Here is a 57,671-nt window from a genome sequence, read left to right as displayed (position 1 = left end):
GGGCCCGTGCTCGAAATGCAGGAGTCCACCGTCGATTCGCCGCGCGCCCTCGCATTGCGTGTGCTCGGTGCGTTGGAGGCGGCATGAGCCTCACGCTCGACAAGTTGCAACAACTCAAGCGCCAAGCCGGTGGCGATATCGCACAGCGCGAGCCGGCACTAACTTCGCAGGCCCCGCGCGATGCGGGAAGAGGCGCGCTCGCGATCGAGCAACTGCGACAACTGTTGCGCGTGCGTGCGCCGACACCGATCGGCCCAGCGCCCTCCGTCGACCGCACATTGCCCGGCGTCGAAATCGCCCCCGGCCTGCACCTGCGCGAAGCGCTCGTCCCCGACGATGCGCTGCCCGAAACCTTCTGCGGCGCCTTCGACCGCAAGGACGCGCTCGACCCCGCGCGCATGCTGTTCTTCGATACCGAAACCACCGGCCTGGCCGGCGGCACGGGCACGCGCGCCTTCATGATCGGCGCGGCCGACTGGCACGGCGGCGCGCTGCGCATCCGCCAACTCACGATGCGCACGATGTCCGCGGAAACCGCGATGCTTGATGCATTCCGAACATGGGTCTCGCCCGACACGGTGCTCGTCAGCTACAACGGCAAGTGCTACGACGCGCCCTTGCTCGCCACGCGGTATCGACTCGCGCGCCAAACCAATCCCCTCCTCGGGTTACCCCACGTCGATTTGCTCTACCCGACGCGCCGACGCTACCGCGGCGTTTACGAGAACTGCCGCTTGGCGACCATCGAACGCCAGGTGCTTCGCATCGTGCGTGAAGACGACCTGCCCGGTTCCGAAGCGCCGGCCGCCTGGTTGTCGTTCCTGCGCGGCGGAAGCGCGCAGACGCTGCGCCGCGTACTCGCGCACAATCACCAGGATGTCGTGTCGCTCTCGCGATTGCTGCGTCACCTGAGTCTCGCACGCGTGCAAAGCTGAGGCTTGCCCCCATTCACCGAAAGCCGCGACGGACGGTCGTCCGTCGCGTGGCGATCGCGCCGTTCGACTGGCTGCGACTCCCGTCGCGATCACTCTGTAGGGGCACGACCATGGCAACCGATCCGCACCGCACGCGAAAGCGTGCCGCAGCCTTCCTCCTATCCGCCTTCCTCGCACCATCGGCCTTCGCAGCTGCGATCAGCGGCGCGATCTTCACCACGGACACCGACGGCAACGTCAACGTCAACCAGTACGAGGCCAAGGAAGACGTCTACCTCAACGGTGGGCCGACCAATGCGAACTGCGATGCCGCCGCGATCCCGGACGGCACGTATGTCTTCCAGGTCACCAATCCCTCGGGCAGCGTGATACTGAGCAGCGACACGATCGACCATCGCGAATTTACGGTCGTGGGGGGCGTGGCCCAGTCCGCGGTGGACCACCTTGTCGACACCGTCGACCCGCCTTGCGCGGGTGTACGGGTGCAACTGGCGCCTTATGACAACACGCCCAACAACGGCGGCGTCTACAAGGTCTGGATCACGCGCAAGTCGGATTACGAGGCCAACGGGAACACGTTCAAGAACAGCGACAGCAAGACCGACAACTTCCACGTCAAGCTGCCCGCCGAACAACCCGAAACGGCCGACCTGAGCATCTACAAGTTCTACGACGCCAACGCCAACGGCGAGTGGGATTCGGATGAAATCCCGCTGTTCGGCTGGCTGATGACGCTCGGCGACGGTGGCGCGGGTTCGGCACTGACGCAATCGCCCGACGGCATCGTGAGCATTACCGGGCTGGATCCCACGCTCACTTACTCGGTCACCGAAGGCCTGGGCGGCGGGACGTGGCATCAGTCCGCCTCCGTCGTCAACGGTACGCCGACGGCCACGCCGACCAATCCGGTCACGGGCCTGACGCTGACCGTGGGCCAGACGACGACCGTGGAGTTCGGCAACTACTGCGACTGCAAGAGCGGCGGCAAGCCGAAGTCCTGGTGGATTACCGCAACCGGACAGACGAAGGTCAACGACGGCGGCACGATGAACCCCGAGTTCAACGCGCTCAACCAGTTGAACCTGCGTTCCTCCAGCGGTAGCAACTGGAACCTGACCACCACGCTGGCCACGCCCACGCAGGCGCAGAACTGGGCGACGTTCGTCACCTGGGTCAACAACGCAAGCACTACGAACATGGCGTACGCGTTGTCCCGCCAGTTGGCGATCCTGCGGCTCAACATCGACGCCGGTTACGTTGGCGGGGCGAACTTCTACAAGCCCGCGAACGAGTCGATCACGGCCCTGCTGAACGAAGCGAATGCTGCGCTCCTCGCCGATGGCAACACGCCCCTCGGCGATCCCAACCGGGCGCCGCAGGAGCAATTGCTCGCGTGGATCACGCAGATCAACAGCGGCACGGTCACGGTGATCAAGCCCACGCCCTGCCCGTTCAAGTTCTACCTGCCACCGCCGACCTGATTTCCAGCCAGGCGCAAGGCTCCACCCCGCGGCCCCGGATGACACCCGGGGCCGCGACTTTATGCAGGGGGCGAATACAGGCATCCTGCATGCACTCCCGCAGGGGCTTGCCATGACCGGACACGACGCGCGCGACGACGGCGCCTCCACGCTGCCCCGCCACACCACGCCCACGTGGGAAGTCGAGCTGCTGATCTCCGGCGTCGCCGTGTTCGCGATGCTGCAACTGCCCGAATTGCTCGATGGCTACATCCTCGACTGGACACCGCGCCTGGTCGACCGCTGGGCGAAGTTGCTCTTCGTCATCTACGTCTACGCCAAGAGTGCGGCGATCATCCTGGCCGTCACCTTCGTCATCCACCTGCTGCTGCGCGCGCGCTGGATCGCGCTGGTGGGCATGTTGTCGATCTATCCGAAGGGCGTGGACTGGGACAACTTCCGCCTCGGCCCCAACGCGCGCGAGTTCGAAAGCAAGCGCCTGGGCCGGATGGAGGACGCGATCGACCGCGCGGACAACAGCGCGACGATGGTCTTCGCGATGGGCGTGGTGCTGGCCTCGATCCTGTGCGTGGTGACGCTGATCGTCGGTTCCGTGATCGCGGTGTCGTGGATGCTGGAAACCCGCCTGGGCCTGCACGCCAAGACGCAATGGATCATGTGGACGGCGGCGTTCGCGATGATTCCCTACGGCCTCGCGGTCGGCGTCGACCGGCGCTACGGCGACCGGATGCAGCCCGGCAGTTTCGGAACGCGTGCACTGCGCGGCGTGCTGGGCTTCTATTCGAAGATCGGCGTGGGAATGGCGAACAACCCGGCGCTCGCGCTGTTGTCGAGCCATCGCGGGCGGCGCAAGACGATCCTGTTGATCGCGACGATCTTCATGTTCGCCACGCTCGCGGCTTCGACGAGTTACTACATCGCGCGCAACCCCGATGCCTACGGCAGTTACGACGCCTTCCCCGACGAAGACGAACTGCCGTCGCGTTCGGTGGACCCGGCGCACTACGACGACCGCCGCGACCCGACCCGCAGCCCGATCGCACCGTTCATCCAATCGGCCGTCATCATCGGACCGTACGTGCAATTGATCGTGCCGTGGGTGCCCGACCGCGACGGCCCCGCCCTGGATGCACGCTGCGGCACGCTGCCGGCGGATGCGCAATTGAAGTGCTATGCCGAACGCGTGCGCCCGGTCACGCTGGACGGCAAGCCGATCGCACCGGTATTCGACATCGGCGAAGACGCACGCACCAACCGCCCCGCCCTCGTCGCCATGATCGACGTGCGCCAGCTGCCGCAGGGGCGCCACGTCCTGGGGATCACGCTGCCGCAGCGCGGCCCRCACGACGCCGCGCCCGACGCCGATTTCATTCCGTTCTGGCGGTGAGCGAAGCGACGCCACAGCGCAAGATCCTGCACGTCGACRTGGACGCGTTCTATGCGTCCGTCGAGCAACGCGACGATCCCGCACTGCGCGGTCGCCCGGTGGTCGTGGCGTGGCGCGGTGCGCGCTCGGTGGTGTGCGCGGCGAGTTACGAGGCGCGCAAGTTCGGCGTTCGCTCGGCGATGCCCGCGATGCGCGCCGAACGCCTGTGCCCGCAGGCGGTGTTCGTGCCGCCGGATTTCGTGCGCTACAAGGCGGTCTCGAAACAGGTGCGCGAAATCTTCGGTCGCCATACCGACCTGATCGAACCGCTGTCGCTCGACGAAGCCTATCTGGATGTGACGCACACCTTTACCGGCTTGCCGAGCGCGACCGCCACCGCGCAGGCCATCCGCGCGCAGATCCGCGAAGAAACCGAACTCACCGCGTCGGCCGGGGTTGCGCCGAACAAGTTCCTCGCGAAGATCGCGTCGGACTGGAACAAGCCCGATGGGTGTTTCGTCATCCGTCCGCACCAGGTCGAAGCGTTCCTCGCGCCCTTGCCGGTCGGGCGCCTTCCGGGCGTGGGCAAGGTGATGGAAGGCAAGCTCGCCGAACTCGGGGTGACGACGGTAACGGACTTGCGCACGCTCGGCGTCGCTGCGCTGGAGCAACGCTTCGGCCGATGGGGACGCCGCCTGCACGAACTGGCGCACGGCATCGACGATCATCCCGTGCAATCCGAACGCCCGACGATGCAGATCAGCGCCGAAGACACGTTCGAACGCGACCTGCGTTTGCCGGAAATGGAAGAACACATTCGCCGCCTGGCGGAAAAGGCATGGCGTGGATACGAGCGTGAACGCGCGCAACCCCACGGCCGCATTGCGCGCACCGTCGTGCTGAAATTGAAAACCGACGACTTCCGCGTCCTGACGCGCAGCCTCACGCCACCTGAACCGCCGAACGCCCTGGAGGCCGTCGCGGATATCGCGTGCGCCCTGCGCGAACGCGTCGATTTGCCTTCACGTACGCGTTATCGCCTCGTCGGCGTGGGATTGTCGGGCTTCATCGATGCCGACCGGCTGGCCACCGTGCAGACCGACCTGTTCGGCTGACCCGCCCGTCACGGGCGCGGCCCACACAATCAGGCCTCTCCTGAGCCCCTCCCCGTGCCGGCCGTCACCGTCCTCACCCTCAATTGCCACATGGGCTTCGACTTGTTCGGGCGCCGCTTCGTGCTGCCCGAGTTGCGCGAAGCCGTGCGCGAAGTGGGCGCCGACCTGGTGTTCCTGCAGGAAGTGCTCGGCGAGCATGAACTGCACAAGCGCCGGCAGGCGGAGTGGCCGGAGAAGCCGCAGTACGAATTCCTCGCCGATTCGATCTGGTCGCATGCAGCCTATGGCCGCAATGCGGTGTACCCGCATGGCCACCACGGCAACGCGTTGTTGTCGAAGTATGCGATCCGCGCGTACCGCAATTGCGACGTCACGATCACCGGCCACGAGGAACGGGGGCTGCTGCATTGCCAGTTGCACGTCGACGACGGCCCGTACTCGCTGCATGCGATCTGCGTGCACCTGGGCCTGCGCGAATCGCATCGCCAGAAGCAACTGCGGCTGTTGTGCGAGATCGTGCACGATGCGATCCCGCGTGCGGCGCCGCTGGTGGTCGCCGGCGATTTCAACGATTGGCGCGGTCGCGGCCATCCGATCCTCGACAGTTGCGGGCTCACCGAAGTGTTCCTCGCTTCGCAGGGCAAGCATGCGCGGACCTTTCCCGCACGCTGGCCGCTCTTGCCGGTCGATCGCCTGTATGTACGTAACGCACGCGCCACGGAGATGAAGGTGCTCACGCGCAAACCCTGGACGCACTTGTCCGACCACGTGCCGCTGATGGCCAAGGTGGCGTGGTGAGCATCGGCTGGCGACGGCCGCGCGCCCCGGGGCCGTGGCGTCCCGGCAATCGCGTGCAGCTGCTGGAAAACGGCGAGGAATTCTTTCCGCGCGCGTTCGCCGCGATTGCCGGCGCGCAGCGCGAGGTGATCATCGAGACTTTCATCCTGTTCGAGGATCCCGTCGGCCGCGACTTGCAACGCGCGCTGATCCAGGCGGCGAATCGCGGCGTGCAGGTCGATCTCACCGTCGACGGCTATGGCTCGCCGGATTTCTCGCCCACCTTCGTTTCCGAACTCGTGGCCGCCGGCGTGCGCGTGCATGTCTTCGATCCGCATCCGGGCTGGGCCGGGATCCGCGTCAACGTGTTCCGGCGACTGCATCGCAAGCTGTTGATCGTCGATGGCACGCGCGCGTTCATCGGCGGCATCAACTATTCGGTCGACCATCTGGCGGAAGTGGATCCGAAGGGGAAGCAGGACTACGCGGTGGAAATCGAAGGGCCGGTGGTGGGCGACATCCTGGCGTTCGCGCGAGCGGCGCTTGCGGGCGACGGGACGGGCCAGCGCTGGAAACATCCGGCGATCGAGCAGGCGCGCGCGCACGCAGGCGACGCGCAGGTCCTGTTCGAACTCCGCGACAACCGCCGTCGGCGCACCTCCATCGAGCGCGAGTACCGCCGCGCGATCCGCGAGGCCAAGCGCGAAATCCTCATCGCCAACGCGTACTTCTTCCCCGGCTGGGCGTTCCTGCGCGAACTGCGCCGTGCCGCGCGCCGCGGCGTGCGCGTCACCTTGCTCGTCGCCGCCGAATCCGACACGCCCATCGCGCACCCCGCCACGCGGACGCTCTACCGCCACCTGCTGCGCGCGCACGTGGACATCGTCGAGTATTGCGAGCGGCCCTTCCACGGCAAGGTCGCGTTGATCGACGGCGAGTGGGCGACCATCGGGTCGAGCAACCTCGATCCATTGAGCCTGGCGTTGAACCTCGAAGCCAACGTGTTCGTACGCGATGCGGCATTTGCGGCGCAACTCCGCGCCAGCCTGGATGCGCTGCGCCAACGGCAATGCCACACCGTCGACGCGGCCTCCCTCGGCAAACGCGGATGGTGGACCGGGCTCACGCGGCCGCTGTTGTTCCATGTGCTGCGGCGGTTCCCGCGTTGGGCGGGGTTGTTGCCCGCGCATACACCGCAACTGGTGCGCGTCACCGCGCCGGCGGACGCACCATGACACATCGGCGCACCTGGGTTGCGCCCGCGAAGCGCGCGCTCTTCGGCGTTTTCCTTTGCGGCGTCGGCTATTTGCTGTGGCACGCGGCAAAGGCGATCGACTGGCCTGCGGTGGGCGATGTGCTGCGGCATCTCGACGCCCGCACGCTCGCTGTCGCACTCGCGCTCACGGCCGCGAGCTTCCTGCTCTACACCGGCTACGACCTGGCCGCACGCCAGTACGCCGGGCACGACGTCCCCACCCCGCGCGTCATGCTCATTTCCTTCATCGCCTACACCTTCGCGCTGAATATCGGCGCGGCCGTCGGCGGCGCCGGATTCCGGCTGCGCATGTATGCGCGCGAAGGCGTGCCCATCGGGCGCATCACGCGCGTGATCGCGTTCTGCGTCGCGACCAACTGGGCCGGCTACTTCGTGCTCGCCGGTGCGTTGTTCACCAGTGGCGCGATCGTGCCCCCGGCCGATTTCCCCGTCCACGTCTTCGGCCTGGGGCCCGGCGCCGGCATGCGCGCGCTCGGCGTGGTGATGCTCGGCATCGGCGTTGCGTACGTCGTCGCCTGCCACACCACCCACGGGCGCGTCTTCCATGTGCGCGGTCATCACTTCCGCTTCCCCACCGCCCGCCTTGCGTTGCTGCAAATCGCGATGGCGACGACCAACTGGACCCTGATGGGCCTGACCGTGGGCTGCTTCCTCCCCCATGTGGGGGATGCCCAGGTCATCGGCGCATTGCTGCTGGCGGCGGTCGCCACCGCGATCGCACACATCCCCGCCGGGATCGGCGTTGCCGAAGCGGTCTTCATCGCCCTGCTCGGGGACCGGGTGCCGGCGCCGCAGTTGATCGGCGCACTGATCGCGTATCGCGCGTGCTACTTCCTTACGCCGCTGGTGGTGGCCACCCTCGCCTACGCGGGCCTCGAACTCGTCAGGCGGCCGTCTTCCACACCCGCGTCCGTTGCGAAGCAGTAGGGTCTGCGAAACGACAAGGAATCCGCGATTCACCGTCGAACCCGATGGACACGCATGGACCAGATGCCGAGCGACCCGCCGGGGAAGGCAACTGGCTGCGGCGCGTGCACGCGTTCGATTGGGCTGCCACTCCGCTCGGCCCGTTGACCAACTGGCCCCACGCGCTGCGCACCGCGCTGCAGTTGCACGAGACCGAGATCGACCACCTGCGCCGCCTGCAGAAACTGAGCACGCGCCTGGTGCGCGACGATGAGGATGAAGACCAACTGCTGGAAGATGTCCTCGGCGTGGCGGTGATCGTCGCCGGCGCGCAGAGCGGCGAGTTGCGATTGGTGCGCGAGGACGGCAGCCTCGATCTGATCGCCAGCCGCGGCTTCGAACACGGCCTCCCCGCTGCATCCGATGCGCATGACCACAGTGCGAGCGAAACCAGCGCGCTCGCCGAGGAATGCGCGACCAGCGCGCGCCGGTTGATGGTGGACGACGTCGTGCTGTCGCACTTCTTCGATCCGGACACGCGCAACGCCCTGGCGACGAGCGGCATCCGCTCGATCCAGGCCGCGCCGCTGCTCGCACGCGATGGGCGCGTGCTCGGCGTGCTGACCACGCACCACCGCGACGGCGTACCGGGCGAACGCGACCTGCTGCTGCTGGATCTGCTTTCGCGCCAGGCCGCCGACTGGATCGAACGCGCGCACGCCGCCGACAGACTCGAAGACAGCGAGCGCCGCATGCGTACGATCCTGCACCAGAGCGTCGTCGGCATGCTCGTCGCCGATGGCGAGGGCCGCATGACCTACGTCAATCGCTGTTGGTGCCGCATGCTCGGCTATCGCGAGGACGAGCTGGTCGGCAGGCACCTGGTGGAGGTGACCGAGCCCGAATCGCTCGACGGCACGATCGAAGCGCTGCGTCGCCTGGAAGGCGGCATGCCGAACCTCACGCTCGAAAAATGCTATCGCCGCAAGGACGGGACGACGCTGTGGGGCAGCGCGAGCGTGAGTGCACTGCGCGGGCCGGATGGGCGCTACGAAGGATTGGTGGCCGTCGTCATCGACATCGGCGAACACAAACGGCTGGAGCATTCGTTGCGCGACCAGGCCGATCGCCTGGAACTCGCGCTGCAGACGGGACGCCTCGGCACCTGGCACCTCGACCTGACCACGCTGGAAACGCAAGCGTCGGATCAATGCAAGGCGAACTTCGGCCTGCAGGCGCATGAAAACCTGGACTTCCATCGCGCCTTCGAAGAGCTGATCCATCCCGAGGATCGCGATGCAATGCGCGCCGCCCTGACGCAGACCATCGCCGCGCATGGCGACTACGACGCCGATTTCCGCGTCGTCTGGCCCGACGGCAGCGTGCACTGGATCGTTTCGCGTGGTCGTGCGGTCTACAACGCCGAAGGGCGCGCGGTCGCGATGACCGGCGTGAACTTCGACGACACCGAGCGCCGCGGCGCGATGGATCGCCTGCGCGAAAACGAAGCGCAGTTGCGGCGCACCGTCGAAGACGCGCCACTCGCGCTGTGCCTGCACGCGGACGATGGCGAAATCCTCAACCTCAGCCGCCACTGGACCGAACTGACCGGCTACACGAAGAACGATCCCGCCGTCCTGCAGGATTGGTTGCGACGCGCCTACGGCATCCGCGACGGCGAATTCCATGAAGCGATCGAACGCATCTTCGGCGTCGACCATGCGATGGTGCAGACCGACATCGAGATCGTGACCCGCAACGGCCAGCCGCGCACGTGGAGCCTCAATGCCTCTTCGCCCGGCCTGCTGAAGGACGGGCGGCGCTACGTGGTGGCGATGGCGCTGGACATCACCGAGCGCAAGCGCGCCGAAGCACTGATGCGCCGGTCGGCCGCGCGTGCCGCGTTCCGCGTGTCGTTGAGCGACCTGTTGCGGCCGCTGTCGGATCCGGCCGCGATCCAGTGCACGGCGGCGACCGCACTGTGCGAACACTTGGGCGCCGATCGCACGCTGTACGCGCAGATGTCGGACGACGGGCACGCGGTCAAGGTCCACACCGACCATTGCCGCGACGACGCATCGACCGCCGAAGCCGGCCATGAATTGGCGGCGTTCGGCGATGAAATCGGCCAACGCCTGCGCGCGGGGCGCACGGTGGTGCTCGACGACGCGAACGCCTCCAGCACGCTCGGGCAACCGCAGCGCGAGGCTTACGAGCGCGTCCAGGTGCGTGCACACGTCAGCGTTCCCCAAGTGAAGCGCGGCCGACTGGCTGCGTTGTTGAGCGTGCACCAGGCGACGCCGCGGCTCTGGGCCGGCGACGAGATCGCATTGATCGAAGAAACGGCGGAGCGTACTTGGGCTGCGATCGCGCGCGCCCGCGCCGAGGCCGCGGTGCGCGAAAGCGAGGCGCGCCTGAACGAAGAACTCGCCGATGCCACGCTGCTGCAAAGCATCAGCGCCGAACTCGTGCACGAGGAAAGCGAGGATGCGCTGTACGAAAATATCGTCGCTGCAGCGATGGCGATCATGCGGTCGCAATTCGCCGTGCTGCAGCGGCTGCATCCCGAACGCGGCAACGGTGGTGAACTGGAATTGCTGGCTTCGCGCGGCTTCACGCCGCAGTCGGCCACCGAATGGACGTGGATCGACGCCGGCCCTGCTTCGCAGAGTTGCAGCGCACAGGCGATGCGCGCCGGGCACCGCATGATCCTGGACGACCTCGGCCACCAGGTGTCGATGGAAGGATCGGCCGACCTGGATCGTTATCGCCGGACCGGCATCGCGGCCGTGCAGAGCACGCCCCTGTTCGCGCGCGATGGGCAGATCGTCGGCATGATTTCGACGCACTGGACGCGTCCGCACATGCCGGCCGATCGCGACCTGCGATTGCTCGACATCCTCGCGCGCCAAGCCGCCGACCTGATCGAACGCCGCCAGGCATTGGAAGACCTGCGCGCCGCCGATCGCCGCAAGGACGAGTTCCTCGCAACGCTCGCCCACGAGCTGCGCAATCCGCTCGCGCCGCTGCGCAACTGCCTGCACATCCTGCGCGCGACCGAAGGCGAGGACGCGCAACTGCACAAGCTGCACGGGATGATGGAACGCCAGGTCTCGCACATGATCCGACTGGTCGACGACCTGATGGAAGTCTCGCGCATCACGCGCGGCGAGATCGAGTTGCGCAAGCAACGCGTGACGATGCGCGACGTGCTCGATAGCGCCATCGAAACGAGCCGGCCGTTGCTCGAGCAGGCGAATCATCATTTCCATGTCGAGGCGACGGCCGAGTCCTTGCCGCTCGAGGCCGATCCGATGCGGCTTGCGCAGGTGTTCACCAACCTGCTCAACAATGCGGCGAAATACACGCCCGCAGGTGGGAACATCACCTTGCACGCCGTGCGGGACGGCGAGATGGTCGAAGTGCGCGTGCGCGACGACGGGATCGGGCTGGCGGCGGAGATGTTGACGCAGGTGTTCGACATGTTCACGCAGAGCGAGCATGGGCGCGCGCATTCGCAGGGCGGGCTGGGCATCGGGCTGACGTTGGTGAAGAGTCTGGTCGAGCAGCATGGCGGGACGGTGGAGGCGCGCAGTGGGGGGCTCGGGCAAGGCAGCGAGTTCGTCGTGCGTTTGCCATTGGCGCCGGGGGCGCGCATCGAAGAAACGGGCGAGTGGCCGGTCGTGCGGCATCGGCATGCGATGTCGATCCTGGTCGCCGACGACAATCATGAGAGTGCCGATTCGATGGCCTTGTTCCTGCAGATGCGGGGGCACGATGTGCGCACCGTTTACGACGGGCGGGCGGCATTGGATGCGATCGCGGAGCGGCGGCCGGATGTGGTGTTGTTGGATCTGGGGATGCCGACGTTGGATGGGTACGAGACGTGCCAGCAGATTCGCGCGATGCCGGATGGGGACAAGATCGCGGTGATGGCGACGACGGGTTGGGGGTCGGATGCGGATCGGGTGCGGTCGGCTGCTTGTGGGTTCGATGCGCATTTGGTGAAGCCGGTGGATCCGGGGATGTTGTTGGCTCGGCTGGATGCTTTGCATTGACTGCGCGAAAGCGCGCTCGGAAACCGATTTGCGCGTCGCCCGAACGTGATTAGTTCCAGATTTTTTTTGGAAAAAAATCTGAAACTACTCACGCTGGGGCATTACCTTGCGGGTCGCTTCGATCAGGGGCTTTCGCCCGAGCGTTCTTTGGGGGCTGCAAAGCAAGCTTTGCAGGAGACCGATCGTTGTTGGGCGTGCGCGTTCGATAGACTTCGGACATGGCCGCCCGCCCTCCCCTGGATCCCGAGCTTCTGCGCCGCTTGCTGCGCGCAAAAGATCGGATGGATGCCTCCTCGCACGAGGAGTGGCCCGTGCAGCGTCTATCGCAGGTGAGTGCGGTGTCCGAGGCGCATTTCGCGCGGTCGTTCAAGGAAGCCTTCGGTGTGCCGCCGCATCGTTACCTGCTCACGCGGCGCATCGAGCGTGCGACGTCGCTACTGCGGGACACCGATTTGCCGATCACCGACATCGCGTTCCAGACGGGCTGGAGCAGCCTGGGGACATTCGGGCGCACGTTTCGCGATATCACCGGCGAGAGTCCGGGTGCGCTGCGTGCGCGGGAGCGCGCAGCGTCGCATGCGCCGGAGGCCGTGCCGGTGTGTCATCTCAAGGCTGCGCAGCGGCCGAAGCTCACCATCGCAGTTTCGGAGAAGCGCCGACGTGAGGCGGGACGTAGGATCGCCGCACCTACCAAGGAGGTCACATGAGCCAGGGCGTCGGAGTTGTTGGAGTGTATGTGCGCGATCAGGAAGAAGCGCTGCAGTTCTATGTCGACAAGCTCGGTTTCCAGGTGCACACGGATGCGCGCAACGGGGACTATCGCTGGTTGACGGTGCAACACCCGGAGCAGCCGTCGTTCCAGTTGGGCCTGTTCGCGCCGCAAGCGTCGGTGCTGGATGAGGCGACAGCGCAGAGCGCGCGCGAGCTCGTCGCCAAGGGCGCGATGCCGCCGTTGGTGTTGATCGTCGACGACTGTCGCAAGGCGTACGCACGCATGCGCGACAAGGGTGTCGAGTTCACGCAAGAACCGACGGAGCGCTACGGCGCCGTGGACGCAGGCTTTCGCGATCCTTCGGGCAACGGCTGGAAGATGATCGAAGCGCGCAAGTAGGCGCGTTAACGAAAACGATCGGCTTCCTGCAAAGCTAGCTTTGCAGCCCCCAACAAGCGCCCGGGCGAAAGCCCCCTGATCGAAGCGACCCGCAAGGTAATGCCCCAGCGTGGGGAGTTTCAAATTTTTTTCCCAAAAAAATTTGGAACTTCACACGTTCGGGCGGCGCGCCAATAAGTTTCGAACGCGCTCTAATTCCGCCACACACGCACATAGAAAAAGCGGGCCGAAGCCCGCTTTCTCGTATTGCGAAACTGGCGCGCGGCGATTACTCGGCCGTGACGCCCTCGCCTTCTTCGACGGCCTTCATCGACAGGCGGATGCGGCCCTGCTTGTCGACCTCGAGGACCTTGACCTTCACCACGTCGCCTTCCTTGAGCTTGTCGCTGACCTTCTCGACGCGCTCGTTGGAAATCTGCGAAACGTGGACCAGACCGTCCTTGCCCGGGAGGATCGTCACGAACGCACCGAAGTCCATCAGCTTGACGACCTTGCCCTCGTAGATGCGGCCCGGCTCGACGTCGGACGTGATCTGCTCGATGCGCGCCTTCGCCGCCTGGGCTGCGGCGGCGTTGACCGACGCGATGACGATCGTGCCGTCATCCTGGATGTCGATCTGCGTGCCGGTTTCCTTCGTGATCGCCTGGATCGTCGAACCGCCCTTGCCGATGACTTCGCGGATCTTGTCCGGATGGATCTTCATCGTGAGCAGGCGCGGCGCGAACTCGGACAACTCCCCACGCGGCGTGGTGATGGCGTTGGCCATCTCGCCGAGGATGTGGAGGCGGCCGGCCTTCGCCTGCTGCAGCGCGACCTTCATGATCTCTTCGGTGATGCCCTGGATCTTGATGTCCATCTGCAGCGCGGAGATACCCTTCTGCGTACCCGCGACCTTGAAGTCCATGTCGCCGAGGTGGTCTTCGTCACCGAGGATGTCGGAGAGGACGACGTACTGCTCGCCTTCCTTCACCAGGCCCATCGCGATACCCGCGACCGGCGCCTTCACCGGCACGCCGGCGTCCATCAGCGCGAGCGAGGAACCGCAGACCGAAGCCATCGACGAGGAACCGTTGGATTCGGTGATTTCCGACACGATGCGGATCGTGTACGGGAACTCTTCCATCGACGGCATCACGGCGAGCACGCCGCGCTTGGCGAGGCGGCCGTGGCCGATTTCGCGACGCTTCGGGCCCATCATGCGGCCGGCTTCACCGACCGAATAAGGCGGGAAGTTGTAATGGAACAGGAAGTGTTCCTTGTACTCGCCGCCGACGGCGTCGATGATCTGGCCATCGCGCGCGGTGCCGAGCGTGGCGACCACGATCGCCTGCGTCTCGCCACGCGTGAACAGCGAGGAGCCGTGCGTGCGCGGCAGGATGCCGACCTGCGAGTTGATCGGGCGGACGGTGTCGAGCGCGCGGCCGTCGATGCGGACCTTCGAGGACAGCACCGAGTTGCGCATGGTGTTGTATTCGAGTTCGCCGAATTCCTTCGCGAAGTCGGCCTGCGTCCAGCCTTCGGCTTCGGCACGGCCCGTCAGCGTGGACCAGGTGTCCTTCTTGATCGCCGAGATGGCGTCCTTGCGCTCGCCCTTGTGGCGGATCTGGTAGGCCTGCGAGAGCTGCGTGCCGCACGCTTCCTGGATCGCGGAGATCAGCGCGGCGTTCTTGGCCGGCGCGGTCCACGTCGAGGGCTTGGTGCCGGCTTCGACGGTGAGTTCATTGATCGCGTTGATGACCTTCTGCAGCTCGCGATGACCGAACATCACGGCGCCGAGCATCACGTCTTCGGACAGTTCCTTCGCTTCGGACTCGACCATCAGCACGGCGTTGGACGTGCCGGCAACGACGAGTTCGAGTTCGCTGTCGACCAGTTCGCTCGTCGAGGGATTGAGGATGTACTGGCCGTTCTTGTAACCGACCTTGGCGGCGCCGATCGGGCCCTGGAACGGCGTGCCGCCCAGCGACAGCGCGGCCGATGCGCCGATGAGCGCGGCGATGTCGCCGTCGACTTCTGGATTCAGCGACATCACCGTCGCGATGATCTGGACTTCGTTCTTGTATTCCTCGGGGAACAGCGGGCGGATCGGGCGATCGATCAGGCGCGAGATCAGCGTTTCCTTCTCCGTCTGGCGGCCTTCGCGCTTGAAGAAGCCACCGGGGATGCGGCCGCCGGCGTAGAACTTTTCCTGGTAGTCGACGGTGAGCGGGAAGAAGTCCTGCCCCTCGCGCGCCGACTTGGCGGCGACGGCGGTGACCAGCAGTACGGTGCCATCGATCTTGACGACGACGGCGCCGGAGGCCTGGCGCGCGATCTCGCCGGTTTCGAGGGTGACCTCGTGCTTGCCGTACTGGAAGGTCTTGGTGATTTTCGCCACGGGTGTATTCCTTGGATGTTGCTAGCGGATGGACCTCAACCGACCCTTGCCGGCTGCGGCTGGCGCCATTGGCGACGCCAAAAACAAAACCGCGGCGCATCGCTGCGCCGCGGTTCGGGGATCGCTTATCGGCGCAGGCCGAGCTTCTCGATCAGGGCCTTGTAGCGCTCGTTGTCCTTGCGCTTGAGGTAGTCGAGGAGGCTGCGTCGACGGTTGACCATCATCAGCAGGCCACGACGGCTGTGGTGATCCTGCTTGTGCGTCTTGAAGTGGCCCGTGAGCTGCTCGATGCGGGCCGTGAGCAGGGCGACCTGGACTTCCGGCGAACCGGTGTCGTTGTCGCCGCGCTTGTGTTCGCTGATGACTTTCGCGGAATCGATGGACATTGCTTGCTAACTCCTGGATGCGAGGCTTGCAGGAACGACCGGAATGTCGCGACCGGTGCGCACCGCGTGCCCGCCTGTTGAGGGGACGACATAAGTGTTGCGATTGGAACAAATAGCCGCGGGATTGTAAGCCTCGCAGGCCTTTCAGGACAAGGGTTTAGACACGTTCGCCGCGGGTTGCCCGAGGGCCGCGGCCCACGTGAACAGGCGCTGCGGACGCAGCCGCCCTTCCCCGTCGACTTCGCCCAGGCCCAGTGCCCGCCCAGCTTCGTCGTACAGGGCGACGCTGCCGGGCTTGGTGCGGAATCCTTCGACCGCCTGCCCGCGCGCCAGCCGATGGGCCTGCGCGTCGCTGACATGCAGGCCCGGCCATGCGGCCATGCCGGTTTCGATCGGCAGCAGGCAGGCGTCGAGCATGCGTTCGCCGCGCTCGGCCAGTTCCTGCAGGGCTTCGAGGGTCCACATCCGCGGGTCGCGGAAGGGATCGACCCAGAGCCGACGCAGCTGCGCGACGTGGGCGCCGCACCCCAGCGCTTCGCCCAGGTCGCGCACGAGGCTGCGTACGTAGGTGCCCGACCCACATTCGACGCGCAGGCGCAGCAGCGGCATCTGGCCGTGCAGCAGGTCGGCGGAGGAAATGAGGTCGAAGGCGTGGACGTCGACCGGGCGCGGTTCAACTTCGACGATCTCGCCGCGGCGCGCGCGCGCGTACAGCGGTTCGCCGCCGCGCTTGAGCGCCGAATAGATCGGCGGGCGCTGCATCTGCGCCAGGCCGGTGAGCGTGCGCAGCGCGGTGTCGAGCTGCGCGATCGTGAGGTGTGGGACCGGGCGTTCGCGCAAGGGTTGGCCCTCGGCGTCGTCGGTGTCGGTGGTGATGCCCAGGTGCGCGACGGTTTCGTACGCCTTGCGCGCGCCCAGCAGGCCGCCGGCGATCTTGGTCGCTTCACCGAAACACACCGGCAGCAGGCCGGTGGCGAGCGGATCCAGGCTGCCGGTGTGGCCGGCCTTGTCCGCGCGGAACAGATGCCGCACGCGCTGCAGGGCCTGGTTGGAACTCAGGCCCTGGGGCTTGTCGAGCAAAAGGATTCCGTCGAGCTTCCGAAAGGATGTCTTCGGACCCGGCGACTTCAAGCGGCTCAGGCCTCGTCGCCCGGAGTCGGGGCGTCGCGCAGCAGCTGCTCGATGCGCTCGCCCTTGTCGACCGAATCGTCGTAATGGAAATGCAGCTCCGGCACGTGGCGCAGTTTCATTGCCTGTGCGAGCCGGTAGCGGATCTCGGGCGCGAGCGCGCTCAGCGCCTTCACCGTTTCCTTGGCCTTTTTGGGCTGCAGGACGGTGACGAACACCTTGGCGTGCGCCATGTCGCGCGTGACTTCGACGTCGGACACACTGGTCGACCCCAGGCCGTGCTCGCGCACGGCCGCGTGGACCAGCATGCCCAGCTCGCGACGGAGCTGGGCAGCGACGCGGTCGGTGCGATGGAAGCTTTTCTGCGCCATGGACACTGCACGCACGCCTTACAGCGTGCGCTGCACCTCGATGCGTTCGAAGCATTCGATCTGGTCGCCGGCCTTGACGTCGTTGTACGCCTTGACGCCGATGCCGCACTCGGTGCCGTTGCGCACTTCGTCGACGTTTTCCTTGAAGCGGCGCAGCGATTCGAGTTCGCCTTCGAAGACCACGGTGTTGTCGCGCAACACGCGGATCGGCTTGGTGCGCTTGACCACGCCCTCGATGACCATGCAACCGGCCACCGCGCCGAACTTCGAGCTGCGGAACACATCGCGCACCTGCGCGATGCCGATGATCTCTTCGCGGATCTCCTTGCCGAGCACGCCCGAGGCGATCTGCTTCACCTGGTCGATGACGTCGTAGATGATCGAGAAGTAACGCAGGTCGACGCCGTTGGATTCGATCACCTTGCGCGCCGAGGCATCGGCACGGACGTTGAAGCCGATGACCGTCGCCTTCGACGTGGCCGCAAGCGTTGCATCGGACTCGGTGATGCCGCCCACGCCGCCGCCGATCACGTTGATGCGGATCTGCGTGTTCGACAAACCGGTCAGCGCTTCGCGCAGGGCCTGCACCGAACCCTGTACGTCGGCCTTGACCAGCAGGTTGAGCGTCTGCTGCGCAGCGCCCTCGCCCATCTGCGCCATGATGTCTTCCATGCGGTTACCCGCCTGGCTGACGAGGCGCGTTTCGCGGCGCTTGGCATCGCGCTGCTGCGCGACGTCCTTCGCCAGGCGTTCGTCTTCGACCACGGTGAAGTCGTCGCCGGCATCGGGCACGCCCGACAGGCCGAGCACCTGCACCGGGATCGACGGCGCCGCTTCCGGCACCTGCTTGCCCGTTTCGTCGAACAGCGCGCGCACGCGGCCGTACTGGATGCCGCAGACCAGGTAATCGCCCTTGCGGAGCGTGCCCTGCTGCACGAGCACCGTCGCGACCGGGCCGCGGCCCTTGTCGAGCGAGGACTCGATCACCGTGCCGCTGGCGCGGCCTTCGCGGACGGCCGTGAGCTGGAGCACTTCGGCCTGCAGCGAGATCGCATCGAGCAGGTTGTCGACGCCCGAGCCGGTCTTGGCGGAGAGCTCGACCATCTGCGTATCGCCGCCGAACTCTTCGGCCACGATGCCCTGCGCGAGCAGGTCGTTCTTGATGCGCAGCGGATCGGCGCCCGGCTTGTCGATCTTGTTGACCGCGACGATCAACGGAACGCCCGCCGCCTTCGCGTGCTGCACCGCTTCGATCGTCTGCGGCATGACGCCGTCGTCGGCCGCGACCACCAGCACCACGATGTCGGTGATCTTCGCGCCGCGCGCACGCATCTGCGTGAACGCCGCGTGGCCCGGCGTGTCGAGGAAGCTGATCGTGCCGCGGTTGGTCTCGACGTGGTACGCGCCGATGTGCTGCGTGATGCCGCCGGCTTCGCCCGCGGCCACTTTCGTGGTGCGGATGTAGTCGAGCAGCGAGGTCTTGCCGTGGTCGACGTGGCCCATGATGGTGACCACCGGCGGACGCGATTCGCGCAGGCCCTGCTGGTCTTCGGTGTGCGCGAGCAAGACGTCTTCGACGTCGCCGGCATCCTCGTGCACGGCGCGGTGGCCGAGCTCTTCGGTCACGAGCACCGCGGTGTCGTGGTCGATGGACTGCGTGATCGTCGCCATGACGCCCATCTTGAACAGCTGCTTCACCACCTCGCCGCCCTTGAGCGCGAGCTTCTGGGCGAGATCGCCCACGGTGATGGCATCGCCGATGGCGATTTCGCGCACGATCGGCGCGGTCGGACGGGTGAAGCCCGTGCCGGTGCGCGACTGGTCGAGCGAACGACGCTGCTTCGGACGGCCGCGCGAGGCACCGCGGCGCGCACGTTCCTGCGCGCTCAGGTGCAACTGGCCCGCGAAGCGCGCGGCGTTGTCGTCGTCTTCGATCGAAGTGACCATCGCGTGCGAGCCGCGATTGGGTGCGCCGGCATTGCCCTTGCCCTTGTGCGCGGCGGCCTTGTCGTCCACGCGCGGCGCGGCCGGCTTCGGATGATGGCTGCCATGGTGGCCGGCCTTCGGCTTGGCGGACTCTTCGGCGACGACGGCTTCCGCGGCGGCGGCGGCAGCGGCGGCGGCCGCCTGGCGTTCGCGCTCGGCGGCTTCCTCTTCGAGGCGGCGGCGTTCATCGATGTCGGCCTTGCGCTTGGCGTCGGTCTCGGCGAGGCGCTGCTGTTCGCTGAGGTTGCGCTGGCGCGATTCCTCGAGCTTGCGCAGGATCTCGGCGCGCTCGGGATCGGCCTGGGCGATGGCGGCCTGCGCGGCGGGCGAGCTGTCGACTGCCGGGGCGCCGTCCGCGGGCCTTGCGTACGTGCGCTTCTGGCGGACCTCGACGGCCACGGTGCTCTTGGTGCGGCCGGAGGCGACCGTCACTTCCTGCACCTTGCGGCGGTTGAGCGTGATCTTCTTCGACGCGTCGCTTTCCTCGGCAGGGGCCTCGCCCTTGCCGTGCGTGCGCCGGAGGAAACCGAGGAGCTTCATCTTCTCGGTGCTGGTCACGACCTGGTCGGGACCGCTGAAGGCCATGCCCGCTTCGGACAGCTGCTCCAGCAGTTTCTCGACCGGCGTGTTCACCAGTTCGGCCAACTTGCGGATGGTGGTTTGCTGCGACATTCGGTGTCCGTTGGTGGCCCGGGGAGACATGCCCCGGGCTGGAAAGGGGGCGATTCTAGCGCGTGGGCCCGCAAGGGCCCGCCGCCGTCATTCGAACCAGTGCTTGCGCGCTTCCATGATCAGGGCGGCCGCGCGCTCGGCGTCCATGTCCTCGATGTCGGTGATCTCGTCGACCGCCATCTCGGCCAGGTCCTCGCGCGTGCGAACACCGCGGGCGGCGAGCAGGTAGGCGGTGGCTTCGTCCATGCCCGCCAGCGTGAGCAGGTCTTCGGCCGGCTGGTGCTCGTCGAGTTCCTCTTCGACGGCGAGCGCTTCGTTGAGCAGCGCATCGCGCGCACGGGCCCGCAGCTCTTCGACGATGTCCTCGTCGAAGCCCTCGACCGCGAGCAGTTCGCCGACCGGCACGTACGCGATTTCCTCGACCGTGGTGAAGCCTTCGGACACGAGGATGCCGGCGATTTCTTCGTCGACCTCGAGCTTCTCCATGAACAGCTGGCGCGCATTGGCCTGTTCGGCTTCGCTCTTGGCCTGCACCTGGTCGGCTGTCATTACGTTGAGCTGCCAGCCCGTGAGGCGGCTGGCGAGGCGCACGTTCTGCCCGCCCTTGCCGATGGCCTGCGCGAGGCGGTCTTCGGCCACCGCCAGGTCCATCGAATGCTTTTCTTCATCGACGATGATCGACTGGACTTCGGCAGGCGCCATCGCGTTGATGACGAACTGCGCGCTGTTGTCGCTCCACAGGATGATGTCCACGCGCTCGCCGTTGAGTTCGTTCGACACGGCCTGCACGCGCGAACCGCGCATGCCGATGCACGCGCCGATCGGATCGGTGCGGTGGTCGTGCGCGAGCACGGCGATCTTGGCGCGGTCACCCGGGTCGCGGGCGCAGGCCTTGATTTCCACCAGGCCCTGGCCGACTTCCGGCACTTCGAGCTTGAACAGCTCGATCATGAATTCCGGCGCGGCGCGGCTGATGAACAGCTGCGGGCCGCGGGGCTCGCTGCGCACGTCGTAGAGATAGCCGCGGACGCGGTCGCCGGCGCGCAGCACGTCGCGCGGGATGCCCTTGTCCTTCGGGATGAAGGCTTCGGCGTTGCCGCCGAGGTCGACGAAGATGTTGCCGCGCTCGGCGCGCTTGACGATGCCGGTGACGAGCTCGCCGACGCGATCCTTCCACGCATCCACGACCTGCGCACGCTCGGCTTCGCGCACGCGCTGCACGATGACTTGCTTGGCAGCCTGCGCGGCGATGCGGCCGAAGTCCGGGTTTTCGATCTGCTCTTCGATGTAGTCGCCGACTTCGGCGCCTTCGCTCTCGTCGACGGCATCCATCAGGCGGACCTGGCGATCGGGCGATTCCATGACCACGTCGTCGGCCACGACTTCCCAACGACGATAGGTTTCGTAGTTGCCGTCCTTCGGGTCGATCTGCACGCGCACGAGCACGTCCTGGTCGTGGTAGCGCTTCTTCGCGGCGGACGCCAGCGCGGCCTCGATGGCCTCGAAGATCACCGATTCCGGCACGCCCTTTTCGTTGGCGACGGCGTCGACGACAAGCAGGAGTTCTTTCGACATGTTGGTGTGTCTCTATGCGTCAATGTTGAATGTGGTTCGCGCCTGCGGCGCGCGTTACTTCTTGTTCGCTTGTTTCTTGCCGGGTTTCTTCGGCGCCATGCCCAGTGCTTCCCAATCCGGCACGAGCTTGGCTTTGTCGATGTTGTCGAAGGCCACTTCGAAGGGCTGGCCGTCCACGTCGAAGACGATCGCGTCGCCTTCGATCTTGTCGATGCGCCCCTGCAGGCGACGGCGGCCGTCCTGCGGAAGCTTCAGCCCGACCTTCGCCGACTGCCCCGCGAAGCGCACGAAATGCGAGAGCGCGAACAGCGGGCGGTCGATGCCGGGCGAGGACACTTCGAGCGTGTAGTTGCCGCTGATCGGGTCTTCGACATCGAGCTGCGCGGATACCTCGCGGCTCACCGCTTCGCATTCCTCGATGCCGATGTTGCGTTCGGCGGACTCGGCCTGCGGCACGTCGATGTACAGGCGCAACACCGCCCCGCCGGGGGACGGCAGGTATTCGGCGCCCAGCAACTCCAGGCCCATCGACGTTACGGTCGGGGCGAGCAGCGCCGAGATTTCATTCGCCTTGTCGGTCATCAGGTGCGGCCATCCTCGCGGCAATCCAATTGCCCTGGGTCCGGCCGGAGCCGGAAAACAACAAGGGGCCCGTCGGGCCCCTTGTCAGCAGCGGGAACGTGCATCGAAATGCAGCCCCACTGGATGTCGGCGCGGCGCGCCCGCAATGCGGGGCAGCCAGCGAGCCCGGCGGTCTCCCTGAAAGAAAAAAGGCTCCGAGGAGCCCTTGATCGCCAGCGGAGACGCTGGTTGCGGAAGACGAGGTCTACCGCCTGGAACGCCGCACAGTGTAGGCCCGAACGCCGGGGGTGGCAAGCGCAAGCGGCCGTGGCGCCGTTGCCGCCGGCCGGGGCGGTTCAGCCGGCAGCGTGCGGCTTCAGAAGAAGGTCGATTCGACGGCGAACAAGGCCATCACCAGCAGCGCGAGCATTGCGATCGCCCAGAGCGTGCCCGAAGTCGCGCTGCGGAAATCCGCATCGCGCTCCTCCTCCTGCTCGGCGCGCAGGGAGCGCCAGAGCCCGCCATGGCGACGGAGGACCACCTCCTGCCAGTTCGGGATCTCCTGCCGGCACGAGCCCAGCAAGGCATAGCGGCCGGTGATCGGCCCGCTGGTCCAGGAGCGCGTGTGGGCGTCGGCGACGGGGCAATGCTGGAACGCCCACACCATGCCGTCGAAATCGCATCCGACGTATTCCGCCCACGGGGGCGCATGGAAACCGAAGGGGCGCGCGCCGGCATGCCGGGCGTTGGCGGGGACGGTGGCGGTGCTGGCATCGATTCGCATGCCACAGATGTATCGAGTGCGATGTGCCGCGTGCATCGTCCTGAAGGGCAGCGGGATGCACGCCCGGACGACTGCGCTTCGCGTGCTGGCCGCACGGGGACGCCGTCAGCGCCTTTCCGCGGGGGGCAACGCCGGCGTATTCGCAATAATTTGTAGGCGAAACCCCAGCGTGTCGAGCACGCGCGCGAGCGTATCGAACGCCGGGTTGCCGTCTTCCGCGAGCGCCTTGTAAAGGCTCGCCCGCGTGAGGCCCGTGCGCGTGGCGAGTTCGCTCATGCCCCGTGCGCGCGCGACTTCGCCGATCGCCTTGAGGAAGAGCGCGGTGCCGCCTTCGTCGAAACAATCGGTGAGGTAGTTGGCCATGACGCCGTCACCGGCGAGAGGGCGGCCAGCGGCAAAACGATTGGCGTGGAACGTTTCCCTGTTGTTGCTCAATGCATCCATCCTCGTGCCGTGAATGCGTGCGGCGATGCCGGCGCACGCGATGTGCATGCAGCGTGCATGAGGCGTGAGATTCGTATCGCGAACTGGTTCGGAAACTGCTCGAAGGACGCGTCTGCCACGCGCGCTGCCATTTCTTCACGCTGCACATTCCACGCGCGCGCTTGAATCCAGGCATGGGCCGCATGGGACCGAAATACGCACACGCCGTCGAAACCGGCAGACGCGCCGCGCGCGCCCTGCCCCACTTCGCATGGCGCGATGCATGGCCGCTCATCGCCGAAGCGTGGGTCCTCGACGAGACCGCATCGCTGGATGAATCGATGCCCGCGATCCGCACAGGCTGGTGGGACGACCGCAGCCAGCGCGCGTGCAAGCAGGCGCGCACGTTGCTCGATGCAACCCGCGTTGACTGACGCGAAAACAAAAACGGCGACCCGTTTCCGGATCGCCGTCGTTGTTTGGTAGCGGGGGCAGGATTTGAACCTGCGACCTTCGGGTTATGAGCCCGACGAGCTGCCAGACTGCTCCACCCCGCATCAGGCCGCGCATTATGGTGAAGCCCTGCGGGGAATGCAACCCGCGCTTCTCCACGATTTGTTTCGGTTCAGCCGAATGCCGCCAGGCACCACGCCATGAGCGGGTTCCAGAAGATGCCCAGCACGAGGAGCAGCAGTGCATTCGCGCCGAAAACCACGCGCAGCGGGCGGTCTTCGCGCTCGCGCACGCCCTCGCCCACCGGCGCATCGAAATACATCACCTTGATCACGCGGATGTAATAGAACGCGCCGACCACTGCGAACACGATGCCCACGATCGCCAGCCACAGCATGTCGCCCTGGATGGCGGCGCGCAGCACCGCGAGCTTCGACCAGAAGCCGAGGAACGGCGGCACGCCCGCGAGCGAGGCCATCACGCACAGCACCAACCCGGCCATCCACGGATTGCGCGCATTGAGTCCCTTGAAGTCGTCGATCTCGTCGGCTTCGAAGCCCTTGCGCGACAACACCACGATCGCGCCGAACGCCGCGGCCGACATGATCGCGTAGGTGATCGCGTAGAACATCGCCGAAGCGAAGCCCTGCGGGCCGCCGCCGGCGATGCCGAGGAACAGGAAGCCCACGTGCGAGATCGTCGAATAGGCGAGCATGCGCTTGAGGTTGCTTTGCGCGAGCGCGATGAGATTCCCGATGGCGAGCGATGCGACCGCGAGGCCAGCGATCAGCAAACGCCATTGCGCATCGAGCGGGCCCGCGCCGAGTTCCAGCAGGCGATAGGCCATGCCGAACGCGGCGATCTTCGGCGCCGAACCGATGAACAGCGTGATCGGCGTCGGCGCACCGTGGTACACGTCCGGCAGCCACATGTGGAATGGCGCGGCACCGAACTTGAAGGCGATGCCCGCGACCATGAACACCAGGCCCGTCAGCAGCAGCCCGGGCGATGCCGAGCCCATCGCTTCGCGAATGCCGATCAGATCGAGCGTACCGGTCGCGCCGTACATCAGCGACATGCCGTACAGCAGCATGCCCGAGGCGAGCGAACCGAGGACGAAATACTTCATCGCCGCTTCCGACGCGAGCGGGCTGTCGCGGTCGGTCGCGACCAATGCGTACTGGCACAGCGCCAGCATTTCCAGGCCGAGGTACACCATCACCAGGCTGCCCGCCGACACCATCAGCATCATGCCGGCGGTGGCGAACAGCACGAGGATCGGGATTTCGCCCTTGTACAGGCCGCGCTCGCGCAGGAACGGCCAGATGTACACCAGCGACAAGGCCGCCACGATGCAGGTAAAGAACTTCATGACGTCCGCCGCGATGTCGCGGATGAACATCCCGTTGAGCACCGTGCCCTGCCCGCCCGTGCCGAAACCGATCATCGTGGCGACGATGGCCAGCACGGCGATGCTCGCCACATGCGTGATCCAGCGTTGGCGTTCGTCGAGGAACAGGTCGAGCATCAGCAACGCGAACGCAGCGCCGACCAGCACCAGTTCGGGCAGCAGCGGCAACAGTTCGGCGGCGGTGGGCATATTCGGGGTCATGCTGGCTCTCTGATCACAGCTTGCTGGCCGCGAGCTGGCTCGCGAGCTGGGCGATGGAGGGCTCCATCAGGTCGGTCAGCGGCTTGGGGTACACGCCGAGCAGCAGCACGCCGGCGGCGAAGGTGCCCAGCACGATCCACTCGCGCATGTTGATGTCTTCCAACTCGGCGACGTGCGCATTCGCCACTTCGCCGAAGATCACGCGCTTGATCAGCCACAGCGTGTACGCCGCACCGGTGATCAGCGTGGTCGCCGCGCCGAAGGCGAGCAGCGGATGCTGCTGGAAGCTGGCCAGGATCACCATGAACTCGCCGATGAAGCCCGACGTGCCCGGCAAACCCGAGTTCGCCATGCCGAACAACACCATGAACATCGCGAACCACGGCATCGTATTCGCCACGCCACCGTAGTCGCGGATCATGCGCGTGTGCATGCGGTCGTACAGCACGCCGACGCAGGAGAACATCGCGCCGGAGATGAAGCCGTGCGAAATCATCTGCACCATGCCGCCCTGCAGGCCCAGGCGCGCGGCGTCGAGGTTGCCGGTGTCGCGCACGAGCGAGAAGGCAATGAACGTACCGAGGGTGACGAAGCCCATGTGCGAAATCGACGAGTAGGCGATCAGCTTCTTCATGTCGTCCTGCACCAGGGCGACAAGGCCGATGTAGATGATGGCGATCAACGACAACGCGATCACCACCCACGCGAATTCATGGCCGGCGTCGGGCACGATCGGCAGCGTGAAGCGCAGGAAGCCGTATCCGCCGATCTTCAGCATGATCGCGGCCAGGATCACCGAGCCGCCGGTCGGCGCTTCCACGTGCGCATCGGGCAACCACGTGTGCACCGGGAACATCGGCACCTTCACCGAGAACGCGGCCAGGAACGCGAAGAACAACCAGGTCTGCTCGCGCATGGTCAGCGGCACCGCGGCCATGTCCGCGAGCTGCCAGCTGCCCCCCTTCAGATACAGATAGATGATGCCGACCAGCATGAACACCGACCCGAGGAAGGTGTACAGGAAGAACTTGATCGACGCGTACACGCGCCGCGGGCCGCCCCACACGCCGATGATGATGAACATCGGGATGAGCATCGCCTCGAAGAACACGTAGAACAGCATGCCGTCGAGCGCGGAGAACACGCCGATCATCAGGCCTTCGAGGATCAGGAACGCGGCGACGTACTGGTTCACGCGATCGTCGATCGAACCCCATGCGCCGATCAGCACCAGCACGGTGGTCAGCGTCGTCAGCCCGATCAACGCGACCGAAATGCCGTCGGCGCCGAGTGCGTAACGGATGTCGTAGGCCGGGATCCACGCATGCTGTTCGACGAACTGCATGCTCGCGTTGGACATGTCGAAACCGCTGAACAGCGGGATCGACAGGCCCAGGCACAGCAACGCCGTGCCGATCGCCAGCCAGCGCGCGGCTTGCGCGCGTTGCTGCCCGAGCATCAGCGCGAGCGCGCCGCCGAGGATCGGCAGCCAGATCAACAGACTCAGCAGGGGCGCGTTCGCCACGTGTTCGATTCCATGCAAGGTGGGCGCGGGGTCTTCAGACCCAGAGCTTTTGGATCACTGCCAACAGCACGATCAATCCGACGATCATCGCGAAGGCGTAGTGGTACAGGTAACCGGACTGGACCTGGCGCACGATGCCCGACACCAGCCCGACCACGCGGGCGCTGCCGTTCACCACGACGCCATCGATCAGGTTCGAATCGACCGCGCGCGACGCCTGTCCGAGGGCGAGTCCGCCGCCGGCGAAGCCGTCGATCCACAGGTCGTCCATGAAGTACTTGCGCTCCAGCACGCGCACCGGCCAGCGCAGCGCGTGCGCGATCTTGCCCGGCAGGTCGGGGCGGAACACGTACAGGATCGTGGCGAGCACGAAACCGGCGAAGGCGAGCCAGAAGGCCGGCGCCATGAAGCCGTGCAGCGCGAACGCCAGCGGCCCGTGCCATTCCTCGGCCAGCTTCGACAACACATCGTGTTCCGGCAGCACTTCGATCGCACCGGTGAAGTACGACGCGATCTTCTCGTGGCCGAGCCAATCGGTGCCGAACAACATCGGACCCGCGGTGAAGTAGCCGATGACGATCGACGGGATCGCGAGCAGGATCAGCGGCAGCGTCACCACCCACGGTGATTCGTGCGGCGTGTGCGCATGGTCGTCGTGTCCATGTGCAGCGTCGTGCGCGTCGTGCGAATGCGAAATCGCGTCTTCGTGCTCGGTCGAATCCGCTTCCGGCGCAATGTAATGGTCGGGCGCCGGATCGTTCCAGCGCTCCCTGCCGTGGAAGGTCAGGTACAGCAGGCGGAAGCTGTAGAACGAAGTGACGAACGCGCCGAGCAGCACGGCCCAGTAGGCGTACGTCGCAACCCAGTGATGCGCCTCGTGCGCATGCTCGGCCGCCGCTTCGATGATCGTGTCCTTCGAATAGAAGCCGCTGAAGAACGGCGTGCCGACCAGGGCCAGCGTGCCGATGACCATCGTCCAGTAGGTGATGGGCATGTACTTCTTCAGGCCGCCCATCCGGCGCATGTCCTGCTCGTGGTGCATGCCGATGATCACCGAGCCGGCACCGAGGAACAGCAGCGCCTTGAAGAATGCGTGCGTCATCAGGTGGTACACGCCGGCCGAATACGCCGACACGCCGAGCGCGACCGTCATGTAGCCGAGCTGCGAGAGCGTGGAATACGCCACCACGCGCTTGATGTCGTTCTGCACCATGCCGATCAGGCCGGTCCAGAACGCGGTGGTCGCGCCGATGAACAGCACGAAGCCCAGCGCCGCCGGCGAGAGTTCGAACAGCGGCGACATGCGCGCCACCATGAAGATGCCCGCGGTCACCATCGTCGCTGCGTGGATCAGCGCGGAGATCGGCGTCGGGCCTTCCATCGAATCGGGCAGCCACACGTGCAGCGGCACCTGCGCCGACTTGCCCATCGCACCGATGAACAGGCACACGCAGATGACGGTCGCGACCGACCAGGCATGGCCCGGCAGGAATTCGAACACTTCGCCTGCGCCGATGGTCGAAGCCGCATTCGCGAACACCGTTGCGTAATCCAGCGTGCCGAACCAATACAGCACGCCCGCGATGCCCAGCAGGAAGCCGAAGTCGCCGACGCGGTTGACCAGGAAGGCCTTGAGGTTGGCGAAGATCGCCGTGGGGCGCTTGAACCAGAAACCGATCAGCAGGTACGAAACCAGGCCCACCGCTTCCCAGCCGAAGAACAGCTGCAGGAAGTTGTTGCTCATCACCAGCATGAGCATCGAGAAGGTGAACAGCGAGATGTAGCTGAAGAACCGCTGGTAACCCGGGTCTTCCTCCATGTAGCCGATCGTGTAGACGTGCACGAGCAGCGAGACGAAGGTGACCACGACCATCATCATCGCGGTGAGCTTGTCGATCATGAAGCCGACGTGCGCGTTGTAGCCGCCGATCTCGAACCAGGTGTAGAGGTTCTGGTTGAACGGCGCGGCGCCCTGCCACGCCAGTTGCCACAGCACGTACATCGACAGCGCGCAGCTCAGCGCCACGCCCGCGATGGTCACGGTGTGGGCGCCGACGCGGCCGATGCGGCGGCCGAACAGGCCGGCGAGGATCGCGCCGATCAGCGGCGCGAGCACGATCGCGACGAGCATCGACTTGGAGAGGGTGAATTCAACGGGCGGCATCGGTCAGCCCTTCAAGGAGTCGATTTCGGCGACGTTGATCGAGCGCCGGTTGCGGAACAGCGTGACGAGGATGGCCAGGCCAATCGCGGCTTCCGCCGCGGCCACCGTCAGGATGAAGAACACGAACACCTGCCCGGAGGCATCGCCCAGCTCGCGCGAAAACGCGACGAAGTTGATGTTGACCGCGAGCAGCATCAGCTCGATGGACATCAGCAGGACGATGATGTTCTTCCGGTTGAGGAAGATGCCCGCCACGGCGATGCAGAACAGCGCGGCGCCGAGGAAGAGGAAATGCCCGAGCGAAAGGGTCCCGATCATGGCGTGCCCTCCTCCGGCGTCGCGGACGGTTTGGTGGCTTCCATTTTCACCATGCGCAGGCGGTCCGAAGCGCGCACGCGCGCCTGGTCGGCCGGGTTCTGGTGCTTGACGCCGCCACGGCGGCGCAGCGTGAGCATGACCGCGGCGACGACCGCGATGGTCAGGATCACCGCGGCCACTTCGAAGGGCAGCAGGAACTGCGTGAACAACGCACGCGCCAGCCACGTCGTGTTGGGGATGTCGGCGGCGGCCGCGGCGTCGGGCGCGAGCGGCGTCTGCACGAGCACCTTCACCCCGATCAACAGGCAGATCTCGACCAGCATCACGATCGCGACGACCAGGCCGATCGGCAGGTAGCGCACGAAGCCTTCGCGCAAGGGTTCGACGTCGATGTCGAGCATCATCACGACGAACAGGAACAACACCATCACCGCGCCGACGTACACCAGGATGAGCGCGATCCCGAGGAACTCGGCACCGGCCAGCAACCACGTGCAGGCAACGGAGAAGAAGGTCAGCACCAGCAACAGCGCGGCCTGCACCGTATTTCGGACGCTGATGACACCGATGGCCGAAGCGATGGCCAGGGTGGCGAAGGCATAGAACGTGAGGGTCGTGAAATCCATGCGTGCCTCAGCGATACGGTGCGTCGGCCGCGCGGCGCGCGGCGATCTCGGCTTCGAGGCGGTCGCCGATCGCCAGCAACTGCGGCTTGGTCACGATGTTCTGTCCGCGCTTGTCGAAGTGGTATTCGTGGATGTGCGTCTCGACGATCGAATCCACCGGGCACGATTCCTCGCAGAACCCGCAGTAGATGCACTTGAACAGGTCGATGTCGTAACGCGTGGTGCGGCGCGTGCCGTCCTCGCGCTGCTCGGAGTCGATGGTGATCGCCAGCGCCGGGCACACCGCCTCGCACAGCTTGCACGCGATGCAGCGCTCTTCCCCGTTGGGATAGCGGCGCAGCGCATGCAGGCCACGGAAGCGCGGCGACTGCGGCGTCTTTTCCATCGGGTACATCAGCGTGTACTTCGGACGGAACAGATACTTGCCGGTGAGAAGCAGGCCCTGGGCCAGCTCGATCAGCAGCAAACTCTTGAGAAAGCCGATCACTCTTGAAGTCTGGATGCGAGTCATGCCCGTCACTGCCCCGGCGTGAAGACGTTGAAGTACGCCAGCAGCGCCGTGACGAAGATCCAGGCGATGGTGATCGGAATGAAGACCTTCCAACCCAGTCGCATGATCTGGTCGTAGCGGTAGCGCGGGAACGAAGCGCGGAACCAGATGAAGCAGCTCGCGAAGAAGAACACCTTCGCCAGCAGCCACCACCAGCCGTCCACGGAGAGCAGCGGGATGTTCAAGCCATGCAACGGGCTGAGCCAGCCGCCGAGGAAGAAGATCGACGTCGTGAAGCTGACGAGGATCATGTTCGCGTACTCGGCCAGGAAGAACAGCGCGAACTGCGAGCCGGAGTATTCGACCATGTGCCCGGCGACGATTTCCGATTCGCCTTCCACCACGTCGAACGGCGCACGGTTGGTTTCCGCCACGCCCGAGACGAAATACACCACGAACAGCGGCAGCAGCGGCCACATGAACCACTCGAACAGGCCTGCATTGCCCGCCTGCGCCATGACGATGTCCGTCAGGTTCAGGCTGCCGGCGGCGATCAGCACGCCGACCAGCGCGAAGCCCATCGCGATTTCGTAGGAGACGACCTGCGCCGCCGCACGCATCGCGCCGAGGAAGGCGTACTTCGAATTCGACGCCCAGCCCGCGAGGATGATGCCGTACACGCCGAGCGAGGTCATCGCCAGCAGGTACAGCAAGCCGGCGTTCGCATTGGACAGCACGACCTTCGCATCGAAGGGCACCACCGCCCACGCGGCGAACGCCGGCACGAGCGTGATCAGCGGCGCGATGCGATACAGGAACGGCTGCGCCACTGTGGGCTGCACCACTTCCTTGAACAACAGCTTGAACACGTCGGCGAAGGCCTGGAGGATGCCCTTGCCCACGTACATCGGCCCGTGGCGCACATGCATCCAGCCGATCAGCTTGCGTTCCCACACCACGTAGAAGGCAACGCTGATGATCACCGGCACGGCGATCAGCAGGATCTTCAGCACGATCCACGCGAGCAGGCCCAGCGGCCCGAAGGCGACGAGCCAATCGCGGAAGGCGTCGACGTACATCATGCGCGGCTGACCTCCACGTTGCCCGAGAGCAGCGCGGCGGTCGCGCCATAACCCGATTCCACCCATGCACAACCGCGCGCCACCTTGTCGCTGGTCGCGACCGGCAGCGTCGCCGTGCCCATGGGGTTCTTCACTTTCGCCACGCCGTCGGCGTGCACGCCTGCCTCGCCCGCGTCCATCGGATGCAGCACGATGCGTGCGCCGAGGGTGAGCGGATGCGCCTGCAGTGCAGCCGCGCGACGCACGGTGGCGTCGCTGCGATAGATCGCCTGCGAAGCGACGATGGCCAGGCCCGCGCCATGCACGGCAGCGTGCGCGGGGGCGGCGGCCTTCGCGACGTCGACGGTGCGCAGCGACAATCCCTTGCGCATGCCCGCGTAATCGGTGAAGTCGAAACCCGCGACGCCGAGATCGGCTGCGACCGCACGCAACACGCGCCAGCCGGCACGTGCTTCACCCGGTGCCTTGCCGCCCGCGGTGAAGTGCTGCACGCGGCCTTCGAGATTGGTCAGCGAGCCTTCGTTTTCCGGCAACGCGGCGATCGGCAGGATCACGTCCGCCACCGCGCGCGTGGATTCGCATGCGTAGTGACTGAAGGCGACGACCTGCGCACCCGACAGTGCCTTGAGCGCGAGCGCCTGGTCGGCGAAGTCCAGGCCCGGTTCGATGCCGTAGATCATGTACGCGCTGCGTGCCTGTTCGAGCATCGCCTGCGTGCCGCGCGTCGCCGGCAGCACGCCGTGCTGCGCCAGGCCCAGCGCATTCGCGCCCTGCGGGATGCGGCACAGCTTCGCGTTGTTCGCCGTAGCGAAACCGCGCGCCGCGGCGCGGATCGCGCTGGCGTGTCCGGAGGTTTCCGCAACGCCGCCGAGGATCACGACGGCGCGCTGCGCGCCCGCGATGTCGACACCGGCGAGCGCGGTGGCGAGTTCGGCCATCGGCACGATGGTTTTGGAGGCGACATCGAAGGCCACGTCGAAATCGACCGGATTGACCATGTGCACGCGCGCGCCCTTCAACTGCGCCTTTCGCACGCGCTGGTGCACGAGCGGCAACTCGTGGCGCAGGTGCGAACCGATGATCACGATGGCATCGGCGTTCTCGATGTCGGCCACCGGCATCGCGAAGGCTTCGGCCACCACGCCGTCGGACACGTCGCGCTGCGCGAGGCGATGATCCAGATTGCCGGTGCCCAGGCCTTCGGCCAGACGCGCAAGCAACGCGCCCTCCTCGTTCGACGTGGCCGGATGCACGAGGATGCCGAGCTGGTCGCCGCCGTTGTCGCGCAGGATCTTCGCGGCCTTGGCGAGCGCTTCTTCCCAGCTGGTTTCGCGCCAATCGTTGCCGTCGCGCACCATCGGCTTCACCGCGCGGTCCTGCGAATACAGGCCTTGGTGCGCGTAGCGGTCGCGATCCGACAGCCAGCATTCGTTGACCGCTTCGTTGTCGCGCGGGACCGAGCGCAGCACTTCGCCACGACGCACGTGGTGGAACAGGTTGCTGCCCAGCGCATCGGAAAAGCCGAGCGATTCGCGCGCAACCAGTTCCCACGGACGCGCGCGGAAGCGGAAGACCTTGTTGGTCAGCGCGCCGACCGGGCACACGTCGATGACATTGCCGGAAAGCTCCGTCGTCAGCGGCTTGCCGTCGTAGGTGCCGATTTGCAGGTTCTCGCCGCGCATCATGCCGCCGAGCTCGTAGGTGCCGGCGATTTCCGCGGTGAAGCGCACGCAACGCGTGCACTGGATGCAGCGCGTCATGTCGCTGGCGACCAGCGGCCCGAAATCTTCGTCGGCGATCACGCGCTTGCGTTCGGAGAAACGGGAGACCGATCGGCCGTAACCCAGCGAGAGGTCCTGCAGCTCGCACTCGCCGCCCTGGTCGCAGATCGGGCAATCGAGCGGATGGTTGATGAGCAGGAACTCCATCACGTTGCGCTGCGACTTCAAGGCCTTGTCGCTGCGCGTGATCACCTTCATGCCGTCCATCACCGGCGTCGCGCACGCGGGCGCCGGCTTGGGCATCTTCTCGACTTCGACCAGGCACATGCGGCAGTTGGCCGCGATGCTCAGCTTGTCGTGATAGCAAAAACGCGGGATCGGAATGCCGGCCTTGTCGGCGGCGGCGATGATCATCGAGCCCTTGGGCGCGGTCATCGCGACGCCGTCGATCTCGATGGCGACGTGGCCCTCGGGCACGACCGGCTTCACATCGGTTCCGACAGCGCTCATGCGGCCACACTCTGCTTGGCGACCACGGTCCCGGCGCGCTGGTCGTCGACCAGGAAGCGCCCGTTGACGATCGCGTATTCGAATTCGTCCCAGAAATGGTGCAGGAAGCCCTGCACCGGCCACGCGGCGGCTTCGCCGAACGCGCAGATGGTGTGGCCCTCGATCTGCCCCGCGGCGGCACGCAACATCTGGAGATCGTCCAGCGTCGCCTGCTTTTCCACGATGCGCGTCAGCATCCGATACATCCAGCCCGTGCCTTCGCGGCACGGCGTGCACTGGCCGCAGCTTTCCTTGAAGTAGAAGCGCGCGATGCGCTGGCACGCGCGCACCATGCAGGTGGTTTCGTCCATCACGATGACCGCGCCCGAGCCCAGGCCGGAACCGGCCTTCTGGATCGAGTCGTAATCCATCGTGCAGGCCATCATCGCCTCGGCAGGCAACACCTTCATCGACGAACCGCCGGGAATCACGGCCTTGAGCTTGTGGCCGCTGCGGATGCCGCCGGCGAGCTGCAGCAGATCGGCGAACGAGGTGCCCAGGCGAATCTCGTAGTTGCCCGGCTTCGCAACGTGGCCCGACACCGAGAACACCTTCGGGCCGCCATTGTTCGGCTTGCCGAGGTTGAGGAACCACTCCGCGCCGTTGCGGATGATCGCCGGCACCGAAGCATAGGTTTCGGTGTTGTTGATCGTGGTCGGCTTGCCGTACAGGCCGAAGTTGGCCGGGAACGGCGGCTTGTAGCGCGGCTGCCCCTTCTTGCCTTCGAGCGATTCCATCAGCGCGGTTTCTTCGCCGCAGATGTAGGCGCCGGCGCCGAGCACGTTGTACAGATCGATGTCGATGCCGCTGCCGAGCAGGTTCTTGCCGAGCCAGCCGTTGGCGTAGGCCTCGCGCGTGGCCTCTTCCAGGTGTTCGAAGGGCTCGTGGTGGAATTCACCGCGCAGGTAGTTGTACGCCGCCGGCGAACCGGTCGCGTAACACGCGATCGCCATGCCCTCGATCACCGCATGCGGGTTGTAGCGCAGGATGTCGCGATCCTTCGCCGTGCCCGGTTCGGATTCGTCGGAGTTGCACAGGATGTACTTGACGCCCGGGCCCTTCGGCATGAAGGACCACTTCAGGCCGGTCGGGAAACCCGCGCCGCCGCGGCCGCGCAGGCCCGAGGCCTTGACCATTTCGATCACGGCAGCCGGCTCGATCTTCTCTTCGAGGATCTTGCGCAGCGCTGCGTAACCGCCGGTCTTCAGATAGTTTTCGTAACTCCACGGCTTGTCGAAGTGCAGCGTCGTGTAGACGACGTTGTGCTCCTGCGGCGCGGGGCCGACGGGACCGGTGGGTTCAGCGTAGTGACCATGCCCTGCCATGCGTTACTCCAGGCCGTCCAGGAGCTCGTCGACTTTCTGGGTCGAAAGCTTCTCGTGGTAGTGGCCGTTGATCACCATCATCGGCGCGCCGCAGCACGCGGCCAGGCATTCCTCTTCGCGCTTGAGGAAGATGCGGCCATCGGCCGTGCTTTCGCCGAGCTTGCAACCGAGCTTCTGCTCGGCGTGCGCGACCAGGTCTTCGGCGCCGTTGAGCCAGCAACTGATGTTCGTGCAGAAGGCGACGTTGTTGCGGCCGACCTTTTGGGTCTCGAACATCGAATAGAACGTGGCGACTTCGTACGCCCACACCGGCGGGATCGACAGGTACTTGGCGACCGCGGCGATGAGCTCGTCGGTCAGCCAGCCGCCGTTCTGTTCCTGCGCGGCATGCAGCCCCTGCAGCACCGCCGACCGCTTGCGGTCGACCGGAAACTTGGTGAGCCAGTGGTCGATGTGCGCACGCGTGGCGTCCGACAGCACCTGCTGCGGATCGACGTTGCGCGCGTTCTCGAAGTTGCCGGTCGCTCTCATCGGTTCTGCCTTGCTCGCATCTGTGTGGCCGATCGCGACGCGATCAGCGGTCGATCTCGCCGAACACCACGTCGTAGGTTCCGATCATCGCGACGACGTCGGCCAGCATGTGGCCACGGACGATCGCGTCCATCGACGAGAGGTGGGCGAAGCCCGGCGCGCGCAGCTTGCAGCGGAACGGCTTGTTGGCGCCGTCGCTGACCAGGTACACGCCGAATTCGCCCTTCGGCGCTTCCACCGCGCAGTACGTCTCCCCTGCCGGGACGCAATACCCTTCGGTGAACAGCTTGAAGTGGTGGATCAGGGCTTCCATGTCGTCCTTCATCTCCTCGCGGGAGGGAGGCGCGACCTTGTAGTTGTCCAGCATCACCGGGCCGGGGTTGGCCTTCAGCCATTGCACGCACTGGGCGATGATGCGATTGGCCTGGCGCATTTCGGCGACGCGCACGAGATAACGGTCGTAGCAATCGCCGTTGGTGCCGAGCGGAATGTCGAAGTCGACTTCGGCGTACTTCGCGTAGGGCTGCTTCTTGCGCAGGTCCCACGCCAGGCCCGAACCACGGACCATCGGGCCGCTCATGCCCCACGCGAGCGCATCTTCCGGCGACACCACGCCGATGCCGACGGTGCGCTGCTTCCAGATGCGGTTCTCGGTGAGCAGCGTCTCGTATTCGTCGACGCGATTCGGGAAGTCCTGCGTGAAGCGTTCCAGGTAGTCCAGCAACGAGCCTTCGCGCCATTCGTTGAAGCGCTTGAGCTTCTGGCCCTTGCGCCACGGCGACTCGCGGTATTTCGGCATGTGGTCGGGCAGGTCGCGATAGACGCCGCCCGGGCGGTAGTACGTGGCGTGCATGCGCGCGCCCGACACCGCCTCGTAGACGTCCATCAGTTCCTCGCGTTCGCGGAACGCGTAGAGGAACACCGCCATCGCGCCCAGGTCCAGCGCGCTGGAACCGATCCACATCAGGTGGTTCAGGATGCGCGTGATCTCGTCGAACATCGTCCGGATCCACTGCGCGCGTTCCGGTGCCTCAATGCCGAGCAAGGTCTCGATGGCGCGCACGTAGGCGTGCTCGTTGCACATCATCGAGACGTAATCCAGGCGATCCATGTAGCCGATCGACTGGTTGAAGGGCTTGGATTCGGTGAGCTTCTCGGTGCCGCGATGCAGCAGGCCGATGTGCGGATCGGCGCGCTGCACGATTTCGCCGTCCATCTCGAGGATGAGGCGCAGCACGCCGTGCGCGGCCGGGTGCTGCGGGCCGAAGTTGAGCGTGTAGTTGCGGATCTCGGCGTTGTGCAGGCCCGAGGTTTTCGCGACGGACGGCAGGATCTGGGCGCTCACTTGCGCGCCTCCTTTTCTTCGCCGGCGGCGGTGGCGTAGCGCGCATCGTCGCGGATCACGCGCGGCACGCCCACGCGCGGCTCGACGGACGTGACGGGCTCGTACACCACGCGCTGGCGCTCGTTGTCGTACCGGACCTCGACGTTGCCGATCAGCGGGAAATCCTTGCGGAAGGGATGGCCGACGAAACCGTAGTCGGTGAGGATGCGGCGCAGGTCCGGATGCCCTTCGAACAGGATGCCGAACATGTCGAAGGCTTCGCGTTCGAACCAGTTCACGCCCGGCCACAGGTCGACGATGGACGGCACAACCGGCAGTGCATCGTCGGCGGCGAACGTGCGCACGCGCACGCGTTGGTTGTGCTGCATCGACATCAGGTGCGCGGCGACTGCGAAACGGCGGTTTGGCGCGGGTTCTTCCTGCAGGCCGCTGGGTTGTTCGCCCCACTTGAAGCGGCCGGGGCCGCGGCCTTCGACGCCGCGGCTGAAGCCTTCGGACGACACGTCGGTGGTGTCCCACTCGTCGTTGCCGTAACCGAGGTAGTCCACGCCGCAGACGTCCATGCACAGTTCGAAACCGAAGGTATCGCGCAGGTCGGCGCACGCGGCGTGCCACGCCGAGGGCGGCACTTCGAGCGTGACTTCGTTGCGCGGCACGGCGACGGTGACGACCGCGCCATCGAAGCGTGCATCGGCGAAGTGCGCGCGCAGGCGCTCGACGAAGGCGGTGCTCATGCGGTGGCGCCCTGCTTGCCGGACGGATCGCGCGGTGCTTCTTGCTTGGTCGAGAACGGCGAAGACTCGTTGCGGCGGATCTTCTTCTGCAACTGCAGGATGCCGTAGACCAGCGCTTCGGCCGTCGGCGGGCAGCCAGGCACGTAGATGTCGACCGGGACGATGCGATCGCAACCACGCACGACCGCGTAGGAATAGTGGTAGTAACCGCCGCCGTTGGCGCAGCTGCCCATCGAGATGACCCACTTCGGGTCGGGCATCTGGTCGTAGACCTTGCGCAGCGCCGGCGCCATCTTGTTGACCAGCGTGCCGGCCACGATCATCACGTCGGACTGGCGCGGCGAGGGACGGAACACGACGCCGTAGCGGTCCAGGTCCAGGCGCGCGGCACCGGCGTGCATCATTTCCACCGCGCAGCACGCCAGGCCGAAGGTCATCGGCCACATCGAACCGGTGCGCGCCCAATTCCACAGCGCGTCGAAGCTCGTGGTGACGAAGCCCTGCTCGAGCAGCGGATTCTCGCCTTCGGGCCGCAGGATGTCGCCGACGCGATCTTCCGGCAGCGGGTTGTGCATCAACCCCGAGACAGTTTGGATCACTCCCATTCGAGTGCACCCTTCTTCCAGACGTAGACGAAACCGATCACGAGCAGCGCGAGGAACACGCCCATCTCCACCAGGCCGAACAGGCCGAGCTCGCGGAACACCAGGGCCCACGGGAAGACGAACGCGATTTCCAGGTCGAAGACGATGAACAGGATCGCGATGAGGTAATAGCGCACGTCGAACTGCATGCGCGCGTCTTCGAATGCGTTGAAGCCGCACTCGTAAGGCGAGAGTTTTTCCGCACTGGGGCGCTTGGGCCCGAGCACGTTGCCCACGACGATCAGGGCGACACCGATGCCGAGGGCGACGATCAGGAACAGCAGGGTCGGCAGATATTCAGCCAGCACGCTCGCACCTCTTGATTCGCTCGTGGGCAGGGGGCTCGCACGAGCCGGCTATTGTAACGGGCCGTGCACGAAGACAACCAGCCTTGGTGGACTTTCGAGTACAAAAAAACCCGCGCAAGGCGGGTTGTTTTGTTTGGTGCCCAAGGGGGGACTCGAACCCCCACGACCTAAGCCGCTACCACCTCAAGGTAGTGCGTCTACCAATTCCGCCACCTGGGCAATCAGGTCCCGCATCGCGCATCGCGCGCTGCGGAGTTCGACATTGTATGTCGTAACAATCCGTGTGCGAAGGCTTGCGCCGTTATTTCGTCGTCGCCGGGGCCGGTGCCACGGGCACCGCGCCGTTGGCCGCGGGGGCTGCCGTGTTGGCGGCGGGCGCCGCAGGCACGGCCGCGTTGGCCGGCGGCTGCGCGGCCGGGGCCGAGGGCACGCCCGACATCAGGCCGAGATCGGTCTGCGCCTTCTGCGCTTCGGCCGGCGCCCGCATGGCGTGCGTGAAGTGCCAGCCCATGAACAGGGCGATGCAGAAAAAGGTGATCGCGAGCCACTTGGTGCTCTTCGACAGGAAGTTGCCTGCGCCGCGCGAACCGAACACGGTCGCCGACGCACCCGCGCCGAAACCGGAACCGGCCTGCGCACCCGCGCCGCGCTGCATGAGGATGAGCACGATCATCGCGATCGCGATGAGCACGTACAGCACGTTGAGGATCGTCATCAACATCGGGAAGGAACTCTGCCTTTGGCTCAGGCCGCCGCGTCTGCGATGGCCAGGAAATCACGGGCGACGAGGGAGGCGCCACCCACCAGCCCGCCGTCGACGTCGGGCTGCGAGAACAGCGCCTTCGCGTTGTCGGGCTTCACGCTGCCGCCGTAGAGTATGGGCAGCAAGCCGGCAATGTTAGCAGAGCGCGAAGCGACCTCGCCACGAATGAACGCATGGACCGCCTGGGCCTGCTCCGGGGTGGCCGTACGGCCGGTTCCGATCGCCCAGACCGGCTCGTAGGCGATGACCGCGCCGTCCAGGGCCTCGGGGCCGCCGAGCACGAAGATCGGCTCCAGCTGTTCCTCGATGCGCCATTCGGTCTGGCCCGCTTCCCGCTCGCGGAGGGATTCGCCGACGCACAGGATCGGGATGAGCCCTGCCCGCTTGGCCGCGAAGAACTTCTGCGCGACCAGCCGGCTGTTCTCGCCGTGGTATTGGCGCCGCTCGGAATGGCCCACCAGGCCGTACTTCGCGCCGACGTCGAGCAGCATCGCGGCCGACACCTCGCCGGTGTAGGCGCCCTTCTCGTTCACGCTGACGTCCTGCGCCCCGAAGGACACCCCGCGCGCGTCGAAATGTTCGGCCAGCTCGCCCAGGTAGGGCAGCGGCGGCAGCACCACCCGTTCGACGCCCGCCACCGGCGCGACGCACGCGATCTCTTCCACCAGCGCGCACGCGAAGTTGCGATCGCCATGCAGTTTCCAGTTGCCCGCCACGATCCTGCGCCGCATGTGCTGCCTTCCGGGAACGACCCTCGAAGCGCGGAAGTCTATCGCAGCGGCGCGCCCGGAGGCCGCCCGTTATGATCGGCCCATGTCGACGCTCCTCCCGCCCGCACGCCCATCGCTTCCCGTCCTGCCTTATCGCAAGCCCACCGAGGGACGCGACTACTGGGTGTTCGACGATGTCCTCCCCGACCCCGACGCCGTGCGCGCACGCACGCTCGCGCGCACCGACTGGATCGAGGGTTACCCGCACAAACCCGAATCCTGGCCGGGCATGCGCGTGATGCCGGGCCTGCTGGCCGGCGAACTGGACATCGTCGATACGCTGGTGCGCAAGGCCACGGGCGTCGAAAAGCTCTGGGTGGAAACCGCGCCGGATGGCGCGCACCTCAACCACAACTGCATCCAGGTCGTCGGCGCCGACGAATGCGAGGCACGGCCCCACACCGATTCGCGCGCATTGTGCCGGTTCGCCGCGGTGCTCTATCTCAACCCGTCGGTGCCGGACGACTGCGGCACGACGTTCTTCCGCCAGCGTCTCCCGGGCGGGCAACGTGGCGGCAACAGCGTCATGCCGCCGCATCAAACCCTGGTCGAAGCGCTACGCACCCGTTTTGTCGCGCCCGATTCCTTCGTCGAGGACGTGAGCGTCGCCCACCGATTCAATCGATTGCTGCTCTATCGCGCGAACCTGCTGCACAGCGCGACGGCGTACCACGGACGCGACCTCGCGGAAAAACGCATGGCCGCGGTGTTTTTCTGGATGGCCAAGGCATGACCGCCACGATCAAGTACGAGTCGGCCATCGATCTTGCCGCACGCAACAACTCGCATACCCTGCTCCACGAGCTCGCCATCGCCGATGGGCGCGCACACCTGGACATGCTCGAAGTCGGTTGCTCATCGGGCTATCTCGGCGCCTCGCTCGTCGCGCGCGGCCACCGCGTCGTCGGCGTCGAGCCCGATCCGGCCGCGGCGCAGGCGGCCTCACGCGTGTTGAGCGAAGTCTGGAACGGCGGCCTCGAGGATTTCCTCGCCACGCATCCCGACGCGCGCTTCGACACCCTGCTGTTCGGCGACGTCCTCGAACATCTCGTCGATCCTGCCGCCGCCCTTCGCGCCGCCGTGCGCCACTTGCGCGACGGTGGCGGCGTGGCGATCAGCCTGCCGAACATCGCGCACGGCAGCGTCCGCGCGATGCTGCTGGACGGCCGTTGGGACTACGCGCAACACGGCATCCTCGACCACACGCACCTGCGCTTCTTCACCCGCGGCACGATCGCGCAACTCCTCGCCGACGCCGGGTTGCGCCTGGAACGCCTGTACGAAGTCGTGGTGCCGATGCACAAGGTCGATGCCGACTACGGCATGCAGCTTTCACCCGAACTGATGACGCTCGTCGAGTTGCTCGACGACGCCGATTCGCGTCATGCCTTCCAATACGTGCTGCGCGCGGTGCCTTCGACGCAACCGGCCGCCGCATTGCTCGCCGACAATCGCGCCGTCCGCGCCGAGCGCGTGGCGCCGATGGATCGCATCCCGGGCGCGGGCTCGTTCAAGCAGCGGATGCAGGTCAAGTTGTTCCGCGCGCTGCTTTCATCGATCAGCAAGCGCAGGTTCCGCGGCAGGTAATCACTTCAACTTGATTTCGCGCAGCCGCTCTTCCAGGTAAGCCTGCGCCGTGATCGCCTCGGGATAGCGGGAGGGATTTTCGGCGGTCGCGCACGAATCCAGCACGTCGATCAGGAAATCGGGATTCGGGTGCAGGAAGAAGGGCGTCGAATAGCGCGGCTGGCGCGCGAGTTCGCCCGGTGGGTTGACCACGCGGTGCGTCGTCGAGGGATACACGTGGTTGGTCAGGCGCTGCAACATGTCGCCGATGTTGACGACGATGGTGTCCGCGTCCGAGGTGAACGGTACCCACTCGCCCGTCCGCGACTTCACTTCCAGGCCCGCGGCGCTCGCGCCGACCAGCAGGGTGATCAGGTTGATGTCCTCGTGCGCGCCCGCGCGCACGTTCGGGATGTCGGGCGTGGTGATCGGCGGATAGTGGATCGGCCGCAGGATCGAATTGCCGTAATTGGTCTTGTCGACGAAATAGTCTTCAGGCAACCCGATGTGCAACGCGAGCGCCGCGAGCACCTGCGCGCCGAGCTTGTCGAGCGCCTGGTACAGGCCGTAGCCCACCTCGCGGAACTCCGGGATTTCCGCGGGCCACGGATTGGCGGGCATCACGTCGGCACAATGATGGTCGCGTGGGATTTCGCGGCCGATGTGCCAGAACTCCTTGAGGTCGTGATGTTGCGCGCCCTTCGCAGTTTCCACGCCGAAGGGCGTGTAGCCGCGCGCGCCGCCGCCACCGGCGAGGTGATATTGGCGCTTGGTCTGTTCGGGCAACGCGAAGTAACGCTGGAACACGTCGTACGCGCGGTCGATCAGGTCCTGCGGAATGCCGTGGTTGCGGATCCCTGCAAAACCCCACTCGCGGTAGGCGTTGCCCAACTGCGCAACGAACGCGTCGCGGTCTTCGGGGCTTTTGGGATGCGTGAAGCGCGCGATATCGAGCGTGGGAATGCGGGTTTCGGAAGTCATCTGCGGGTTCGTCGGTTATTGCGCGGCCGCGCGCACGGCGTCGGCCAGTTTTTCCAGGGTGCTGCGGACGAGTGCGTCGTCGTCGGCTTCGACCGTGACGCGCACGACCGGTTCGGTGCCCGATGGCCGCAGGAACGCGCGACCGCGGCCTGCAACGGCCGATTGCGCTTCGGCGAGCGCGGCTTGCACCGAGGCTTGTTCGACCGGCTTGGCCCCCGCTGCGAGCTGCACGTTGACCGTCTTCTGCGGCACCTTGCGCATGCCGGCGAGTGCTTCGCGCAAGGTCAGGCCGCGGCGACGCAGGACTTCGAGCACCTGCAGCGCACTGACGATGCCGTCGCCGGTGCTCGCGCGATCCAGGCAAAGCAGATGGCCCGACGCCTCGCCGCCCAGCACGCCTTCGTGCTCGACCAGCATCTGGTGGACGTAGCGGTCGCCGACCTTCGAACGCAGGAACGCGATGCCGCGTTCGCCCAGCGCGCGTTCCAGGCCGTAGTTGGTCATCAGCGTGCCGACCATCGGGCCGCGCAGGCGGCCGCTGTCCTGCCAGTCGGTCGCGAGGATGTACAGCAGGTCGTCGCCGTCGCAGATCGTGCCGTCGTCGGCGACGAACAGCACGCGATCGCCGTCGCCGTCGAAGGCGATGCCGATGTCCGCGTTCGTGGCGCGCAGGTGCGCGACCAGCGATTCGGGATGCGTGGAACCCACGCCGTCGTTGATGTTCAACCCGTTCGGATCGATCCCGATCGCATCCACGCGCGCGCCGAGCTCGCGCAACACCAGCGGCGCGATCTGGTAGGTCGCGCCGTTCGCGCAATCCATCGCGATCTGCAGGCCGGTGAGGTCGAAGCCCTTGGGCACCGAGTTCTTGCAAGCCTCGACGTAACGCTCCACCGCGCCGCGCGTGCGCAAGGCCTTGCCCAGGTTCTCCGACGCGACGGTCGTGAAGGGTTGATCGAGCGCGGCTTCGATCGCGAGTTCGGTCGCGTCGTCGAGCTTCTCGCCTTCGGCCGAGAAGAACTTGATGCCGTTGTCGTGGTGCGGATTGTGCGAGGCGGAAATGACGATGCCGCCGTCGGCGCGCAGGGAGCGCGTCAGGTGCGCGACGGCCGGCGTGGGCATCGGGCCCACGAGCTGCACGTCGACGCCCGCGGCCACCAGGCCCGCTTCGAGCGCGGCTTCGAACATGTAATTCGAGATCCGCGTGTCCTTGCCGATGATGACCAGAGGCTTGCGCCATTCGCGAAGCGATTGCCGTTGCGCCTCGCGCAGCGCCAGGCCGTAGGCGTTGCCCAGTCGCAGGACGAAGTCCGCGGAAATCGCGCCCTCGCCCACCCGGCCGCGGATGCCATCGGTGCCGAAATAGCGGCGGCTCAAGCGATGGTCTCCGGGTCGTTCGCCGGCTCGGGTTGTTTCTGCATCATCGCGACCAGGTGCGCGATGCGGTCGCGCATTTCGCGGCGGTCGCAGATCTGGTCGATCGCGCCGTGGTCGAGCAGGAATTCGGGGCGCTGGAAGCCTTCCGGCAATTTCTCGCGCACGGTCTGTTCGATCACGCGCGGTCCGGCGAAGCCGATCAGCGCACCCGGTTCGGCGATGTTGATGTCGCCCAGCATCGCGAAGGAGGCCGACACGCCGCCGGTGGTCGGATGCGTGAGCACCGAGATGTACGGCACGCCGGCGTCGCGCAGGCGCGCGAGCGCCGCGGAGGTCTTGGCCATCTGCATCAGCGAGAACAGGCTTTCCTGCATGCGCGCGCCGCCGCTGGCGGAGAAGCACACGAAGGGTGCGCGCAAGGCCAGCGCGCGTTCTGCGGCGCGGGTGAAGCGCTCACCGACGACCGAACCCATCGAACCGCCCATGTAGGCGAAGTCGAACGAAGCGGCGACGAGATCGCGCCCCTTCAGCTTGCCTTCCATCGCCACGAGCGCATCGCGCTCGCCGGTCGATTTCTGCGCGGCCTTGATGCGGTCGGAATATTTCTTCTGGTCCTTGAACTTCAGCACGTCGGTCGGACCGAGCTCGGCGCCGATCTCGATTCCCGTCGTCCCCGGGTCGAACAACGAGGCGAGGCGCGCACGTGCGCGGATCGCCATGTGGTGGCCGCACTTCGGGCAAACCTCGAGGTTTTCCTCGAGCTCCGGGCGATACAGCACCGACCCGCACTTGTCGCACTTTTCCCACAGGCCTTCCGGCACGCTGCGCTTGTTGCCGCCTTCGGTGCGGATGCGCGAGGGCATCAGTTTCTTCAGCCAGGACACGTGGCGATCTTCCGTTCAGTGGTGCTGGAAAGGGATGGGGGACTTGCGGTCTCGCAGGCGCGGCAGTCTAGCGCAGCGTCCCGCGAGGGCAATGCGACGGGCTATGCGGCCCGCGCACCGGGTGCGGCGTCGAGCGCGGCGCGCAGCGGCGCCAGGAAACGCGTGGCTTCGGCGGGCGGATCGGTGGCCCCGGCGAGCGCCGCGACCAGCGCGCTGCCCACCACCACGCCGTCTGCGTGTTCGGCCATCGCGGCCGCCGATGCGGCGTCCTTGATGCCGAAACCGGCGAGCACCGGGACCTTCGCCTGCTTGCGCAGCGCTTGCAGGCGTTCGGACGCGGCGCCGGCATCGAGCCGGTCGGCGCCGGTCACGCCGGCGAAGCTCACAAAATACAGATACCCCTGCGCGTCGTCGCACAGTCGACGCAGGCGCGCTTCTGGCGTCGTCGGCGACGCAAGGAGGATCAGCGCGACGCCGTTGCTGTCCAACGCCGCACGTAGGTCGCCGGCTTCTTCCGGCGGGAGGTCGACGAGCAACACGCCGTCGACGCCCGCTTTCGACGCATCGCTCGCGAATCGTTCGACGCCGCGGATCTCGACGGGATTCAGATATCCCATCAGGACCACCGGCGTGGCCGCATCGGTTTCGCGGAACGCGCGCACCGTTTCGAACACGTACGACAGCCCGGCGCCGCGCGCGAGCGCGCGTTCCGAGCTGCGTTGGATCACGGGGCCGTCCGCCATCGGGTCGGAGAACGGCACGCCGAGTTCGAGCACGTCCGCGCCCGCCGCGACGAGCGCATGCAGCACCGGCACCGTCGCGTCGAGCGCGGGATCGCCCGCGGTGACGAACGGCACCAGCGCCTTGCGCCCGCGTGCGCGCAGGGCGTCGAAGGTGTCGACGAGCCGGCTCACGCGTTCGGCTGGTCCTGCACGGTGGTGTCCTGCGCGGCCCTGGCGGCGGCCTGGCGCGCCAGTTCGGCCTGCAGTTCCGAGGCACCGACGTCGATGCCGCGCTCATGGCCCAGGCCGTCCAGGTGCTCGTTGAGCATCGTGCGATACAGCTTGGTCATGTAGTTGAGGAAGTCCTGGCGCTCGTTGGCGACATTCGCGCCCGAGGCGCCCATGAAGGTGTGCACGTTGAAGCGCGCGGCCGCGTACAGCGAGGCCATGCTGATGCGCTTCAGGCCGTGTTCCTTGGACTGCTTGTTGGTCAGTTCCAGGTATTCGTTGACCACCTGGAAGAATTTCGGGTCGAGCTGGTTCTGCTGCTCGTCGGCCTGGGCCTGGGCGTCGGTGTTGGTTTCGTCGGTCATGGGGTGTTTGCTCCTGGCAAGGTTCAGAAAGAAAGACCGTCGCGCGCGGCGATGGTGTGCACGTCCTTGTCGCCGCGGCCGGACAGGTTGCACAGCACGATCGCATCGCGCGGCATTCCCCGCGCGAGCTTCATGGCTTGCGCGACGGCGTGGCTGGATTCGAGCGCCGCGAGGATGCCCTCGGTGCGCGCGAGTTGGTGGAAGGCGGCCAGCGCTTCGTCGTCGGTGATGCCGACGTAATGCGCGCGGCCGGTGTCCTTCAGGAAAGCGTGTTCGGGGCCGACGCCCGGATAGTCAAGGCCCGCCGACACCGAATGCGTTTCCACGATCTGGCCGTCGTCGTCGCACAGCACGTAGGTGCGGTTGCCGTGCAGCACGCCGGGGCGCCCCGCTCCGAGCGAGGCGGCGTGGTGGCCCGTTTCGATGCCCTCGCCCGCCGCTTCGGCGCCGACGATGCGCACCGCGCGGTCGTTGAGGAAGGCGTGGAAGATGCCGATCGCGTTGCTGCCGCCGCCGACGCACGCGGTGACGACATCCGGCAGGCGGCCGTAGTCGGCAAGCATCTGCGCGCGCGCTTCGCGGCCGACGACCGCGTTGAAATCGCGCACCATGCGCGGATACGGATCGGGGCCTGCAACGGTGCCGATGATGTAGAACGTGTCGCTGACGTTGGTCACCCAGTCGCGCATCGCTTCGTTCAGCGCGTCCTTGAGCGTTTGCGAACCGCTGGTCACCGGCACGACCCTCGCGCCGAGCAAATGCATGCGATACACGTTGATCTTCTGGCGCTCGATGTCCGTCGCGCCCATGTAGACGACGCATTCCAGGCCCAGGCGCGCGGCCACCGTCGCCGAAGCGACGCCATGCTGGCCGGCGCCGGTTTCCGCGATGATCCGCCGCTTGCCCATGCGGCGCGCGAGCAGCGCCTGGCCGATGGTGTTGTTGATCTTGTGCGCGCCGGTGTGGTTCAAATCTTCGCGCTTGAGCAGGATGCGCGCACCGCCCACATCTTCGGACAAGCGCGTGGCTTCGTAGATCGGGCTGGGGCGGCCGACGTAATGCTTGAGGTCGTGTTCGAATTCGGCGATGAACGCCGGGTCCACGCGTGCCGCGTCGTAGGCGGCGGCCAGCTCGTCCAGCGGGCCGATCAGGGTTTCGGCCACGAACCGCCCGCCGTAGCGGCCGAAATGGCCGGTCGGATCGGGGGTGTTGCTGAAATCGATCAGCGCGGAGCCGGGGTTTGCAGGCTCAGTCTGGGTGGCAGTCGGCACGACGGACTTCTTCGACGAAACGACGCATCTTATCGCCGTCCTTGATCCCGGGGGCGGTTTCGATCCCGGAGGCCACGTCCACGCCCCACGGCAGCGTCGAAATCACCGCGTCGAACACGTTGTCCGGGCGCAGGCCGCCGGCCAGGACGAAGGGCTTGCCGAGCCCGGTGGGCACGGTCGACCAGTCGAACACCGCGCCCGTGCCGCCTTGCTGGCCCTCGGCGTGGCCGTCGAAGAGGAACGCCGATGCCGTGGGGAACTTCGTCAGCAGCTGGATCGCGTGCTGGGCGCGCTGGGCCGGGTCGAGGCCGCGCATCGGGATGCCCTTGATGTAGGGCACGCCGAAGCTCTTGCAGAAGGCGTCGTCCTCCGATCCGTGGAACTGCAGCACGCTCGGACGCACCTGCTTGAGGACGGCGCGCACTTCGTCGGCGGCGTTGTCCTTGAACAGCGCCACCGCGTCGACCAGCGGCTCCATCGCGTTGCGCATCGCGCGGGCTTCCTCGGGCTGCAGGCGGCGCGGGCTGCCTTCGGCGAAAACGAAGCCGACGGCGTCCACGCCCAGTTCGCTGGCCAGGCGCACGTCGCCCGCGCGGGTCATGCCGCAGAACTTGATACGCGTGCGAAACAACGTCTTGCTCAAGCGCTCACCTCGTCGGGCAGGCCGAACAGGCCGGGATAGACGGGACCGAGGAAGCACAGCCCGGTGGGCGGCGCGGTGGGGCCGGCGAGATTCCGGTCGCGTCCGGCCAACAACTCGGCGATCCAGGCCGGCGGCTGTTCGCCACGTCCGACCGGGACCAGGGAGCCGACGATATTGCGGACCATGTGATGCAGGAATGCATTCGCCCTCACATCGATCCAAACCTCATCGGCAGCCTGCTCGACAGTGATGGCCTGCAGGTCGCGCCGCGCGTGCGGCGCCTGGCAATGGACAGTGCGGAATGCGCTGAAATCGTGCTCCCCGACCAGGGCCTGCGCCGCGGCATGCATTGCGCCCACGTCGAGGGGCAAGCGCTCCCAGGTCACGTATTGCCGGCCCAGCGCCGGGCGCACGGCACGGTTGAGGATGCGGTAGCGGTAACGCCGCGCGACCGCGGAGAAGCGCGCGTGGAAATCGTCGGCCACGGGCACGCACCAGCGCACGCTCATGCTGGCCGGCAGGCGCGAGGTGGCACCGAGCATCCAACCTCGGGGATCGCGCTGCACATCGGTTTCGAAATGCACGACCTGGCAGGCCGCGTGCACGCCGGCATCGGTGCGTCCGGCGCAGACCGTGTCGATCTGCGTATTCGCGACGAAGGACAGCGCCGTTTCCAGCGCCTGCTGCACGGTTTCATCGCCGGCGACGCCCGGCTTGCTGAGGCGCTGCCAGCCGAGGAAGTCGCCGCCGTCGTATTCGACGCCGAGCGCGAAGCGCGCCATCAACCCGGGGACATCAACAGGTCATCGCGCGCATCACAGCTCGCGCAACATGCGCGCGGCCGTGTCGCGTGCGGCGGGATCGCGACCGTCGAGCACTTCGCGCAGGATCACGCGCGCGGCGTCGTCGTCGCCCATGTCGAGGTAGGCGCGCGCCAGTTCGAGCTGCTGCTTGGCGGTCTGCGGCTCGGCGACGGCCGTGTCCTCGGACTGCGCGCCGCCGTGCCACGTGGGCGCGGTGCCGAGCGTGGCGGGCGCGGAGGTCCAATGCGGCGCGGGGGCCTTCGTGCGCGGCGCGGGTTCGGAGAACGTGGGGGCCGGTTCGGGTTCGGGTTCGGGTTCGGGTTCGGCGCGCTTCTCCGCGGCGGGCGCCGGGCGCGGTGCGACGTCGTTGGCGCCGGGAATACCGGCAGCGAGCGCTTCGGTGTCGTAGACACGGCGCGGTTCCGCGCGCGGCGTGCGGCGGCGGGTGAACAACCATGCGAGCACGCCGAGCACGAGCAGGCCGGCGCCACCCCACAGCCACGCGGGCGTGGACGGTTGCACGGGTTGCTGCGCGGTGGTCGTGGCGGTGGTCGTCGCCACCTTGGTCGCTGCGGCGTTGGATTGCGCGAGGCGTTGCTCGGCGGCGGCCAGCTTGCTGTCCTTCATCGCGATCAGTGCCGACTGGTCGTTCTGCAGTTTCTCCAGTTCCGCGACGCGGGACTTGAGCTCCTGCACTTCGGCATCGCGCGCTGCGAGGTCTTCCTTCGCCTGGTTCAGTTCCTGCTGTCGCAGCATGTCGCCCTCGCCTCCGGCGCTTGCGCCGGATCGTGATCCCGGGGTTTTCGCGCCGGCCTGGACGGGCGGCACGATTTCGAGGCGTGCGCCGGCCACGCGCGGGCTCGCGCCCTTGGCCGTGCCAGCAGTTTTCGCGGTGTTCGCCGGCGTTGCTTCCGCCGCGACGTTCGCCGGTTGTGGCGCGGGCGCACTCAGCGCGCGCCATTGTTCGAGATGGTCGCGCACCACCGCCGCGGCTTCGGCCGGCGCGAGTTGCGCGGCGTCCTGCGCCGGCGGGACGCGGAGCACCGCACCGGACTTCAACAGGTTCACGTTGCCCCGGATGAAGGCGTCCGGGTTCGCCCGCAACAGGGCGAGCATGGTCTGGTCGAGTGTGTAACCGCGCTGCATGACCTGGCCGGCGATGCCCGACAGCGTCTGCCCGTCGCGCACCGCGATGCGGTCGGCCGGCGTGGGCGCCGGCGTGTCGGCAGGCGCCGCGACGGGCGCGGGTTCCGGCGCCGGCGGCGGTCGGGTTGCGACGGCATCGGTGTCGGCCGGCGCGGGCTCGGCGGGTGCCGGCTCTGCAGGCGGCGGCGCTGGTTCGGGTTGCGCCGCCGGTTGTGGCGCGGCGGCCACCGGACGCTCGATGACGTTGGACGGCGCCACGCTCGGCGCCTGGATCGACGGCTGCGCAGGCGCGGCCACGGTGCGCGGCGTGTCGAGCAGCGCCGAGTATTCCCGGACCAGGCGGCCGCTGCCCCAGTCGACTTCGACCAGGAAGGTCACCAGCGGCTGGCTGACCGGCGCAGTGCTGGTCACGCGGATGACGGGGCGGCCCCGATCATCGAGCGCGACGGAAAACTGGAGGTCGGCGGCGGCGCCGCTCGGCGGCTCCAGGCCGATGCGGCGGAAGGTGTCCGGCGAGGCCAGGCGCGCCTGGAGCTGCTCGAGCTCGCCCGGATCGCTGGACACGATGGGGATTTCGGCCAGCAACGGCTGGTCGACTTTCGATTTCACCTGGATCTGGCCAAGGCCCAGCGCGGCGGCCGGCCCGGCCGCAACGGCCAGGGCGATCGCCAGCGCGATGCGTCGAAGTGTCATGCCCTTCTCCCCTCAGGCCTTCGAAAGACTGTAGCCGCGCACGCTTGCCACTGGCAATGCGCGCGGCCTCCCCCAGCTACAACGCAATCAGCGCTCGTCTGCGACCAACTCGGCGATCTGCACCGCGTTCAGCGCGGCGCCCTTGCGGATATTGTCCGAAACGATCCACAGATTGACGGCGCGCGGGTGGGATTCGTCGTCGCGGATGCGACCCACGTAGACAGGGTCCCGGCCCGAGGCATGCGTCACCGGCGTCGGATAGCCGCCCGGCACGGGTTCGTCCACGACCTCGACCCCGGGCGCCTGGCGCAGCATGGCGCGCACTTCCGCCGCCGTGATCTTCTCGCGCGTCTCGACGTTCACGGCCTCGGAGTGCCCGAAGAACACCGGCACGCGCACCGCCGTCGGGTTCACGCGCACGCTGTCGTCGCCCAGGATCTTGCGCGTCTCCCACACCAGCTTCATCTCTTCCCTGGTGTAGCCGTTGGGCTGGAAGTCGTCGATGTGCGGGATCAGGTTGAAGGCGATCTGCACCGGGAAGCGCTGGGGATCGGGTTCCTGGAAGTTGAGGATGCCCGCCGTCTGCCGCCCGAGTTCCTCCATCGCCGAACGCCCGCCGCCGGAAACCGACTGGTACGTGGCCACGTTGATGCGTTCGATGCCCACCTTGCGATGGATCGGCGCGAGCGCGACGAGCATCTGCATCGTCGAGCAATTCGGGTTGGCGATGATGCCGCGCGGGCGCTTGCGCACCTGGTCGGGATTCACTTCCGACACCACCAGCGGCACGTCGTCGTCGTAGCGGAAGGCCGAGGAGTTGTCGATCACCACGGCGCCGGCGGCGGCGAACTTCGGCGCGTATTCCTTCGACGTCGCACCGCCCGCGGAGAACAACGCGATGTCCACGCCGCTCGGATCGAACGTCGCAAGATCCTGCACCACGACGTCGCGATGCCCGTATTTCACCCGCGAACCCGCCGATTTCGCGCTGGCCAGCGCGATGAGTTCGCCGACGGGGAAATTCCGCTCGTGCAGGATCGACAGCATGGTTTCGCCGACGGCGCCGGTAGCGCCGACGATCGCGACCTTGAGTGACTTGTTCATGGGTTCCGTACTTCTGTGTTCGAAAAAAGAGCGGACTCAGCGTTTGGCCTTGCCCGGCTTGATGCGCGGCGCAACATCGCCGACGTCGCCGCATTGCGCGCGATGGCGCAGCGCCTGGTCCATCAGCACCAATGCCACCATCGCTTCGCAGATGGGCGTTGCGCGAATGCCGACGCAGGGGTCGTGGCGACCCTTCGTCACCACTTCGACGGGCTGGCCGTCCAGGTCGAGGCTGCGCGCCGGCAACCGCAGGCTGGAGGTCGGCTTGAAGGCCGCCGACACGATGACCTGTTGCCCCGTGGAAATGCCGCCGAGGATGCCGCCGGCATGGTTGGACTGGAAGCCGTCGGCCGTGATCTCGTCGCGATGTTCGCTGCCGTGCTGCGCGACGACCGCGAAACCATCGCCGATCTCCACGCCCTTCACCGCGTTGATCGACATCAGGGCGCCGGCCAGTTCGCCGTCGAGCTTGCCGTAGATCGGCTCGCCCCAACCCGGCGGCACGCCGTCGGCGACGACGGTGATGCGCGCGCCGACCGAATCCCCGGACTTGCGCAACGCGTCCATGTAGGCCTCCAGCTCGGCGACCTGCGCGGTGTCGGGCCAGAAGAACGGGTTGCCTTCGACCACGTCCCAGTCGAAGCCGCGCGGCACGACATCGCCGATCTGCGCCAGGTAGCCGCGCACGCGCACGCCGAACTTCTCGCGCAGCCAGCGTTTGGCGATGACGCCGGCGGCGACCCGCATGGTGGTTTCGCGCGCCGACGAGCGCCCGCCGCCGCGCGGATCGCGATGGCCGTACTTCTGCCAATACGTGTAATCGGCGTGCCCCGGGCGGAAGGTTTGCGCGATGGCGTCGTAGTCCTTCGACTTCGCATCGATGTTGCGCACCACCAGCGCGATCGGCGTGCCGGTCGTGCGGCCTTCGAACACGCCGCTGAGGATTTCGACGACGTCGTCTTCGTGGCGTTGGGACGTGTGGCGCGTGCGGCCCGTCGCGCGGCGCGCGAGGTCGTCGACGAAATCTCCCGGTGCGATCGAGATGCCGGGCGGACACCCGTCGATCACGCAGCCGATCGCCGGCCCGTGCGACTCCCCGAAGGTGGTGACGCGGAGCAGTTCGCCGAAGGTGTTCACGGGCTCAGCGGCTCGGGCGGCGCAGGTCGGCGAGTTCGCGGATGCGTGCGTTGTGCTGCATCAAGTCGCTGCATTCGGCGACGAAAATGCCCATCTGCCCGACCTTGAATTCGACCCACGCGAGCGGAAGTTCGGGCAACAGGTGCGACAGCGCCTTTTCCGATTCGCCGACTTCGCAGATCAGCAGGCCGTCGCGATCCAGGTGCAGTGGCGCGTCGCGCAGGATCTGCAGCGCCAGGTCCAGGCCGTCGTCGCCGGCGCGCAGGCCGAGGTCGGGCTCGTAGGCGTATTCCTTCGGCAGCGCGTCGGTTTCGTCGTTGGTGACGTACGGCGGATTGGTCACGATCAGGTCGTAGTGTTCGCCCTGCAGCCCGGAGAACAGGTCCGACTTCAGCAGGCGGACGTTGTCGGCGTGCAGGCGCGCCTTGTTTTCGTTTGCGAGCGCGAGTGCGTCGTCGGAGATGTCCACGCCATCGACGTGCCAGTCCGGGTTGTAGTGGCCCATCGCGATGGCGATGCAGCCGGAGCCCGTGCACAGGTCGAGCGCGCGCCGCACTTCGCGATCGCCCAGCCACGGCTGGAAGCCATGTTCGATCATCTCGGCGATGGGCGAACGCGGCACGAGTGCACGGCGATCGGTCTTGAAACTCAGGCCCGCGAACCAGGCCTCGCCGGTGAGGTAGGCCGCCGGCATGCGTTCCTCGATGCGGCGCAGGAACAGGGTCAGGACTTCTTCCTTCTCCGCCTCGGTGATGCGCGCATTGCCGTACACCGGACTGAGGTCGTGCGGCAGGTGCAGCGCATGCAGCGTGAGCTGCGTGGCTTCGTCCAGCGCGTTGTCGTAGCTGTGTCCGAAGGTCAGGCCGGCCGCGTTGAAGCGGCTCGCGCCGTAGCGGATCAGGTCGATGATCGTGGCCAGCTCGTCGGTCATGGGCGCGGCGGAGCGGCGGCGGCCGCGGTCGTAGGAGGCCGTGCATGATAGCGCGCCCGGTATCATCCACCGCTTCGCGCCGCACCACGCGGCGCCCGACGGAAAGCCTGCCCATGTTCAACCGCACCACCGCCTGGATCCTCGTGGTCGCGCTTGCCGCCGCCATCGGCCTGTGGGCCGGGCATCGCTGGTTCACCCGCCCCGCCGCGAACGCACTCCCCCAAACCAAGGCCGTGCGCCTGTTCCAGGCACCGCGCACGCTGCCCGCTTTTTCGCTGCAGCAGTCCGATGGCACGCGCCTGGTCCCCGGCGAACTGCAGGGGCATTGGACGATCGTCTTCCTCGGGTTCACCCATTGCCCCGACGTGTGCCCGACGACGCTGGCTGAACTGGGCGTGGCGCAGAAGCAGTGGGAATCGATGCCCGATTCCTTGCGGCCGCGCGTCTTGTTCGTCTCGGTCGACCCCGAGCGCGACACCGCGATCCGCACCGGCGAGTACGCGCACGCCTTCCATCGCGACACGCTGGCCGCCACCGGCGACCTGCCCGCGCTCGAAGGCTTCGCGCGCAGTCTCTCGCTGGTTTTCATGAAGGTCCCGGCGGAAGCAGGCCAGCCCACGGATCGTTACAACGTCGACCACAGCGCCACGCTTGCGGTGCTCGACCCGAAGGGCCGCATGGCCGGCATCATTTCGCCGCCGCTGGTGCCGCAGGAGATCGCCACCGATTTCCGGACGCTCACGTCATCCGTGGCACGGTGAGCCGATGCAACCGATCACCGCACTCACCTACGTCCTGCCGCACCGGTTCCTGTCGTCGCTGGCGCGCAAGCTCGCCTACTCGACGAATCCGCGCACGAAGCAGTGGTTGATCGACACGGTCGTGCGCAAGTTCGACGTGAACCTGTCGGAGGCCATGGAGCCGGACGCGACGCGCTATGCGTCGTTCAATGCATTCTTCACGCGCGCGCTGCGCCCCGGGGCGCGCGTGCCGGATCCCGATCCGCGTGCGTTGTCGATGCCGGCCGACGGGCGGATCAGCGAGTGCGGACACATCGGGTTCGCGGGGGATGCCGAGCACGAGGACCCTGGGCACATCTTCCAGGCGAAGGGCCACGGGTTCAGCACGGCGCAGTTACTGGGCGATGCGGAGAAGGCGAAGGCCTACCTGGGCGGGGCGTTCGCGACGGTGTATCTCTCGCCGCGTGACTATCACCGAGTGCACATGCCGTGGACGGGCACGTTGGTGGAGACGGTGCACATTCCGGGGCGGTTGTTCAGCGTTGGCGTGGATGCGGTCGGCAGTGTGTCGCGGTTGTTCGCGCGCAACGAGCGCCTGGTCTGTCATTTCGAGACGGACTTCGGGCCGATGACGTGCGTGATGGTGGGTGCGTTGTTGGTTTCAGGCGTGGAGACTGTTTGGAGCGGCGTGGAGATTCCGCCGTACGGGGGGCCGATCGTGCGCAAGGATTGGCGCGGCAAGGGGATCGTGCTGGAGCGCTTCGCCGAGATGGCGCGGTTCAACTATGGGTCGACGGTGATCGTGCTGTTGCCGAAGGGTGTGGCGGAACTTGCGCCTGGGCTGCGGCCGCAGGGGGCGGTGGTTTTGGGCGAAAAGCTGGCGACGCTGATTTAGCGTCGTTGGTTTGGATGCGTGCCCACCAGATGGGCGCATCGGCACGCCGTGTCGGATGTCCTTTTGACTCCGTGAAAAGCAAACACTCCGCAAAGGGACATCCAACACGACGCACCGCTGCGCTCGGCAGTTGGGGGTCTCGCGACAGCATTTGGTGAATGGATTCGTCGGCGGTTGATGCACGCGCCGACTGCCAGCACACCAGACGGACGGAACATCGCCCACCTCGGCGCGCGCACCGTCGTGCTTCGTCGCCTCTGGCAGGCGATGTTCCTCGCAGTGATCTGATGGGCAAGCGGCGCCCGTCTCCCTTCGGGAGAGGGGTTGGGGAGAGGGTCCGTCTCTTAGCGGGCCCGGTCCTGCACTTCGGCGTACCAGCACGTCGCTTTCAGGGCGAAGATCTCAGACGCTTGCATAGCTGTTCTTCTCAGTTCGCCGCGAAGGTGCCGAAGCCCGAGAGAGGGCATCGCGCTGGCGCGGACATTGCACCGCGTATGCCGCGATGCCCTCGACGGGCAAGGCGCCGCCCGTCTGGTGTGCTGGCAGTTGGCGCGCACCGATCAAACTACGCATCCACTCAACAAGTGCTGTCGCGCAACCGGATGCGAGGTGCGCGGCGGTCGTCGCGTTGGAGGGCCTAATTGCGAAGCGTGAGCTCTTGCGTAGCAATGAGGCCATCCAATGCGGCGGCACGCTGCGCCACTCTGGTGTCGGCGACACCAAAAACTCGCAGAGGTTTCTGCGTACCGCTTTACGGCTAGGACGAACCTCAATCCGCCGTACAACCTTCCAGCTTCAGCGTCTGCCCCGGACGAATCGAATAACGCGGGGCCTTGATGCTGTTGGCGTGCGCGAGCTCGCGCATGTCGCAGGAGAATTTCTTGGAGATCGCGGTCAGGGTTTCGCCGCCGCGGACCTTGTACTTGCTCGACTTGCCGGCCTTCGCAGGCTTGGGCGTGTCGGCCGAGGCGACCGGCGTCGGGCGCGGTGCCGAATCCTCGGCGCCGGCGACCATGGGGGCATTGCGCATCACCGCCGAAGCCGCGTCGCTCATGACCAATTGATGCGCGAGGTCGGCGCGCGCGCCGTCCGCGCAGTGGCGGCCGTACAGGCCGACGATCTTCGTCGTCGCATTGAGCGTCGCACCCGCCGGGAGCCAGCTGTCGGCCTCGTAGCGCGGATTGAGGTTGCGCAAGGCGCGCATGTAACCGTCGCGCGTGCCGCCGTTGCCCAGGCAGATCGTGAGCTCGTAGATGGAGGCCGCACGCGTCAGCTTCAACATCGCGGGCTTCGCATCGACCTTCGGGAAGGTGAGCCCGTATTGCTTGGGATGCAGGAACAACCACGCCGCGGCGACGACCATCGGCACGTAATCGCGCGTTTCGGCCGGGAACTGGTTGTAGACCGACGCGTCCCAGAAGCCCTGCCCGTTCGCGTTGTTGTAAACCCGCAACGCGCGGCCTTCGCCACCGTTGTAGGCCGCCAGCGCGAGCTCGATGCTGCGATTGAGCTGGCCCATGCGCTCGTTGAGATACGCGGCGCTGGCTTCGGCCGAAGAACGCGCGTCGAAGCGCGTGTCGAAGCCGGTGCCGTCCGGCCCGAGGCCGAAGCGCTTGCCGGTGGCGTACATGAACTGCATCGGCCCCGCGGCGCCCGCACGCGAGCTGACGTGGACCTTGCCGTTGGATTCCTTCGCCATGATGCCGAACAACAGCGCTTCGGGCAGGCCCGCGCGCTGGAACTCCGGCCACATCAGGTGACGCATGTACTGGTAGTTCTCGTAGCTGCCGATCAGCGCCGGGCGCATGTCGGTCAGCCACTTGCGGATGCCGGCCTGCACCGCCGGGTTGTACTGCACCATCTGGTCGAAGCGATGGTCGTCCGACAGCAACTGCGCGGCGCGCGCAGCCTCCGGCACGTCTGCGGCGATCGCCGAG

53 protein-coding genes, 2 tRNA genes and 1 pseudogene (2 of these 56 running past the window's edge) are annotated in these 57,671 nt (G+C 66.6%); 16 read left to right on the top strand and 40 right to left on the bottom strand.

What is annotated here, in order from left to right; all coding sequences use genetic code 11:
- The 11 genes and pseudogenes from ACXJJ8_RS14620 to ACXJJ8_RS14570 all read left to right on the top strand — a co-directional run.
- Positions 1–87, top strand: the final stretch of a protein-coding gene (locus ACXJJ8_RS14620) for a DEAD/DEAH box helicase (protein WP_499031486.1). The gene continues 2,319 nt to the left of window position 1, outside the view; only the last 87 of its 2,406 coding nucleotides appear in the window; the start codon falls outside the window, past its left edge; its stop codon occupies positions 85–87.
- 68 nt (positions 88–155) lie between these two features.
- Positions 156–935, top strand: a pseudogene (locus tag ACXJJ8_RS14615) (ribonuclease H-like domain-containing protein); the annotation flags it as partial.
- A gap of 110 nt (positions 936–1,045) precedes the next feature.
- Positions 1,046–2,416: a hypothetical protein gene (locus ACXJJ8_RS14610; RefSeq protein WP_499031484.1), complete on the top strand. Its 1,371-nt coding sequence runs from the start codon at positions 1,046–1,048 to the stop codon at positions 2,414–2,416.
- Positions 2,417–2,528: 112 nt separating this feature from the next.
- Positions 2,529–3,803 (top strand): hypothetical protein, encoded by a 1,275-nt coding sequence (locus tag ACXJJ8_RS14605; protein ID WP_499031482.1) that lies wholly within the window; start codon positions 2,529–2,531, stop codon positions 3,801–3,803.
- A complete protein-coding gene (dinB, locus tag ACXJJ8_RS14600) occupies positions 3,794–4,897 on the top strand; it encodes a DNA polymerase IV (RefSeq protein WP_499031512.1) in 1,104 nt (367 codons plus the stop codon). Before ACXJJ8_RS14605 ends, dinB begins: the two co-directional genes overlap by 10 nt.
- 54 nt (positions 4,898–4,951) lie before the next feature.
- The gene (locus ACXJJ8_RS14595; RefSeq protein WP_499031479.1) at positions 4,952–5,695 is read left to right on the top strand and encodes an endonuclease/exonuclease/phosphatase family protein; all 744 of its coding nucleotides are present in this window, start codon (positions 4,952–4,954) and stop codon (positions 5,693–5,695) included.
- Entirely contained in the window at positions 5,692–6,909 is a 1,218-nt protein-coding gene (clsB, locus tag ACXJJ8_RS14590; RefSeq protein ID WP_499031476.1) for a cardiolipin synthase ClsB, read from the top strand. Before ACXJJ8_RS14595 ends, clsB begins: the two co-directional genes overlap by 4 nt.
- A complete protein-coding gene (locus ACXJJ8_RS14585) occupies positions 6,906–7,877 on the top strand; it encodes a lysylphosphatidylglycerol synthase transmembrane domain-containing protein (protein WP_499031473.1) in 972 nt (323 codons plus the stop codon). Before clsB ends, ACXJJ8_RS14585 begins: the two co-directional genes overlap by 4 nt.
- A 143-nt stretch (positions 7,878–8,020) precedes the next feature.
- Entirely contained in the window at positions 8,021–11,914 is a 3,894-nt protein-coding gene (locus tag ACXJJ8_RS14580) for a PAS domain S-box protein (RefSeq protein ID WP_499031469.1), read from the top strand.
- Between the two features lie 218 nt (positions 11,915–12,132).
- Positions 12,133–12,621 carry a helix-turn-helix domain-containing protein gene (locus ACXJJ8_RS14575; RefSeq protein WP_499031466.1) on the top strand — a complete coding sequence of 163 codons (489 nt, stop codon included), beginning with the start codon at positions 12,133–12,135 and terminating at the stop codon, positions 12,619–12,621.
- Complete coding sequence (locus ACXJJ8_RS14570; protein ID WP_499031464.1) at positions 12,618–13,025, top strand: VOC family protein; 408 nt, start codon at positions 12,618–12,620, stop codon at positions 13,023–13,025. Before ACXJJ8_RS14575 ends, ACXJJ8_RS14570 begins: the two co-directional genes overlap by 4 nt.
- Positions 13,026–13,293: 268 nt before the next feature.
- Here the strand turns inward: ACXJJ8_RS14570 and pnp are convergent, their stop codons facing one another.
- The 9 genes from pnp to ACXJJ8_RS14525 all read right to left on the bottom strand — a co-directional run bounded on the left by pnp (position 13,294) and on the right by ACXJJ8_RS14525 (position 23,309).
- The gene (gene pnp / locus ACXJJ8_RS14565) at positions 13,294–15,402 is read right to left on the bottom strand and encodes a polyribonucleotide nucleotidyltransferase (protein ID WP_499031461.1); all 2,109 of its coding nucleotides are present in this window, start codon (positions 15,400–15,402) and stop codon (positions 13,294–13,296) included.
- Positions 15,403–15,527: 125 nt separating this feature from the next.
- On the bottom strand, positions 15,528–15,788 hold the full coding sequence (rpsO, locus tag ACXJJ8_RS14560; RefSeq protein ID WP_232897984.1) for a 30S ribosomal protein S15: 261 nt from the start codon (positions 15,786–15,788) through the stop codon (positions 15,528–15,530).
- A gap of 144 nt (positions 15,789–15,932) precedes the next feature.
- Positions 15,933–16,919, bottom strand: a complete 987-nt coding sequence (truB, locus tag ACXJJ8_RS14555) for a tRNA pseudouridine(55) synthase TruB (RefSeq protein WP_499031457.1) — start codon at positions 16,917–16,919, stop codon at positions 15,933–15,935.
- A gap of 5 nt (positions 16,920–16,924) precedes the next feature.
- Positions 16,925–17,287, bottom strand: a complete 363-nt coding sequence (gene rbfA, locus ACXJJ8_RS14550; protein WP_499031509.1) for a 30S ribosome-binding factor RbfA — start codon at positions 17,285–17,287, stop codon at positions 16,925–16,927.
- An 18-nt stretch (positions 17,288–17,305) separates the two neighbouring features.
- A complete protein-coding gene (gene infB / locus ACXJJ8_RS14545; RefSeq protein ID WP_499031454.1) occupies positions 17,306–19,945 on the bottom strand; it encodes a translation initiation factor IF-2 in 2,640 nt (879 codons plus the stop codon).
- Positions 19,946–20,032: 87 nt separating this feature from the next.
- On the bottom strand, positions 20,033–21,520 hold the full coding sequence (gene nusA / locus ACXJJ8_RS14540) for a transcription termination factor NusA (protein ID WP_499031451.1): 1,488 nt from the start codon (positions 21,518–21,520) through the stop codon (positions 20,033–20,035).
- 54 nt (positions 21,521–21,574) lie between these two features.
- Positions 21,575–22,102, bottom strand: a complete 528-nt coding sequence (gene rimP, locus ACXJJ8_RS14535; protein WP_499031448.1) for a ribosome maturation factor RimP — start codon at positions 22,100–22,102, stop codon at positions 21,575–21,577.
- A 355-nt stretch (positions 22,103–22,457) separates the two neighbouring features.
- Positions 22,458–22,865 (bottom strand): hypothetical protein, encoded by a 408-nt coding sequence (locus tag ACXJJ8_RS14530; protein WP_499031444.1) that lies wholly within the window; start codon positions 22,863–22,865, stop codon positions 22,458–22,460.
- 105 nt (positions 22,866–22,970) lie between these two features.
- Entirely contained in the window at positions 22,971–23,309 is a 339-nt protein-coding gene (locus ACXJJ8_RS14525; protein ID WP_499031506.1) for an addiction module antidote protein, read from the bottom strand.
- A 173-nt stretch (positions 23,310–23,482) separates the two neighbouring features.
- On the opposite strand from ACXJJ8_RS14525, the gene ACXJJ8_RS14520 reads away from it, so the two are divergent.
- Positions 23,483–23,722, top strand: a complete 240-nt coding sequence (locus ACXJJ8_RS14520) for a hypothetical protein (RefSeq protein ID WP_499031441.1) — start codon at positions 23,483–23,485, stop codon at positions 23,720–23,722.
- A 46-nt stretch (positions 23,723–23,768) separates the two neighbouring features.
- Here the strand turns inward: ACXJJ8_RS14520 and ACXJJ8_RS14515 are convergent.
- The 18 genes from ACXJJ8_RS14515 to tpiA form a co-directional block, all read right to left on the bottom strand.
- Positions 23,769–23,845 (bottom strand) — tRNA-Met (locus tag ACXJJ8_RS14515).
- Between the two features lie 68 nt (positions 23,846–23,913).
- Entirely contained in the window at positions 23,914–25,353 is a 1,440-nt protein-coding gene (gene nuoN / locus ACXJJ8_RS14510; RefSeq protein WP_499031439.1) for an NADH-quinone oxidoreductase subunit NuoN, read from the bottom strand.
- Between the two features lie 13 nt (positions 25,354–25,366).
- Positions 25,367–26,878, bottom strand: a complete 1,512-nt coding sequence (locus ACXJJ8_RS14505; protein WP_499031437.1) for an NADH-quinone oxidoreductase subunit M — start codon at positions 26,876–26,878, stop codon at positions 25,367–25,369.
- Positions 26,879–26,912: 34 nt separating this feature from the next.
- Positions 26,913–29,042, bottom strand: coding sequence for an NADH-quinone oxidoreductase subunit L (nuoL, locus tag ACXJJ8_RS14500; RefSeq protein WP_499031435.1), 2,130 nt, complete (start codon positions 29,040–29,042; stop codon positions 26,913–26,915).
- A 3-nt stretch (positions 29,043–29,045) separates the two neighbouring features.
- Positions 29,046–29,360, bottom strand: a complete 315-nt coding sequence (gene nuoK, locus ACXJJ8_RS14495) for an NADH-quinone oxidoreductase subunit NuoK (RefSeq protein WP_499031432.1) — start codon at positions 29,358–29,360, stop codon at positions 29,046–29,048.
- Entirely contained in the window at positions 29,357–29,986 is a 630-nt protein-coding gene (locus tag ACXJJ8_RS14490) for an NADH-quinone oxidoreductase subunit J (protein WP_499031429.1), read from the bottom strand. The genes nuoK and ACXJJ8_RS14490 overlap by 4 nt, the downstream gene beginning before the upstream one ends.
- Positions 29,987–29,993: 7 nt before the next feature.
- On the bottom strand, positions 29,994–30,497 hold the full coding sequence (nuoI, locus tag ACXJJ8_RS14485) for an NADH-quinone oxidoreductase subunit NuoI (protein ID WP_499031426.1): 504 nt from the start codon (positions 30,495–30,497) through the stop codon (positions 29,994–29,996).
- Between the two features lie 5 nt (positions 30,498–30,502).
- A complete protein-coding gene (nuoH, locus tag ACXJJ8_RS14480) occupies positions 30,503–31,558 on the bottom strand; it encodes an NADH-quinone oxidoreductase subunit NuoH (protein WP_499031423.1) in 1,056 nt (351 codons plus the stop codon).
- Entirely contained in the window at positions 31,555–33,789 is a 2,235-nt protein-coding gene (nuoG, locus tag ACXJJ8_RS14475; protein WP_499031420.1) for an NADH-quinone oxidoreductase subunit NuoG, read from the bottom strand. Before nuoG ends, nuoH begins: the two co-directional genes overlap by 4 nt.
- Positions 33,786–35,153 carry an NADH-quinone oxidoreductase subunit NuoF gene (gene nuoF / locus ACXJJ8_RS14470; protein WP_499031417.1) on the bottom strand — a complete coding sequence of 456 codons (1,368 nt, stop codon included), beginning with the start codon at positions 35,151–35,153 and terminating at the stop codon, positions 33,786–33,788. Before nuoF ends, nuoG begins: the two co-directional genes overlap by 4 nt.
- Before the next feature lie 3 nt (positions 35,154–35,156).
- Complete coding sequence (gene nuoE, locus ACXJJ8_RS14465; RefSeq protein WP_499031414.1) at positions 35,157–35,684, bottom strand: NADH-quinone oxidoreductase subunit NuoE; 528 nt, start codon at positions 35,682–35,684, stop codon at positions 35,157–35,159.
- 43 nt (positions 35,685–35,727) lie between these two features.
- Positions 35,728–37,029 carry an NADH-quinone oxidoreductase subunit D gene (locus tag ACXJJ8_RS14460; RefSeq protein ID WP_499031411.1) on the bottom strand — a complete coding sequence of 434 codons (1,302 nt, stop codon included), beginning with the start codon at positions 37,027–37,029 and terminating at the stop codon, positions 35,728–35,730.
- Positions 37,026–37,763 (bottom strand): NADH-quinone oxidoreductase subunit C, encoded by a 738-nt coding sequence (locus ACXJJ8_RS14455; RefSeq protein ID WP_499031409.1) that lies wholly within the window; start codon positions 37,761–37,763, stop codon positions 37,026–37,028. Before ACXJJ8_RS14455 ends, ACXJJ8_RS14460 begins: the two co-directional genes overlap by 4 nt.
- Positions 37,760–38,368, bottom strand: a complete 609-nt coding sequence (locus ACXJJ8_RS14450; protein ID WP_499031406.1) for a NuoB/complex I 20 kDa subunit family protein — start codon at positions 38,366–38,368, stop codon at positions 37,760–37,762. Before ACXJJ8_RS14450 ends, ACXJJ8_RS14455 begins: the two co-directional genes overlap by 4 nt.
- Positions 38,359–38,715, bottom strand: a complete 357-nt coding sequence (locus tag ACXJJ8_RS14445; RefSeq protein WP_499031403.1) for an NADH-quinone oxidoreductase subunit A — start codon at positions 38,713–38,715, stop codon at positions 38,359–38,361. Before ACXJJ8_RS14445 ends, ACXJJ8_RS14450 begins: the two co-directional genes overlap by 10 nt.
- Before the next feature lie 134 nt (positions 38,716–38,849).
- A tRNA-Leu gene (locus ACXJJ8_RS14440) sits at positions 38,850–38,934 on the bottom strand.
- A gap of 82 nt (positions 38,935–39,016) precedes the next feature.
- Positions 39,017–39,436 carry a preprotein translocase subunit SecG gene (secG, locus tag ACXJJ8_RS14435; protein ID WP_499031400.1) on the bottom strand — a complete coding sequence of 140 codons (420 nt, stop codon included), beginning with the start codon at positions 39,434–39,436 and terminating at the stop codon, positions 39,017–39,019.
- A gap of 23 nt (positions 39,437–39,459) precedes the next feature.
- A complete protein-coding gene (gene tpiA / locus ACXJJ8_RS14430; RefSeq protein ID WP_499031397.1) occupies positions 39,460–40,209 on the bottom strand; it encodes a triose-phosphate isomerase in 750 nt (249 codons plus the stop codon).
- Between the two features lie 82 nt (positions 40,210–40,291).
- Between tpiA and ACXJJ8_RS14425 the strand changes: the two genes are divergently transcribed.
- On the top strand, positions 40,292–40,981 hold the full coding sequence (locus ACXJJ8_RS14425; protein WP_499031395.1) for a DUF6445 family protein: 690 nt from the start codon (positions 40,292–40,294) through the stop codon (positions 40,979–40,981).
- A complete protein-coding gene (locus ACXJJ8_RS14420) occupies positions 40,978–41,835 on the top strand; it encodes a class I SAM-dependent methyltransferase (protein WP_499031392.1) in 858 nt (285 codons plus the stop codon). The genes ACXJJ8_RS14425 and ACXJJ8_RS14420 overlap by 4 nt, the downstream gene beginning before the upstream one ends.
- Here ACXJJ8_RS14420 and ACXJJ8_RS14415 read toward each other — a convergent pair whose 3' ends face one another.
- The 12 genes from ACXJJ8_RS14415 to prmB all read right to left on the bottom strand — a co-directional run bounded on the left by ACXJJ8_RS14415 (position 41,836) and on the right by prmB (position 54,099).
- A complete protein-coding gene (locus ACXJJ8_RS14415; protein WP_499031389.1) occupies positions 41,836–42,795 on the bottom strand; it encodes an isopenicillin N synthase family dioxygenase in 960 nt (319 codons plus the stop codon).
- Positions 42,796–42,810: 15 nt separating this feature from the next.
- Positions 42,811–44,172: a phosphoglucosamine mutase gene (gene glmM / locus ACXJJ8_RS14410; protein WP_499031386.1), complete on the bottom strand. Its 1,362-nt coding sequence runs from the start codon at positions 44,170–44,172 to the stop codon at positions 42,811–42,813.
- Entirely contained in the window at positions 44,169–45,056 is an 888-nt protein-coding gene (gene accD / locus ACXJJ8_RS14405) for an acetyl-CoA carboxylase, carboxyltransferase subunit beta (protein ID WP_499031384.1), read from the bottom strand. The genes glmM and accD overlap by 4 nt, the downstream gene beginning before the upstream one ends.
- A 101-nt stretch (positions 45,057–45,157) precedes the next feature.
- Positions 45,158–45,970 (bottom strand): tryptophan synthase subunit alpha, encoded by an 813-nt coding sequence (gene trpA / locus ACXJJ8_RS14400; RefSeq protein ID WP_499031381.1) that lies wholly within the window; start codon positions 45,968–45,970, stop codon positions 45,158–45,160.
- Entirely contained in the window at positions 45,967–46,371 is a 405-nt protein-coding gene (locus ACXJJ8_RS14395; RefSeq protein ID WP_499031378.1) for a DUF3144 domain-containing protein, read from the bottom strand. Before ACXJJ8_RS14395 ends, trpA begins: the two co-directional genes overlap by 4 nt.
- Before the next feature lie 23 nt (positions 46,372–46,394).
- Positions 46,395–47,597, bottom strand: a complete 1,203-nt coding sequence (gene trpB, locus ACXJJ8_RS14390; protein ID WP_499031503.1) for a tryptophan synthase subunit beta — start codon at positions 47,595–47,597, stop codon at positions 46,395–46,397.
- A gap of 22 nt (positions 47,598–47,619) precedes the next feature.
- Entirely contained in the window at positions 47,620–48,285 is a 666-nt protein-coding gene (locus ACXJJ8_RS14385) for a phosphoribosylanthranilate isomerase (RefSeq protein ID WP_499031375.1), read from the bottom strand.
- Entirely contained in the window at positions 48,282–49,067 is a 786-nt protein-coding gene (gene truA / locus ACXJJ8_RS14380) for a tRNA pseudouridine(38-40) synthase TruA (protein ID WP_499031372.1), read from the bottom strand. Before truA ends, ACXJJ8_RS14385 begins: the two co-directional genes overlap by 4 nt.
- Positions 49,068–49,100: 33 nt before the next feature.
- Entirely contained in the window at positions 49,101–50,927 is a 1,827-nt protein-coding gene (locus tag ACXJJ8_RS14375) for a type IV pilus assembly protein FimV (RefSeq protein WP_499031369.1), read from the bottom strand.
- A gap of 87 nt (positions 50,928–51,014) precedes the next feature.
- A complete protein-coding gene (locus ACXJJ8_RS14370) occupies positions 51,015–52,031 on the bottom strand; it encodes an aspartate-semialdehyde dehydrogenase (protein ID WP_499031366.1) in 1,017 nt (338 codons plus the stop codon).
- 36 nt (positions 52,032–52,067) lie between these two features.
- Complete coding sequence (aroC, locus tag ACXJJ8_RS14365) at positions 52,068–53,168, bottom strand: chorismate synthase (protein ID WP_499031364.1); 1,101 nt, start codon at positions 53,166–53,168, stop codon at positions 52,068–52,070.
- Positions 53,169–53,172: 4 nt separating this feature from the next.
- Positions 53,173–54,099: a 50S ribosomal protein L3 N(5)-glutamine methyltransferase gene (gene prmB / locus ACXJJ8_RS14360; protein ID WP_499031361.1), complete on the bottom strand. Its 927-nt coding sequence runs from the start codon at positions 54,097–54,099 to the stop codon at positions 53,173–53,175.
- Positions 54,100–54,212: 113 nt separating this feature from the next.
- On the opposite strand from prmB, the gene ACXJJ8_RS14355 reads away from it, so the two are divergent.
- A complete protein-coding gene (locus ACXJJ8_RS14355; RefSeq protein ID WP_499031358.1) occupies positions 54,213–54,860 on the top strand; it encodes an SCO family protein in 648 nt (215 codons plus the stop codon).
- A 4-nt stretch (positions 54,861–54,864) separates the two neighbouring features.
- Positions 54,865–55,734: an archaetidylserine decarboxylase gene (asd, locus tag ACXJJ8_RS14350; RefSeq protein WP_499031355.1), complete on the top strand. Its 870-nt coding sequence runs from the start codon at positions 54,865–54,867 to the stop codon at positions 55,732–55,734.
- Between the two features lie 769 nt (positions 55,735–56,503).
- Here asd and ACXJJ8_RS14345 read toward each other — a convergent pair.
- Positions 56,504–57,671 carry the 3' portion of a transglycosylase SLT domain-containing protein gene (locus ACXJJ8_RS14345; protein WP_499031352.1) on the bottom strand. Its footprint extends 386 nt past the window's final position, so the window shows 1,168 of its 1,554 coding nt (coding positions 387–1,554); its start codon lies beyond the right edge, outside the window; its stop codon occupies positions 56,504–56,506.

The sequence above is a fragment of the Lysobacter sp. P5_C4 genome, assembly GCF_054049695.1.
This window is presented reverse-complemented; position numbering and strand designations above follow the sequence as displayed.

Bases quoted from the DNA above. Each gene is read 5' to 3' on its own strand.
- ACXJJ8_RS14375 (WP_499031369.1), bottom strand. From the start codon at position 50,927: ATGACACTTCGACGCATCGCGCTGGCGATCGCCCTGGCCGTTGCGGCC.
- truA (WP_499031372.1), bottom strand. From the start codon at position 49,067: ATGGCGCGCTTCGCGCTCGGCGTCGAATACGACGGCGGCGACTTCCTC.
- secG (WP_499031400.1), bottom strand. From the start codon at position 39,436: ATGTTGATGACGATCCTCAACGTGCTGTACGTGCTCATCGCGATCGCG.
- prmB (WP_499031361.1), bottom strand. From the start codon at position 54,099: ATGACCGACGAGCTGGCCACGATCATCGACCTGATCCGCTACGGCGCG.
- ACXJJ8_RS14490 (WP_499031429.1), bottom strand. From the start codon at position 29,986: ATGGATTTCACGACCCTCACGTTCTATGCCTTCGCCACCCTGGCCATC.
- ACXJJ8_RS14530 (WP_499031444.1), bottom strand. From the start codon at position 22,865: ATGCGAATCGATGCCAGCACCGCCACCGTCCCCGCCAACGCCCGGCAT.
- ACXJJ8_RS14420 (WP_499031392.1), top strand. From the start codon at position 40,978: ATGACCGCCACGATCAAGTACGAGTCGGCCATCGATCTTGCCGCACGC.
- tpiA (WP_499031397.1), bottom strand. From the start codon at position 40,209: ATGCGGCGCAGGATCGTGGCGGGCAACTGGAAACTGCATGGCGATCGC.
- ACXJJ8_RS14455 (WP_499031409.1), bottom strand. From the start codon at position 37,763: ATGAGCACCGCCTTCGTCGAGCGCCTGCGCGCGCACTTCGCCGATGCA.
- nuoF (WP_499031417.1), bottom strand. From the start codon at position 35,153: ATGGCAGGGCATGGTCACTACGCTGAACCCACCGGTCCCGTCGGCCCC.
- ACXJJ8_RS14575 (WP_499031466.1), top strand. From the start codon at position 12,133: ATGGCCGCCCGCCCTCCCCTGGATCCCGAGCTTCTGCGCCGCTTGCTG.
- rbfA (WP_499031509.1), bottom strand. From the start codon at position 17,287: ATGGCGCAGAAAAGCTTCCATCGCACCGACCGCGTCGCTGCCCAGCTC.
- nuoH (WP_499031423.1), bottom strand. From the start codon at position 31,558: ATGATGTACGTCGACGCCTTCCGCGATTGGCTCGTCGCCTTCGGGCCG.
- nuoL (WP_499031435.1), bottom strand. From the start codon at position 29,042: ATGCCGCCCGTTGAATTCACCCTCTCCAAGTCGATGCTCGTCGCGATC.
- rpsO (WP_232897984.1), bottom strand. From the start codon at position 15,788: ATGTCCATCGATTCCGCGAAAGTCATCAGCGAACACAAGCGCGGCGAC.
- ACXJJ8_RS14520 (WP_499031441.1), top strand. From the start codon at position 23,483: ATGGGCCGCATGGGACCGAAATACGCACACGCCGTCGAAACCGGCAGA.
- asd (WP_499031355.1), top strand. From the start codon at position 54,865: ATGCAACCGATCACCGCACTCACCTACGTCCTGCCGCACCGGTTCCTG.
- nusA (WP_499031451.1), bottom strand. From the start codon at position 21,520: ATGTCGAAAGAACTCCTGCTTGTCGTCGACGCCGTCGCCAACGAAAAG.
- nuoI (WP_499031426.1), bottom strand. From the start codon at position 30,497: ATGACTCGCATCCAGACTTCAAGAGTGATCGGCTTTCTCAAGAGTTTG.
- ACXJJ8_RS14450 (WP_499031406.1), bottom strand. From the start codon at position 38,368: ATGGGAGTGATCCAAACTGTCTCGGGGTTGATGCACAACCCGCTGCCG.
- nuoG (WP_499031420.1), bottom strand. From the start codon at position 33,789: ATGAGCGCTGTCGGAACCGATGTGAAGCCGGTCGTGCCCGAGGGCCAC.
- ACXJJ8_RS14525 (WP_499031506.1), bottom strand. From the start codon at position 23,309: ATGGATGCATTGAGCAACAACAGGGAAACGTTCCACGCCAATCGTTTT.
- ACXJJ8_RS14425 (WP_499031395.1), top strand. From the start codon at position 40,292: ATGTCGACGCTCCTCCCGCCCGCACGCCCATCGCTTCCCGTCCTGCCT.
- ACXJJ8_RS14570 (WP_499031464.1), top strand. From the start codon at position 12,618: ATGAGCCAGGGCGTCGGAGTTGTTGGAGTGTATGTGCGCGATCAGGAA.
- ACXJJ8_RS14415 (WP_499031389.1), bottom strand. From the start codon at position 42,795: ATGACTTCCGAAACCCGCATTCCCACGCTCGATATCGCGCGCTTCACG.
- rimP (WP_499031448.1), bottom strand. From the start codon at position 22,102: ATGACCGACAAGGCGAATGAAATCTCGGCGCTGCTCGCCCCGACCGTA.
- ACXJJ8_RS14610 (WP_499031484.1), top strand. From the start codon at position 1,046: ATGGCAACCGATCCGCACCGCACGCGAAAGCGTGCCGCAGCCTTCCTC.
- ACXJJ8_RS14355 (WP_499031358.1), top strand. From the start codon at position 54,213: ATGTTCAACCGCACCACCGCCTGGATCCTCGTGGTCGCGCTTGCCGCC.
- ACXJJ8_RS14395 (WP_499031378.1), bottom strand. From the start codon at position 46,371: ATGACCGACGAAACCAACACCGACGCCCAGGCCCAGGCCGACGAGCAG.
- nuoE (WP_499031414.1), bottom strand. From the start codon at position 35,684: ATGAGAGCGACCGGCAACTTCGAGAACGCGCGCAACGTCGATCCGCAG.
- ACXJJ8_RS14370 (WP_499031366.1), bottom strand. From the start codon at position 52,031: ATGAACAAGTCACTCAAGGTCGCGATCGTCGGCGCTACCGGCGCCGTC.
- nuoN (WP_499031439.1), bottom strand. From the start codon at position 25,353: ATGACCCCGAATATGCCCACCGCCGCCGAACTGTTGCCGCTGCTGCCC.
- ACXJJ8_RS14585 (WP_499031473.1), top strand. From the start codon at position 6,906: ATGACACATCGGCGCACCTGGGTTGCGCCCGCGAAGCGCGCGCTCTTC.
- infB (WP_499031454.1), bottom strand. From the start codon at position 19,945: ATGTCGCAGCAAACCACCATCCGCAAGTTGGCCGAACTGGTGAACACG.
- nuoK (WP_499031432.1), bottom strand. From the start codon at position 29,360: ATGATCGGGACCCTTTCGCTCGGGCATTTCCTCTTCCTCGGCGCCGCG.